This is a genomic window from Thiomicrospira microaerophila, assembly GCF_000934765.1.
Classification (GTDB): Bacteria; Pseudomonadota; Gammaproteobacteria; order Thiomicrospirales; family Thiomicrospiraceae; genus Thiomicrospira; species Thiomicrospira microaerophila.
Window position 1 is genome coordinate 1 of sequence record NZ_JYNN01000019.1, and the last position, 57671, is coordinate 57671.

44 protein-coding genes and 1 tRNA gene (1 of these 45 running past the window's edge) are annotated in these 57671 nt (G+C 47.5%); 18 read left to right on the forward strand and 27 right to left on the reverse strand.

Going from position 1 to position 57671, the window contains the following annotated elements:
• From NA59_RS07600 to NA59_RS07640, 9 genes are all read left to right on the forward strand, one after another.
• Nucleotides 1-9192: Ig-like domain-containing protein (locus NA59_RS07600; RefSeq protein ID WP_044410496.1), on the forward strand; the 9192-nt coding region annotated here is incomplete at its 5' end.
• 367 nt (nucleotides 9193-9559) lie between these two features.
• Complete coding sequence (locus NA59_RS07605) at nucleotides 9560-10870, forward strand: TolC family outer membrane protein (protein WP_044410500.1); 1311 nt, start codon at nucleotides 9560-9562, stop codon at nucleotides 10868-10870.
• Between the two features lie 35 nt (nucleotides 10871-10905).
• Nucleotides 10906-11994 (forward strand): hypothetical protein, encoded by a 1089-nt coding sequence (locus tag NA59_RS07610; RefSeq protein ID WP_044410503.1) that lies wholly within the window; start codon nucleotides 10906-10908, stop codon nucleotides 11992-11994.
• A complete protein-coding gene (locus NA59_RS07615) occupies nucleotides 11987-12868 on the forward strand; it encodes an OmpA family protein (protein ID WP_198401073.1) in 882 nt (293 codons plus the stop codon). The genes NA59_RS07610 and NA59_RS07615 overlap by 8 nt, the downstream gene beginning before the upstream one ends.
• A gap of 10 nt (nucleotides 12869-12878) precedes the next feature.
• Nucleotides 12879-13517, forward strand: a complete 639-nt coding sequence (locus NA59_RS07620; protein ID WP_044410506.1) for a transglutaminase-like cysteine peptidase — start codon at nucleotides 12879-12881, stop codon at nucleotides 13515-13517.
• 42 nt (nucleotides 13518-13559) lie between these two features.
• Nucleotides 13560-15491: an EAL domain-containing protein gene (locus NA59_RS07625; protein WP_044410510.1), complete on the forward strand. Its 1932-nt coding sequence runs from the start codon at nucleotides 13560-13562 to the stop codon at nucleotides 15489-15491.
• Entirely contained in the window at nucleotides 15488-17674 is a 2187-nt protein-coding gene (locus tag NA59_RS07630) for a type I secretion system permease/ATPase (RefSeq protein WP_044410513.1), read from the forward strand. Before NA59_RS07625 ends, NA59_RS07630 begins: the two co-directional genes overlap by 4 nt.
• A complete protein-coding gene (locus NA59_RS07635; protein WP_044410516.1) occupies nucleotides 17667-18998 on the forward strand; it encodes an HlyD family type I secretion periplasmic adaptor subunit in 1332 nt (443 codons plus the stop codon). The genes NA59_RS07630 and NA59_RS07635 overlap by 8 nt, the downstream gene beginning before the upstream one ends.
• A gap of 5 nt (nucleotides 18999-19003) precedes the next feature.
• Nucleotides 19004-19639, forward strand: coding sequence for a response regulator transcription factor (locus NA59_RS07640; protein ID WP_157792571.1), 636 nt, complete (start codon nucleotides 19004-19006; stop codon nucleotides 19637-19639).
• Nucleotides 19640-19660: 21 nt separating this feature from the next.
• Here NA59_RS07640 and NA59_RS07645 read toward each other — a convergent pair whose 3' ends face one another.
• Nucleotides 19661-20176: a flavodoxin domain-containing protein gene (locus NA59_RS07645; protein ID WP_052501534.1), complete on the reverse strand. Its 516-nt coding sequence runs from the start codon at nucleotides 20174-20176 to the stop codon at nucleotides 19661-19663.
• A 443-nt stretch (nucleotides 20177-20619) separates the two neighbouring features.
• Between NA59_RS07645 and NA59_RS07650 the strand changes: the two genes are divergently transcribed.
• Both NA59_RS07650 and NA59_RS07655 read left to right on the forward strand, forming a co-directional pair.
• Nucleotides 20620-20928: a type II toxin-antitoxin system RelE/ParE family toxin gene (locus tag NA59_RS07650; RefSeq protein ID WP_044410520.1), complete on the forward strand. Its 309-nt coding sequence runs from the start codon at nucleotides 20620-20622 to the stop codon at nucleotides 20926-20928.
• Between the two features lie 3 nt (nucleotides 20929-20931).
• On the forward strand, nucleotides 20932-21213 hold the full coding sequence (locus NA59_RS07655) for an addiction module antidote protein (RefSeq protein WP_044410522.1): 282 nt from the start codon (nucleotides 20932-20934) through the stop codon (nucleotides 21211-21213).
• A gap of 45 nt (nucleotides 21214-21258) precedes the next feature.
• Here the strand turns inward: NA59_RS07655 and NA59_RS07660 are convergent, their stop codons facing one another.
• The 14 genes from NA59_RS07660 to NA59_RS07725 form a co-directional block, all read right to left on the reverse strand.
• The gene (locus NA59_RS07660) at nucleotides 21259-21789 is read right to left on the reverse strand and encodes an REP-associated tyrosine transposase (protein ID WP_044410525.1); all 531 of its coding nucleotides are present in this window, start codon (nucleotides 21787-21789) and stop codon (nucleotides 21259-21261) included.
• 148 nt (nucleotides 21790-21937) lie between these two features.
• Nucleotides 21938-22642, reverse strand: a complete 705-nt coding sequence (locus tag NA59_RS07665) for an electron transport complex subunit E (RefSeq protein ID WP_044410528.1) — start codon at nucleotides 22640-22642, stop codon at nucleotides 21938-21940.
• A complete protein-coding gene (gene rsxG, locus NA59_RS07670; protein WP_052501535.1) occupies nucleotides 22635-23258 on the reverse strand; it encodes an electron transport complex subunit RsxG in 624 nt (207 codons plus the stop codon). The genes NA59_RS07665 and rsxG overlap by 8 nt, the downstream gene beginning before the upstream one ends.
• Nucleotides 23255-23497, reverse strand: a complete 243-nt coding sequence (locus NA59_RS07675; RefSeq protein WP_044410612.1) for a BrnA antitoxin family protein — start codon at nucleotides 23495-23497, stop codon at nucleotides 23255-23257. Before NA59_RS07675 ends, rsxG begins: the two co-directional genes overlap by 4 nt.
• A gap of 26 nt (nucleotides 23498-23523) precedes the next feature.
• Complete coding sequence (locus NA59_RS07680) at nucleotides 23524-24558, reverse strand: RnfABCDGE type electron transport complex subunit D (protein ID WP_044410531.1); 1035 nt, start codon at nucleotides 24556-24558, stop codon at nucleotides 23524-23526.
• Nucleotides 24555-26432, reverse strand: coding sequence for an electron transport complex subunit RsxC (gene rsxC, locus NA59_RS07685; protein WP_052501536.1), 1878 nt, complete (start codon nucleotides 26430-26432; stop codon nucleotides 24555-24557). The genes NA59_RS07680 and rsxC overlap by 4 nt, the downstream gene beginning before the upstream one ends.
• Nucleotides 26429-26986: an electron transport complex subunit RsxB gene (rsxB, locus tag NA59_RS07690; protein WP_044410534.1), complete on the reverse strand. Its 558-nt coding sequence runs from the start codon at nucleotides 26984-26986 to the stop codon at nucleotides 26429-26431. The genes rsxC and rsxB overlap by 4 nt, the downstream gene beginning before the upstream one ends.
• Nucleotides 26986-27561: an electron transport complex subunit RsxA gene (rsxA, locus tag NA59_RS07695; protein ID WP_044410537.1), complete on the reverse strand. Its 576-nt coding sequence runs from the start codon at nucleotides 27559-27561 to the stop codon at nucleotides 26986-26988. Before rsxA ends, rsxB begins: the two co-directional genes overlap by 1 nt.
• 70 nt (nucleotides 27562-27631) lie before the next feature.
• Nucleotides 27632-27850: a hypothetical protein gene (locus NA59_RS07700; RefSeq protein WP_044410539.1), complete on the reverse strand. Its 219-nt coding sequence runs from the start codon at nucleotides 27848-27850 to the stop codon at nucleotides 27632-27634.
• 65 nt (nucleotides 27851-27915) lie between these two features.
• Nucleotides 27916-28176, reverse strand: coding sequence for a CCDC90 family protein (locus NA59_RS07705; protein WP_044410541.1), 261 nt, complete (start codon nucleotides 28174-28176; stop codon nucleotides 27916-27918).
• 34 nt (nucleotides 28177-28210) lie between these two features.
• Nucleotides 28211-30268: a methionine--tRNA ligase gene (gene metG, locus NA59_RS07710; protein WP_044410545.1), complete on the reverse strand. Its 2058-nt coding sequence runs from the start codon at nucleotides 30266-30268 to the stop codon at nucleotides 28211-28213.
• Nucleotides 30269-30337: 69 nt separating this feature from the next.
• A complete protein-coding gene (gene apbC, locus NA59_RS07715) occupies nucleotides 30338-31462 on the reverse strand; it encodes an iron-sulfur cluster carrier protein ApbC (RefSeq protein WP_096777602.1) in 1125 nt (374 codons plus the stop codon).
• A gap of 291 nt (nucleotides 31463-31753) precedes the next feature.
• Complete coding sequence (locus NA59_RS07720) at nucleotides 31754-33517, reverse strand: single-stranded-DNA-specific exonuclease RecJ (protein WP_044410548.1); 1764 nt, start codon at nucleotides 33515-33517, stop codon at nucleotides 31754-31756.
• A 79-nt stretch (nucleotides 33518-33596) separates the two neighbouring features.
• The gene (locus NA59_RS07725) at nucleotides 33597-33845 is read right to left on the reverse strand and encodes a hypothetical protein (protein ID WP_044410551.1); all 249 of its coding nucleotides are present in this window, start codon (nucleotides 33843-33845) and stop codon (nucleotides 33597-33599) included.
• Between the two features lie 83 nt (nucleotides 33846-33928).
• Between NA59_RS07725 and NA59_RS07730 the strand changes: the two genes are divergently transcribed.
• A complete protein-coding gene (locus NA59_RS07730) occupies nucleotides 33929-34708 on the forward strand; it encodes a hypothetical protein (RefSeq protein WP_044410622.1) in 780 nt (259 codons plus the stop codon).
• 66 nt (nucleotides 34709-34774) lie between these two features.
• Here NA59_RS07730 and NA59_RS07735 read toward each other — a convergent pair whose 3' ends face one another.
• Both NA59_RS07735 and murB read right to left on the reverse strand, forming a co-directional pair.
• Nucleotides 34775-34996 (reverse strand): hypothetical protein, encoded by a 222-nt coding sequence (locus NA59_RS07735; protein ID WP_044410554.1) that lies wholly within the window; start codon nucleotides 34994-34996, stop codon nucleotides 34775-34777.
• Nucleotides 34997-35065: 69 nt separating this feature from the next.
• Complete coding sequence (gene murB / locus NA59_RS07740) at nucleotides 35066-36091, reverse strand: UDP-N-acetylmuramate dehydrogenase (RefSeq protein WP_044410557.1); 1026 nt, start codon at nucleotides 36089-36091, stop codon at nucleotides 35066-35068.
• A gap of 72 nt (nucleotides 36092-36163) precedes the next feature.
• On the opposite strand from murB, the gene NA59_RS07745 reads away from it, so the two are divergent.
• Nucleotides 36164-37612: a sodium-dependent transporter gene (locus tag NA59_RS07745; RefSeq protein ID WP_044410560.1), complete on the forward strand. Its 1449-nt coding sequence runs from the start codon at nucleotides 36164-36166 to the stop codon at nucleotides 37610-37612.
• Between the two features lie 56 nt (nucleotides 37613-37668).
• Here NA59_RS07745 and NA59_RS07750 read toward each other — a convergent pair whose 3' ends face one another.
• From NA59_RS07750 to dksA, 10 genes are all read right to left on the reverse strand, one after another.
• A complete protein-coding gene (locus tag NA59_RS07750) occupies nucleotides 37669-38145 on the reverse strand; it encodes a cyclic nucleotide-binding domain-containing protein (protein ID WP_044410563.1) in 477 nt (158 codons plus the stop codon).
• Nucleotides 38146-38194: 49 nt separating this feature from the next.
• On the reverse strand, nucleotides 38195-38425 hold the full coding sequence (locus NA59_RS07755; RefSeq protein WP_044410566.1) for a hypothetical protein: 231 nt from the start codon (nucleotides 38423-38425) through the stop codon (nucleotides 38195-38197).
• A complete protein-coding gene (dapE, locus tag NA59_RS07760; protein ID WP_044410569.1) occupies nucleotides 38426-39577 on the reverse strand; it encodes a succinyl-diaminopimelate desuccinylase in 1152 nt (383 codons plus the stop codon). It lies immediately after the preceding gene.
• Entirely contained in the window at nucleotides 39574-39906 is a 333-nt protein-coding gene (locus NA59_RS07765) for a Spx/MgsR family RNA polymerase-binding regulatory protein (protein WP_044410573.1), read from the reverse strand. Before NA59_RS07765 ends, dapE begins: the two co-directional genes overlap by 4 nt.
• Nucleotides 39907-39962: 56 nt before the next feature.
• Nucleotides 39963-40790: a 2,3,4,5-tetrahydropyridine-2,6-dicarboxylate N-succinyltransferase gene (dapD, locus tag NA59_RS07770; RefSeq protein ID WP_044410576.1), complete on the reverse strand. Its 828-nt coding sequence runs from the start codon at nucleotides 40788-40790 to the stop codon at nucleotides 39963-39965.
• A gap of 230 nt (nucleotides 40791-41020) precedes the next feature.
• Nucleotides 41021-41096: transfer RNA gene (locus tag NA59_RS07775), tRNA-Asn, on the reverse strand.
• A gap of 241 nt (nucleotides 41097-41337) precedes the next feature.
• On the reverse strand, nucleotides 41338-41913 hold the full coding sequence (locus tag NA59_RS07780; protein ID WP_052501537.1) for a hypothetical protein: 576 nt from the start codon (nucleotides 41911-41913) through the stop codon (nucleotides 41338-41340).
• Nucleotides 41914-41928: 15 nt separating this feature from the next.
• Nucleotides 41929-43530: a bifunctional aminoglycoside phosphotransferase/ATP-binding protein gene (locus NA59_RS07785; protein WP_044410579.1), complete on the reverse strand. Its 1602-nt coding sequence runs from the start codon at nucleotides 43528-43530 to the stop codon at nucleotides 41929-41931.
• Nucleotides 43527-44417, reverse strand: a complete 891-nt coding sequence (gene gluQRS, locus NA59_RS07790) for a tRNA glutamyl-Q(34) synthetase GluQRS (protein WP_044410581.1) — start codon at nucleotides 44415-44417, stop codon at nucleotides 43527-43529. Before gluQRS ends, NA59_RS07785 begins: the two co-directional genes overlap by 4 nt.
• Nucleotides 44418-44439: 22 nt before the next feature.
• On the reverse strand, nucleotides 44440-44868 hold the full coding sequence (gene dksA / locus NA59_RS07795) for an RNA polymerase-binding protein DksA (protein WP_044410584.1): 429 nt from the start codon (nucleotides 44866-44868) through the stop codon (nucleotides 44440-44442).
• Nucleotides 44869-45100: 232 nt separating this feature from the next.
• Between dksA and NA59_RS07800 the strand changes: the two genes are divergently transcribed.
• The 5 genes from NA59_RS07800 to NA59_RS07820 all read left to right on the forward strand — a co-directional run.
• Entirely contained in the window at nucleotides 45101-45862 is a 762-nt protein-coding gene (locus tag NA59_RS07800; RefSeq protein WP_096777603.1) for an HAD family hydrolase, read from the forward strand.
• A 92-nt stretch (nucleotides 45863-45954) separates the two neighbouring features.
• Nucleotides 45955-47985 (forward strand): sensor histidine kinase, encoded by a 2031-nt coding sequence (locus tag NA59_RS07805; RefSeq protein ID WP_044410590.1) that lies wholly within the window; start codon nucleotides 45955-45957, stop codon nucleotides 47983-47985.
• Nucleotides 47982-48707, forward strand: a complete 726-nt coding sequence (locus tag NA59_RS07810) for a response regulator transcription factor (RefSeq protein ID WP_044410594.1) — start codon at nucleotides 47982-47984, stop codon at nucleotides 48705-48707. Before NA59_RS07805 ends, NA59_RS07810 begins: the two co-directional genes overlap by 4 nt.
• A 349-nt stretch (nucleotides 48708-49056) precedes the next feature.
• Entirely contained in the window at nucleotides 49057-50799 is a 1743-nt protein-coding gene (locus NA59_RS07815) for a ShlB/FhaC/HecB family hemolysin secretion/activation protein (protein ID WP_044410597.1), read from the forward strand.
• A gap of 301 nt (nucleotides 50800-51100) precedes the next feature.
• On the forward strand, nucleotides 51101-57671 hold part of the coding region annotated (locus tag NA59_RS07820; RefSeq protein WP_044410600.1) for a two-partner secretion domain-containing protein (this coding region is incomplete at its 3' end). 2326 nt of the annotated region lie beyond the right edge of the window; 6571 of 8897 annotated nt are visible.

Consider the following 57671-nt stretch of genomic DNA (forward strand, 5'->3'; position numbering starts at 1 on the left):
GTCACAAGCAACTTCAATGACCCGGACACCAACGACACGCTGACCTACAGTGCGAGCGGTCTGCCGGTGGGGCTGAGCATCGACGCGACAACCGGCATCATCAGCGGCACGCCGGATGGCTCCGCCAGCCAAGGGGGGCCAGACAACGATGGCGTCTATAGCGTCACCGTCACCGCGACCGACCCGCAGGGCGAAACGGCCGAGCAGACCTTCACCTGGACGGTCGCCAACGTAGCGCCCATCGCCAACAATGATGCGGCCACCACCGACCAAGATACCGCGATCGACAGCGATGCTGAGGCGGCGGTGAACGGCGTGCTGTTCAATGACATCAGCCCGGATGGCGACCCGCTGACGGTATCAGCCGTTAACGGTAACGCCTTCCTTGTAGGTCAAACCATTTTTGGCACCAACGGGGGGCTATTTACCCTCAACGCCGATGGCAGCTACACCTTCGATCCTAATGACCAATTTAACTCTTTAGCTGTAAACGAAAGTGCTACCACCAGCATCACCTACACGGTCAGTGACGGCGAAGGCGGCACCGATACCGCCGTTCTTGAGATCACCGTAACCGGTGTCAATGACGATCCGGAGGCGCAGAACGATATTGCCATCACTGGCATGAACACTGTAGTCAATATTGATGTGCTGGATAATGATACTGATCCGGACACCAGCGATGTCCTCGTCGTTTCTGAAATCAATGGTTCCCCGGTAACTGTCGGTACGCCTGTGGTCGTTAGCAACGGTCAGGTCACTTTGCTTGGTAATGGTACGCTGGACTTTGAGCCTGCCCTCGGATTTGATGGCCCCGTCACCTTTGACTACACAGTGTCGGATCAGAATGGGGGTACTGATACCGCAACGGTTACGGTCAGCGTGATCAGTGTGGATATTACCGACAATGCGAGCCCGTCTTCTACGACAACTCCCGATGACGTTCTCGCCGGTATTGATGATCTGGCAAATACGGTAATTACCGGCCGTATACCACCCGGTGGAACGCTGCTTGGTCTCGAAGTGACTGACGGTACCACAATCCTATCTGTTGATCCGGCATCGATTGCTATTTTCCCCAATGGCACCTTCACTGCGACGGTGGATGTGTCAAGTCTGAATGATGGCAATATCGACGTGTCACTGATGGCACAGGACAGCAGTGGAAACTCGGCTAGGGTAGATGATAACATTCTCAAGGACACTGTGACCGAAGTCAGCATTGATCCGCTGATTGTGGTCAACGGCGAAATCCCTGTCGTTACAGGTACTGGAGAACCCGTTTCGACCATTACCATTACCATTACGGTGGACGGTGCCCAGGTTCTTCCAACGACAACAACGGTTGCACCGGATGGAACCTGGAGCTTTACGCCTAGTTCCCCCATCTCGGATACTATATTTAAAATCCAGGCGGATGCGGAGGATCGATGGGGCAATACCGTCGATGAGCTCGGTGATCCCGCCCGGGACACCCGTAATATTCCGGCGCTGGAAATTGAGGATGTCAACGGCGGCGCCCCTGGCGATATGACCGTACTCGAGTCCGGCCTTCCGGGTGGCTCATCCCCGGAAAGCGACGACATCCAGAAAACAGGCACCTTTACACTCGCCAGTACGGACGATCTTAAATTCATTACTGTTGCCGGTACTTCGGTTAGTAAAGCTGACCTGGATGATCTGGGAACCGACCCTGTTGGCAATGCGGTTCCTGCCATTACGACAACTTATGGTGAGATTAAACTTATCGGTTTTGTCGGGGCGACAGGCGTCGTCACCTACGAATACACCTTGACCGAAAATACCACAGATCATGAAGATCCGGGGCCGGACACCGTTTCTGACAATATCGTTATTGCAGTAACGGATATCTTCGGTGACACCCGTCAGGGCACCTTGGAGGTCGTGGTTGTCGATGATGTTCCCGTGGCCGAAGATGTTGCTTTGGTGAGTGTGGATGAGGGTGGTCAAACCATCACTGGCAATGTGATGACCGATGGCACCCCGGATAGGGTTGGTGCAGATGGTGCCCGGGTTTACGAGATTGATTACACGGATATTAATGGTGATCCCCAGACGGCGACTGTTCCGGATGGTAGCACTGTTATTGTTACCACACAGTATGGTGCATTAACTATTGAAAGTGATGGAAGCTGGTCGTATACCAGTAATCTGGCGATTACTCATACGCAGCCGGCAAATGACCATGAAGTGTCTGATAACTTCAGCTATCGACTGATTGATGGTGACGGCGATATCAGCAACACGGCAACCCAGCTGATCGATGTGCTGGATACCGAGCCAGAGGTGGGCACCCCGAATAACCAGAGTGTCTCCGAAGAGCATCTTTTAACCGGCAGCAATCCAGATTCTGATAAGTTGATTAAGACAGGCTCACTCGATTTGAATCTGGGAGCGGATGCCATTGATACCACATTCGATGCCGCGCAACCCGGACTGGCAGGTTTTACCTCCAATAATAAGTCTGTGGTGTTCAGTATCAGCTCCAATGACCATGTGTTGACCGCCACGGCGGATGGCAGCCCGGTGTTTGAAGTGACCATTACCAACCCCACGGCTGCCAATGCAGGCTATAGCTTTGTGTTGCAAGGGCCTCTTGATCATTTGGCACCCGGAGCCAATTTGGTGCCGGAGTTTGCCTTCACGGTGACGGATGCTGACGGCGACACAGCTATCGGTACCTTCCAGGTGGAGGTGGTGGATGATGATATTGGTACCACGCAGAGCATCGGCCTGGATGAGGATGATGACATCACCTTCAACACCACTGCGGATGCCAATGAGGGCAATACCACTATTACGGTTGTGGCAGGGTTTGGCGATGCCGTAGTTAATCCCAATGGCACCATCACCTATACGCCATATTCGAACTACAGTGGCCCGGACTCGTTCCAGTACACCACGACCGGCGCTAACGGAGACACGGTCACGGTGAAAGTGAATGTGACTGTCAACCCGGTTGCGGACGCACCCACCTTCACAAGCGCCGCGGCTGAGATCACCACCCCTGAAGATGTTGCTATTGTCATTGGCTTTAATGCACCGGTGGTTACAGATGACACCCAGGCGAGCCTCGCTGTTGAGGATTTCCCCGAACGGCTGGGTCCAATTACCTTATCGGATATTCCCAGTGATGCACAACTATTGGATGGCACCGATAGCGATGCACTGCTATTCACTTCCACCGGAGACCCGATCACTATTGTAATTAGTGACGGTGCAACGCATATCAATGGCGTTACTGGCGATATCACTATGACAGTGGCGCAGTTCGAGGCGCTGACGGTGCTGCCGCCCGAGCATGATGCCGATAACTTTGATATAAGTGCATCGGTGACCTCGTTTGAGGTGGATAGCAATGGCGATCCACTACCAGGTGTGCCCGGAGAGACAACCTCGCTCGATGTCAAGGTGCGAGTTATTGCGGTAACCGATGAGGTGACGCTGTCGATTGATGGTAATCCTGAAGGTGTTATAAACCGCACAATCGATGAAGACACCACGCTGGATCTGGCTGTGCTCCTGAGTGCGGATTTTGAAGACCTGGACGGTAGTGAAAATCGCGAGATTATCATTGCTAACCCGACTGACAATGATCCGATTCTGGTGAATGGTACTGAAGTGCCAGGTGGCGAAAGTATCCCCATTCAGGCACCGGGCTTGTCGACGGACCCATCGGATTTCCCCTCGATCACCATTCGCGGCGGACAGGACTTCAGCGGTGACCTTGTGGGCATCACTGTTACGCTGCGTGCTAAAGATACGGACGACGATGATAATCTTGACTACTTTGGCGATAACCCTGGCGTCGAAGAGTCAACTGTCACGCTTAATCTTTTTGTTGAACCCGTGGTCGATGAGCCGACTGTTACGGCTACGGTGACGACCGATGAGGATACGGCGGTCAAGTTCATGGAAGACCTTGGACCTGCCGACGTGCAAGGCACGGAAACCATTACGGGTATCGAGATCAAGGCCGTGCCTGATGGCTGGGTGATCCAGGATCATAATGGCGTTGTTGTTCATACTGGAAATGGCTCAGCCGATTTCACCGTCGACTCGGATGACGTGAACAGCGGTGACTACAAAAACTATACTATCAAGCCGCCGGCGCATGATAGTAACAATACGAGCTTGGATCTGGCTGTTACGGTAGAGGATGAACAGACTGTTAATGGGGTAGTCGTTACAAAAACCGACACATTTACATTGCCTGTCGAAATTCAAGTGCGTCCGGTGGCTGAGGTTGTGGGTGGCGATTCGGACGGCGACGGTACTGATGACCTGACGATCAACCCCGATCATGCCTATACCACAAATGGTTTTGAAGACGAGTGGTTTGCGCTTAACCAAGGCGATTTTGATTTGAAGGACGGCTGGAAAAACCAGGATGATGACGGGTCGGAAAAGACCTACGCCTTGCTGACGCCTGTTTTAGCGGAGGAGGGTGCGTCACAGGGCAACGAGATTGGTTCGTCTATCCGCTATTCCACTGATGGTGGCACTACTTGGGTCACAGAAACCTTTAACGGCAGCGTTCCCATTGAGGTGCCGATGGCATACCTTAATACCGTGCAGTTTAAAGCGGCACCTTTTCAAGCGGCGGTTTATGATATAAAGGTAGAAGCTAAAACAGTGGATACCGATCCTAATGATTCCTCTTATGTCGTTGAAGCCACCAGCGGCGAAGCGACCCTGAGCAATATCTTTATTCATCCGGTCGCTAACCTTGTGACTTTAGCGGTTAAAAATGCTAGGGGTGATGAAGATAGTCAAATTCCTTTGGATATTAAGCCGACTAGTCCTGATGCATCTGAGATTTTTAGGATAATCATTACCGATGTGCCAACTGGTTCTATACTAAATTACAATGGTGTCAACGTAGATGCTGATGGTTCAGGTAATTTTGTTATTGAAAACTTTGATTCTTCTACACCTTTGTGGATTCAGCCGCCTGAACACAGTAATGTAAACTTTACATTAAATGTAACTGCCGAGTCTGTTGATGAGTTTAATGGTGAAACAAGTACTCGTTCAACTAGCTTGCCTTTAAGTGTTCGCGTGCGTGGTGTAGCTGATGAAGCCAGCATTACGCATTCGGCTGCAGAATTTGCCGAAGTAGATATTGATAACGCAAACGGTGAAGTGGCGCTTAGTAGTGTTATTACGCAGGTTGAATCGCCGGACAGCGATGGTTCTGAAACGATTACTTTGAAAATTTCAGGCTTGGATCCGGCGTTTAGTGTCGTGGGCGCTTCTTATTTTGGTGGCACAGGAGCAGGTAGAACTTGGTTAGTTGAAGCGACTAATCTGGCTAATGTAAAAATTAGCGTTCCGCAAAACTTTAGTGGCACTGTTAAGTTTAATGCCAATGCGATTACTACCGAGGATGATGGGGATTCTTTAACAGGGCCAGATACCCCAATTTTGTTTAGAGTGACCCCTTCGCCGGAGGCCACAATTACCCAATCGAGCAGCTTAACGGAAGACAGCTTAGGTAAGGTTGATTTTGATATCCAGCATCAAAATGGTGATACAGATGAAACCTTGAATTCGGTTTGGTTAAACCAAGCTGACATTGATGCAATGGCCATTCAATTCTATTTTGGCAATGCTACGACCACCACTTTACTTCAAGCAGCGAATGATGTCGGTAATACAGAGGTTCAGCTGGATGGCGGTTGGTATAAGCTGAGCGGAACGGCCTTTGATGATATTTACGCCCAAGCAGCGCCTAACTTAAGCGGAAACTTTAGCTTTAAGGTCCGCTATGAAGTGACGGATCCGGTTTCAGATGGTACGACAGGTGGAAGTCTTGGCCCGGTTACTACGCAATCACCGGATACGAATTATAGTCTCGTGGTAAACGCGGTAACTGATACGGTTGAGATCGCGGTGGCGAGTATTGATTCAAGTAATTCAGATTTTACGATGGTTGATAATACGCAAGTAACCGCAACGGGTAATGTGTCCATTACGGTGAATGTTGAAACAGCTAAGGCTGTTGATAGCAATGCCGATAATGAGCGTGATTATGATGGCAGTGAACAATTATTGTTCTTTAGAATTGATGGCGTGCCTAAAGGTGTGACTGTGACAGGTGCTGATTTTATTGGACAGACGTCTGGAAACTTAGACACGGGGCAGTGGCTGCTTGATATGAATCAAAGTTTCGACGGTCCGATAACAACGTCGATTAGTTTTAATCTTGAAGGCTCGGCTGATGAGTTAGCTAATTTGAATCAAAACATCACAATAACCGCCTTTACCCAAGACACTGGGCCTGGCGGACAGGCAGTGGTAACAGAAAGGACGAGTTGGACTTTGGTAACACCTGTTGATCCAAGTGCCTTTAATGCAACAGGTGCTGATACACTTACTCCACCACCTATTAATACATGGCAACAAGAAACATTTAGTAATGCAGACGAAGATGCGTCCTTTAAGCTTGGCGATATTGTTTCAGCTGATGTGGGTTTTACAGAGCCCGATACAACGGATACCTTTACGATTACGCTGACCAGTTTACCTGCGGGTACTGGGGTGACAGGGATGACAGAAACACAAGTAGCTGGTGAGACAGTTTGGACTGCGTCAGGGACAGATCAAGCTGGATTAGAAAGCTTGCTTGATAGCATTCAAATCACACCGCCACAAGATTGGAATGATAATAACCAACCTGGCGGGTTAAGTTTTGATGTCACTTTGACAACCTATGCGCCTAATGGTCAACAAAATGTAAGATCAATAAATGTAGCGCAATCGATTAATCCAGTTACTGATCCGGCAAGCATTGCGATCAATCCGCCAGCCACTGAGGAAGGTGCTACTTCCGAATTTAATATCAGTCTGTCCAATTCAGCAGATGGTGAATTCAGTAATTTGGTTGATGGACGCTTGTATATCCAATTGGATGAAACACTGTTAACTGGACCGGGTAGTTTAGAAGGCACTTTGTCTTACGATGGTTTTGTTTTGGTTTTGGAATCTGTTACGGGTGTGGCAGGTATTACTGATGGCGATTATTATGTGCTTGAAGGTCAGAACATGGCTTACACGCCAGAATTAACTTATAAAGCAGGTGAGTTTGCTAAGGGTGATGTTTCGATCACTGTGTTTGCAAGGGTACAGGAAACGAACTCAACTGAAATCAAGACATCCTCAACGAGTGCAACCATTGAAGTAGCACCGGTAAATAGTGGGTTTGATCTTGCTGCATCCGATGTCGATGGACTTGAAGATAAGCTTGTTGCGTTAAGTATAACCGGTAGTGGATTAGCCGATGCTTCAGAGTCTGTTCAAACAGTTATTTTGCAGGATGTGCGCAATGGTTTCTTGGTTTACTTCGGGCCAAATTCAGGCGACGTTAGCATGGCGACTAATGCAGGTGGTGATGGATCGACGAATGATTGGCTGATTCCGACCACGGCTGGAGAGTTGCCTGGTTTTATTGGATTGATGCCCCCAATAGACTGGAGCGGGAGCTTATCTGATTTAACGCTAAGTGTCATTAGTGGTGAGCCAAGCTTAGACCCACAAATCGATTCAGTGAGCTTTGATGTCACTGTTTTAGGCGTAGCTGACGGTATTGCATTGACTCCAACACTTAGTTTTGGTGTCGAAGGCGATAAGATAGCACTCAACTTAAATGCTAATATGGGTGACCTGGATGGTTCTGAAACAGTAACCTTGACCTTAAGCGGTTTGGGCGAGTTTGCTGCCTTTTATACCAATGGTGGGGCAGATTTGATGAACTGGACCTACGATGTCGGTACTGATACCTATACCTTAGCGGGTATTACACCTGCACAAATTAATGATATTTCGTTTGTACAAGCGGCGCAAGCGATAACGAGCAGCAGCATTACTGTGACAGCAAAAACCATTGATGATAATAGTTTTGCAGGTCAGTCTAATGATGAATCAACAGTATCTTCAACCACGGCGCAAGTCGAGGTTTCAGCTGTTTCGCCGACATCAGGTGACGACACATTGCTCTATTCGGGTCAACCCATAGATGCCTTGGGCGGAAACGACAGCGTTCGGTTACGTTATGGTGAGAGTGTAACGGGAGATAACTTGGCAACTAACCTGAGTAATGTAGAAACGATTAGCATGACAGGTAATGGTGACAATGCGATCAGCGCACTTAGCGTACAAAATGTTATTGACATCACTAACTCAAGTAATGTTTTGTATATTAATGGTGACAGTGGCGATAGTTTGACCTTGAGTGATAACAGTGAATGGACTCTGGGTACGGGTGTTTCGGGTTATAAAGCCTATGTTAATGATTTAGGCACTGTTACTTTGTATGTTGCAGAAGATATTAACCAGTCAGCACCTTTAGAGGATCAATCAGGTATCGTCATCGACGGTATTATCGAGGGGATGTATTACGAAACCAGTTCTGGTTTAACGGGTTATACCGATGCGGAAGGTAGCTTTAATTTCCGTGCGGGTGATAGCGTGACCTTTAGTGTGGGTGGCGTTATCTTGGGTACGGCTTCGCCTGAGGCTTTGGCTGAGGGTCTTCTCTTCCTGCAAGACCTAGCGGGGGTAGAGCGTACCAACCTTAGCAATGACTATGTGCAGAAGATGGCGGTGTTCTTGCAGTCGTTGGATAGCGTTGGCACCACCGAAGACGGTATTCAAATTTCGCAGGCCACGCGTGACACCTTGTCGGCGGTGTCGTTGAATTTGGTGAGTGCGTCGATGGAGGAGGTTGTCGCAACCTTGATTGAAGCGGGTTACGCGCCGGTTAGCGTTGAAGAGGCGATGGAACACGTGCGCGATATGTTGATTATTTTTGATGACAACATTAATGCTGACGACTTTGATTTGTCGGATTTTGCGGTTGATGAGGATTCTTTAGCCGAAACCTTGGCATTGATGGCTGAGCAACCAGGCCTGGTTGTGCTGGATGAGGATGCGTTACTCATTGATGCGGCGGCGTTTGCTGAAGTGGCGGATGTTGGTGGTGACGATTTGGCTAGCGCTGATAGTTTACCGGCTTTGGAAGAGGTGTTTGTGTTGGATGAGTCGGCGCCAATTTTTGCTGACGATGAACAGGATATCCCGCTTGGTGAGCTAAAACCGAATGATGGCGATGTGTATATTGATGCGAAGCCTGTGCAAGATCTGGAGGCGGAGGAGACAACGGATTTTTAGTTGAATTAATTATTTAGCTAATTAATTATTTATCGCTGTTGTTTATCAACAGAAGGGCGCGGCAACCAGGCCTGGTTGTCGCGCCTTTTTTTATGTGGTCATTAGTTTGATTAATGTCAGTTTTTGTCGGTATTTAGAAACTGGTCATGATTTAAATTTTCATGTAGAATACTGAGGTAATTGTGTATTAAACGGTTTTTTAGTGGTTGATTGGGATTGGTCAGAGGTGTTGGTCAATTTGTTGTTTTTTGTATGAAGAAGTCTTGTGTCATCTCTCTTTCACATCGTTTCTTTTAAATGCTCACAAAATGCTTCTATTTGTCGTTTAGAATTTGCTTAGGTTATGAACAAAGGTGATGGTTAGGTCATGCGAAAAAAATTAGCTTGTTGGGTTTTAATCGGGAGTTTTGTTGCGCCGGCTTATTCGATGACGCTTGAGGAAACGGTTTCGGAGGCGATTGTGCATAATCCGGAGTTTCGTGCTGAAGTAAAGCGTTATCATGGCCTTCAAGCCGAGGTGCGTGGCGCAAAAAGTGATTTTTATCCCACGATTGATTTGTTGGGGGGTGTGGGTTATGAAGAGGTCAATAATGCGGCGATTGATAATGTCGGCGATGGGTTGATTCGTCGTGAGACGTCTATTCGATTAACACAAAACCTGTTTGAGGGCTTTGGTACGCAGTATGAGGTGCAGCGTTTGCAGTATCGCGTTGATGCGCAGTCTTATACGGTGATGGCGCGCGCGAATGATACGGCGTTGTTGATGGCCGAGGCGTATATTGATTTGATTACCGAGCAGGAGTTGTTGAAGCTGGCGCAGGATAATAAGGATACGCATCAGCGTATTTTGGCGCAAATTATTCAGCGTAATGATGCGGGCATAGGCAATTTGGTTGAGGTGGATCAAGCCAGAGCGCGTTTAGCGCTGGCTGAATCGAATTATGCGGCGGTGCAAAATAATTATTTTGATGCGAAGGCACGTTTTCGCCGTGTTTTGGGGCGTGACCCTGATAATATTTTGGTGCGCCCTGTATTTCGTGCGTCATTACCGAGTGATTTAGAGACCGCCACGCAGATGGCGATGCAAGACCATCCTACCTTACGTTCAGCTAGCGGCGATATCGCTGAAACCCGTGCGCAGTATAAAGCCGCAGATCGTTTTAATTATCCAAGATTTGATTTAGAAGTGGAGCGGACGTTTGATCGTAACCTAGGCGGTGTGGAGGGTAAAAATGAAAACCTCCAGGTGATGTTGCGGATGCGTTATAACCTGTATCGTGGTGGACGGGATTCGGCTGAAAAGCGCCGAACGGTATCGGCCTATCAAGAAGCGTCTGAGATTCGGGATAATACACGTCGTCAAGTGGTCGAAAATTTACGTTATGCGTGGAATGCGCAGGTGTATGTTGGTCGCCAATTGAATTTTATTGAGCAGCACATTAAACTGACGTATGACACTTTAACGGGCTATCGGCAACAATTTACGCTGGGGCGGCGCAGTTTGTTGGATTTATTGAACACTGAGAATGAATATTATGGGGCGACGCGTAATTTAATTAGCAGCGAGGCGGAGTTGCTGAAGGCGCAGTATCGTATTCTTGCGGCGATGGGGCATTTGTTGCCGAGTCTCGATATTGCGTATGGGTTTATCCATACCCAAGACCATCCGGATGAATAACGGTGGTTTATAAAGTAGAGGTACAGAGAAGGCATATGAAAATCTTGAAGAGATGGGTTGGTTTTAATTTTTTAGTCTGGGGTTGGCTGTTGTTGTCTGGCTGTGCGCAGCTTGCTGAGTATACGAAGGCCGATGAAGCCGTTGCGGAAACAAGCCTGCCCTATTGGGTGCTTGATGTGCCAGACGGCCATTGGGTTGCAAAGATTAGCGATGTGGGCGAAGAGGATGGTGCACAGGATCAGGCCGGCGTCTGGGCGGCGGATCTGGCGATGCAGCATCTGTTGGCGCCGTTGAATGATCAGGTTAGGGCGCAGTTCAGTACGCCGTCTGCGGTTGTGGGTGATGTGGTGTTGCTTGAAGCGCAAGTGCGCGAGGTGTTTCGTCAGCAGACACGTGCGACAGCGACTATCGATCTAATGCATGTGCAGACATGGTTTGATCAGTCGGCGGCGGTTTATTATGCGCTGTTTGATTTGGGCGCGTCGACGCAAAAAGCCTTGCTGTTATCGCAGTTACGCATGTTGGATGCGCAGTTGCCAGATTATAAGCATGCGACGTACCGCGGTTCGGAGTTTGAGCAGTTGAGGTCCTTGTCGCCGGTTTTACCCAGCTTGGAGGCACGCCGGGTGTTTGCGCAAATTTGGTTGGATAGATTTGGTGCGTTACCAGCCCTGCCGAATGCACGTATGGCAGAGCTAATGGATTTGCAATTGAGCGCGTTGTTTAGCCGCATGAGTGTGAGTTTGGATGCGTTAACGGCGGAAACCGCGGCGTTTGAATCGGGTTTGCGAGCAGGCCTGGTCAATGCGGGGTTGAATATTTCAGCGCGTCGTCCTTCGTTGATGGTGCGTTATTATATTGAGCAGTATGTCGAGGGGGGCGAAATTGTGTTGGTGAATGATATTGAAATCAACCACCGAGATACGGGGCGTTTGGCGCATTTTGGCGAGGAGTTGGTGTTTGAACTGGCTGAGGGTGAAACCAATGCGCAGGGATTGGATGTGGCTTATGATGCATTGGGTCGTGCCTTGGTGGATTTGATTCTAGCGGACTTGTATAACTATATTGCCCGTTTTAATGCGCATCGGTTTGGACGGGAGGTAGTGGAAAATGGCGATGAGTAGGTTACGCGTTTCACTGTGGTCTGTTTTGTGTGCCGCCCCTTTTGTGTTGGGTATGCAGGGTGCGAGTGCGGAGGTTAATCGGGCGATGTCGTCTTTGGCGCAGCCTTTTGATTCACTTGCTGCGTCGCGCGATTATTATCATGATAAGGATCAAGATGGGGTAGCCACCCGATTCGATCAGTGCCAGGCTTCGATGCAAGGTGTTGCGGTGAATCAGTATGGTTGTGAGCTCGATTCGGATGGCGATGGGGTGTATGATCGCAATGATGCTTGTCCAGATACACCAGCCGGCCGTAAGGTGAATTTTTTAGGTTGTCAGGCGGATACGGATGGGGATGGGGTGTTGGACTTTTATGACCAGTGTCCAGGCACGCCGTTGGGTAGGGTCGTTAATGAGGAGGGGTGTGTGCCTCCGGTTGTGGTCGAACCCGAACCTGTTGTGCCGTTAAGAACGTTTGTTATTTCACATATTGTCTTTGATACGGGTTCGTATTTAATTCGCGCTGACCAGCGCCCTGTTTTAGAGCGCGATGCGGCACAGTTGCAACGCTTAACAGAAAGCGATGTTTTATTGGTAACTGGGTTTACCGATAGTCATGGCTCGGCGGAGGGTAATCTGCAGTTGTCTTGGAATCGTGCGCAGAGTACCAAAGATTATTTAACCAATACCTTTAATATTCCGGCTGGGCAGATTTATATTTTAGGCATGGGGGAAGTTAACCCTATTGCGTCTAATGACACACTTGAAGGGCGCCAGCAGAATCGCCGCATTGAGTTTCAGGTTTTATCGACGGATGCTGTGATGCCAGAGGGGGTTCGGTTGGTGATTCCTGACGAAATGAAAGGACCGTTGCGTTTTACAACGCAACGGTAGGTTTGATCGTATGCAACGCCGCGGCTTTTTGGTTTTAGGTGCGTTTGGGTTGTTAGGCTCGGCGTTGTCTTTTGCCAATAAAGCGCCTTCGATGTTTGGCGAACGTGAACTCGCGCGCGCGCGTGATAAGTATGGCGAACTGGCGGTGCGCCGCTTGCGTGCTTGGCAGGTGTTGGTCGATGAAAATTTATCGCGCCCTGAGCGTTTAAAGTTAACCTTGGTGAATGACTTTTTTGCACAGGTCACCTTGTCGGATAGTAAAACGGTCTGGGGATTGGATAATTATTGGGCTACGCCGGCGGAGTTTTTGGTGAAGGATGCGGGGTCGGCGGTTGATTTTGTGACCGCTAAATACTTTACTTTGGTGGCTCTGGGGGTGGCAGAAAGTAAGTTGTATTTTACTTATGTTACTTCATCGCGTTTACGGCGTCCGCATGTGGTTTTGACGTATTTTCGTTCGGCACGTTCAGAGCCGCTTATTTTGGATAGTTTAACGGATCGCATTCTTCCTGCCAGCGAGCGGGCCGACTTACAGCCGATTTATAGTTTTAATGCGCAGGGCGCGCGTGAGGGTGAGCGGATGCAAGCCGCGGCGTTAGATTCTTGGAATCAGATGCTAAATCGTATGCGTAATGGCGTGATAAATTAATGATGACAGCGTGGCCTGTCAGGATAACTATAGGACATCACAATGACGTTTAATCGACAAATACTGCTTTTTATTACCGTATTGGTGTTGGTATTGTTTTTGGGCACGTTTTCGTTGAACTTATCGAATACAAAGGGTTTTTTGCAAAACCAGTTAACCTCTCATGCTGAGGATACGGCGACGTCTTTGGGGCTTTCTTTAAGTTCTGTGGCGGATTTGGAGAATCCTGCGAGTATTGAGGCGATGGTGAATGCGGTGTTTGATCGCGGACATTATCGTTTGATTGCGCTGCATGATATGGAGGGTGAGCTGGTGTACCAGCGTGAAAATGTGCGCCCTCCGGCAGGGGTTCCGGCGGCTTTTGTATCCGCGCTGACGATTGAGTCGCCGCAAGCACGCGCGCTGGTGCAAAGCGGTTGGATGCCGATTGGTCATTTGACGGTTCAGGCGAATGCGGCCTATGGTTATACGGAGCTGTGGCAGGTTTTTAAAAATTTGTTGATGTGGTTTGGTTTGGCGGCTTTATTAGCGTTGTTGGTTGCGTTTGTGATGATTAAGGCTTTATTGAAACCATTAAAACAGATCGAGCTTCAAGCAGATGCGATTGTAAAAAAACAATATGTGTATCAAGATGATTTACCTGCCACTTTGGAGTTTAGGCAGGTGGTGTTGGCGATGAATAAAATGGTTGAAAAGCTGAAGGATGTGTTTGACCGCGACGCGAAAATGGCGGAGAAATTGCAGCGTATGGCTTATCAGGATTCGGTCACGGGCCTGAGTAATCGTCAGCATTTTGACATGATGTTTGAAGCGCAGTTGATGAGTTCTGAGCAGGCGGATCAAGGTTGCATGGTGTTGGTGCGTGTGGAGGGAATGAAGGCTCTAAACGATCAGTTTGGTTATCAGTTGGGCAATGCGTTTATGCAGGTTTTGGCGACCAAAATGGTTGAGCTTTTGAATGTTGAGGAGGGCATTTATGCGCGCTTAAACGGTTTGGAGTTAATCGCTGTATTGCCAGGCCAGGCGCCTTGTCATTTTAAGGATAAGGCGCAAACATTGGTTTCGCAGTTGCCTGCGTTGATGAGCAAAGCGGGGGTTATGCATGAGGATGTGGCCTTGTCAGTGGTCTTGTTAGATTATGGAACGGGCGACAAGCGTGGGGCTTTAATGGCGCGGCTCGAGTTTGGCTTGGGGCAGCTGGCATCATTAAGTGATCAACAGGTACTGGTGTTGGGGACAACGGAGGCCGATGTATTGAAGGATGCGTCATCACGCCGTTTGATTGAATATGCTTTTGAGCATAATGCGCTTAAGCTGTATCAACAGGTTTCGGTGAATGGTCAGGACGCGGTGCATGACACGGAGTTGTTGATTCGGATGGTTGATCGTGATGGCACAATACGCTCGGCGGCTTATTTTATGCCTGCCATTGAGCGTTTTAATCGTCTGTTGGAGTTGGATTTGTTGGTGGTTGATTTGGCATTGGCTTATCAGTCTCAAAGTGCAACGAAGCCTTTGTTGGCGATCAATCTGAGTCCGCGGTTGTTGCGAGATACTGATGCGTTGGCGACCTTAATCGCTAAATTGAACGAGATACGCGGTGCGCATTTTGCTTTTGAGTTTCCTGAAGTCTGGGTGACAGAAGATGTGGCTTTCTCTAAGTCAGTGATATGGCAGATTCATCAGTTGGGCTATCAGGTAGGTATTGATAACTTTGGTAGTCGCTTCACCAATATGCAATATTTGCAGGATTTACGCCCAGATTATATCAAGTTAGACGGGGCCTTTAGTCGTTGTATTGAATCGGATGAACAAACGGCTTCATATGTTGCTAGCTTATGTGATTTAGCACGTATTCTAGATGTGCCAGTGATTGCAACCGCGGTTGAAACCGAGCATCAGTTGGCGGCCTTTAAACAGGTGGGGATTACCTATTTCCAAGGTTATTTGTTTGGAGCGCCGGCGCCCTTATGAACCATGAAGGTGATGCTCAATGTAACGAAACGTCGCGTCGCCATATCGAGCTAGAGGATGGTTTGCTGGCGTGTTTAGTGCTTTACACGCAGCTTTATCAGCGAGAACCTTTTTCAAAAGATGCTTTAGTTGCCGGTTTGCCGTTTGTATCGAGTAGGTTGTCGCCTGACTTATTTTTACGGGCGGCGGAACGTGCTGGTATTCATGCCGCGTTTAAAAAGCGTGATCTTTCTTGTATTCCTTCCTTAGTCTTGCCTTGTATTTTAGCGCTAAAAGATAACCAGGCCTGCTTGTTAACCGCGATTGATCAGACAGCGAAAACGGCGACCATTATCGCTAGTGATGCCCCAGAAGGAAGTGTGACGGTCGCGTTGGATCAGTTGGCGCAGAGTTATGCCGGTTATGCGATTTATTTGACCAAAAAACACCAGCAGGTCACGAAAAAAGATGCCTTAGTGGCTCGGCGCGATGGGCATTGGTTTTGGCAAACATTTTGGCAAAACCGCGCCATTTATCGTGATGTGTTGATTGCGTCTTTGGTGATTAATCTTTTTGTGCTCGCCAACCCTCTGTTTGTGATGAATGTGTATGATCGGATTGTGCCTAACAATGCGCTGGAATCCTTGTGGGTGTTAGCGCTAGGTGTCAGTGTGATTTATGCGTTTGATGTGCTCTTAAAATATCTGCGCACCTATTTTTTAGAGGTGGCAGGCAAGAAGAGTGATGTGATTATGTCGTCGCGCTTATTCGAGCAAACCTTGGGTTTGACGATGGCGAATCGTGGCGGTACGGTAGGTGGCTTTGCGAATAATTTAAAAGAATTTGATAGTATTCGCCAATTTTTTACTTCTGGTACGCTATCAACCCTTGTCGATTTGCCTTTTTTGGTTATTTTCTTATTGGTGATTTATTTTATCGCCGGCGATATTGTTTGGGTTCCGATTATTATCATCGCAATTATTGCTTTGTATAGTTTGATGATGTTGCGGCCGATTCAACGTAGCATTGAGGCCACCTATGAGGCGCAAAACCAGAAAAATGCGGTGTTGATTGAGAGTTTAACCGCGATGCCGACGATTAAGGCGATGGGCGTGGAGTCGGTTGCGCAATGGCGCTGGGAACAAGCGGTGGGTGAGATTGCACGCACGAGTTTGAAGGCCAAAATGTTGCAAAGTTCTATTTCACGCATGACGGGCTTTATGCAGCAGATGAGCATGGTCGCGGTCGTGGTAGCCGGTGTGTATATGATTACCGAGGGTGATTTGAGCATGGGCGCGTTGATTGCGGCGGTGATTTTAAGCCAGCGTGCGATTGCGCCGATGGGGCAAATAGCGAATTTGGTAACCCAGTATGAGCAAACCAAAACGGCCTTAGGAGTGCTGAATGAATTGATGCAGCGTGAGGTGGAGCGTCCACTGGATAAGCATTTTATTCAGCATCCGGTGTTCGAGGGCGGGATTGAGTTTGTGGATGTGACCTTTACTTACCCCGGTGAAACGACGCCTGTTTTGAAAAATGTATCGTTTAAGATCAATCCGGGTGAAAAAGTGGGCATTATTGGGCGGATTGGTTCGGGTAAGTCAACGATTGAAAAATTGGTCATGGGCTTTTACTCTGTCGATTCGGGTAGCATTTTGGTTGATGGTATTGATATTAATCAATTAGACCCGGCGGAGTTGCGCCGCCATATTAATTACGTACCGCAGGATGTGGTGTTGTTTAGTGGCGATATTCGGCAAAACATAGCGTATCGCGCGCCCTATGTTGAGGATGAGGTGATTTTACGTGCAGCGAAGGTAGCGGGCGTGGATGAGTTTGTGAAACGTCACCCCAAAGGCTATGGGTTTGAGTTAAATGAGGGGGGCACCAACCTGTCAGGCGGTCAGCGGCAGAGTATTGGGATTGCGCGTGCGCTGTTATTGGATGCGCCATTTTTGTTATTAGATGAGCCGACCAATGCGATGGATTCAAAAACTGAGCAGGATTTGCTCTCGCGTTTAGCGCAACATCAAAGTACGAGCACGCTTTTGTTAGTGACGCATAAAATGACGGTTCTCCAGCTGGTCGACCGGGTGTTGGTGATCGAGCAAGGGCGCTTGGTAGTGGATGGTGAAAAGCAGGTTGTGCTGAAAAAGTTACAAGCACAAAACGCTCAAGCAAAACAAGGTGGCGCGGATGTCTAAACGCGTTTCGAATCAAGACCTGCAATTTATGTCGAGTTTAAGCCAAGCCGCGTTGGAAAAGCCGACGCGCGCATCGCGGATTATGGTCTGGGTTATTTTATTGGTGGTGGCCTGGTTGTTGGTGTGGGCTAACATGGCTGAGCTGGATAAAATTGTGCGCGGTGAGGGAAAGGTGGTGCCTTCAAGCCGCATACAGGTCGTGCAGAACTATGAGGGCGGGATTGTAGAGCGCCTGTTTTTTCAAGAGGGCGACTTGGTGGCGCAGGGTGATGTGTTGTTGCAGTTGGATAACACGCAGTTTGCCAGTAGCTTTGGTGAAAAAACCTTAGAGTTGTTAGCCTTGCGTGCAAAAAGTTTGCGGTTGGAAGCGGAGTCAGAGGTCGCACGCAGATTGAGTTTGCCAGTCAATTTTGACAGTGTGTTCGAACAACAGGTGTATGAACGTGAGCAAGCGTTGTTTCAAAACCGTCAGCGACAACTTCAATCGTCGCTCGAGATTGTACGTGAACAACAAATTCAACATCGTACCGAGTTAGATAATGCGTTTGAGCAGGAGAAGCAGCTAGCTAGGTCGCACAACTTGTTAAACCAAGAAATTGAAATGATGCGCCCTTTAGTGCGTCAAGGTATTGCACCTGAAATTGATATGTTGCGTTTACAGCGTGAGGCGAATGATACCTTTGGCAAGCTTAATGCCGTGCGCCAATCTATTCCACGTTATGAGTCTTTAATCAAAGAGAGTGCATCACGGCTTGATGAGATTCAGCAGAAGTTTAGCAATGAAGCTAAAGAGGATTTGAATTTCACATTAGCGCAAATATCCCAGTTGGAAAGTGTACAGGTGGCGCTAGAAGATAAGGTAGTGCGGACAGCGATTAGAGCCCCTGTGGGCGGGGTCATTTCTGAATTACTGGTGAGTTCTCTCGGTGAAGTAGTGCAGCCGGGGAGCGATATTGTGAAAATTGTACCTGTTGATGATTTTTTGGTGTTAGAAACCAAAATACAGCCTTCAGATATTGGGTTTATTTATTCGGGATTAAAAGCACGTGTGCGCTTTACGGCGTATGACTTTTCCATCTATGGCGCGCTGGATGGTTATGTAGAACGGGTGTCGGCGGATACGGTAACCGATGATCAGGGCAACAGTTATTATGTTGCGCGGATACGTACCCATAAAAATTATTTAGGGCAAGAGTCAGCGCCTTTGCCTTTAATGGCCGGGATGGTGGCAAGTGTGGATGTGATTGTTGGTAAGCAGACCGTGCTGGATTATTTAATGAAGCCGATTTTAAAAACCAAAGATACGGCACTGAGGGAGTCATAGCGTTTGTGAATTCAAGGTCAGTTGTTTTATTTTCATCAGACACGGATGTTTTGGCTTATTGGATGGCGTGTGTCGATGAACTACAAACCTGTAGCCAATCACCTGCGGCCTGTTTGGGCTTAAAGGATAGCTGGGACGGGGTGATCGCACTGCTTCATTTAGAAAAACCGGAGGGCTACATTGAGTTGTTGCCGCCGCTTATCGAGCAGGGTGCGTTGGTCGTGGTGTTGGTGGATGCGGTGGATGTCGATCAGGGGGTGGCGCTGTTCCGTCAGGGTATAAAAGGCTATCTTGAAGCCCTTGAGCAACCTGGTGTATTGATACGTGCGATTGAATTGGTGAAGCAAGGGCGTGTTTGGTTAGGTCAAGACATTATGTCGGCGTTGATAACAGGGTTGCATCATCCAAAAAAAGAGGGCGGTGATGTAGATGCTATGCCGCGCTGGGATCAAGGCCTGACTGACCGAGAGCGAGATGTGGCGAGAGGAATACTCGCCGGACAATCTAATAAGACCATTGCCGATGCGCTCTGTATTGCTGAGCGCACCGTTAAGGCGCATATTCATTCTTTATTTCAAAAAAAACAGGTTAAGGATAGGTTAGCGTTTGTATTAAAGTATCAGGCGTCCTCAAGTAATTGACAGTACTCCTATCCTAGTACTTCACACCGCTGAATGGATTTGATTTTGCCATTTTTGAAGGCTGTCTTTGGCCATTTTATCGACGGTGATCATATCGAATATGCTGCGCGCTTGGTTATCTATCAGCCATTGATTTAGGCTATGTCCAAAGGCGCAAAATACATCATAATCTGTATTTCCTAGTGCTAACAGGCTAAAACGCAATCGGCTTAAATCTAAGTTCGACTTTTTCATTTTCCTTGAAAAACCAACCGCATGATCCGGCGCACGACCATCGCCAAACGTTGAAACAATGATCAGGGCCTGCCGAACCCCTAATAAAGAAGTGGGTTGAATCTGCGCAAGCGAGGTAAGGGTAACAGTCTGATTGGCTTGAATCAGCTGGCTAACCGTTTGCTCGGCTAGTTTTTTCGCACGACCACTCTGGGTAGCATAGAGCACCACCCAATCTGTATTCTGCATTTGAATTTCAAGTTCACTCGGCGCTGATTTTAGGCCAATCAAATCGCGGAATGTTTGCCAATAGGATGAAAGCATACTGTGCCTTTGTCTTTACGTTGATATAGTCTAAAGTGATTTGTGCGCTCAATCTAGCAATGAATTCACATATTACCCGTTCAAACCTATATCTCACTTCCATGCTGTGCGTCACGGTGTAATGGTCTAATTAAGTTACGAAAACGCGTTATTCCGGCGGAGGAGGCCGGAATCTAAAACCGACGGCACACAACCTCAAGAGATCCCGGCCTTCGCCGGGATGACGTTCAATAAGCCAGCGCTTTGTTCTCGATCCCAAGGCGCTTTCACGTTAAACGTCATTGCCATTAAGCTTAGAAAATACCCGTCATTGCGAGAAGCACAGCGACGCGGCAATATCGAGCCAACCGCACGCTGGTTCAAGAGATTGTGTGTGCTCTTAATATTTTTTAGTTGATCAATCTTTGATAGCTTTAAAGTAGCTGGTAGGCTACAATTTTCGCATGAAATATAAAATTCTAACAACTAGCACTTTTGATAAATGGCTCTCTAAGCAAAAAGATAGGCAAGCTGTAAGAGCTATCGCCATGCGCATTGCTAGAGCAGAACAAGGCAATCTTGGCGATTCCGAGCCCGTTGGGGAGGGTGTGAGTGAAATGCGTATTTTCACAGGAAAAGGCTATCGAATTTATTACACAGTTCGCGGTGAAACTATTGTATTGCTTTTGAACGGTGGCATCAAAAGTAGTAAAAAGCAGCAGCAAGAAGATATAGCCAAAGCAAAACAAATCATGCAAGAAATAGGAGAGTAACACATGGCAGAAAAACTAAAACCATTTAACCCGTTTGATTATTTTGAAACAAAAGAAGAAATTAATGCTTATTTAGAAGAGTGTTTTCGAGATGAGGACCCTAATGTATTTGTCAATGCATTGGGTCACTTGGCGAAATATCATGGGATGGGTGAGGTATCAAAGGCAACGGGTTTAAACCGTGAGAGCCTTTATAAAACGTTCAGCGGTAAAGTTCAGCCGAAGTGGGACACGATTGCACGAGTTATGCGGGCGCTGCATGTAGATATGACGGTAGCGGCTTAAGAATTTTACTCGTTCCCACGCTCCTGCGTGGGAATGCATACCAACCTACCAGTCACGTACAACATCGAGCAAACTCGGTTGCCCGGCATAATTCCGTGCGCTGGAATATCGCCAATGCTCCGCTAAATCAACATAGCCTCGTTTAACAGGATTTTGATGGATATACTCAAGCTTTTGCCGCATCATCGCATCATTTTGCACCCACTCAGGGTGGTAACCTTCTTGCCAGAACTGAAAGTTCCGTTCTGATTTATGCGCTTTTTTATAAAACGCAAATTGGTCTAATAAGGTTTTCACCTGTTTTTGCTGTAATAAGGCTAAACACTGCTTGGCGGTAAACTGTTTAAACCTTGCCATATCCCTTGCTAGATCATCACTTTGTACAACCATGTGAATATGATTTTCAAGAATCACATAGCCAAAAACTATCAAGCCTTCTGACTGTAAAAATCGCAAGCTATCCAGCACAATTTCAACGGTTTCTGGGCGGGTAAATACCGGAATCCAATGCAAAACAGTACAGGTTACAAAATGGGGTAAACGCTTATCTACCACCTGATAACGACTGCGCCCCATCTAACCCATACTCCTTCATTACAATTAATCCTCAACGCACTACTGACAGCCTAAAAACACTTGTAAATTAATCGCTATCTGTCTGCATTCCCACGCAGGAGCGTGGGAACGAGAAATAGCTTAACAATTACAACTTGAATTATTTGTATTAATTACTCACTTTTACTTCTACCGGAATAGTAACCAGGCTTGGTCTTTTTGCTTTTTGATCTATGAGGTTTTTTAGGGCAATCATTAGGCCCAGGGCGATGAAGGCGCCGGGTGGGAGGATGGCGAGGAGTACCGGGTTGTAGCTGTCGGGCAGGTAGAGTGTCCAGTTTTGTGCGACTTCGCCAAAGATCAGGTCGGCTTGGTCGAATAGGGTGCCGTTTCCGATGATTTCGCGGACTGCGCCTAATAGGATTAGAACCAGGGTAAAACCTATGCCGATAAACAGGGCGTCAACGATGGATTTGTCGAGGGTGTTTTTGGAGGCGAAGGCTTCGGCGCGCGCGAGGATGGCGCAGTTGGTGACAATGAGCGGTATAAAAATGCCTAAAATTCCATGTAGCGTATAGAAATAAGCATGCATCATCATATCAATCACGGTCACCGCGCAGGCGATAATCGCGATAAACACGGGAATACGGATTTCAGAGGGCACATGGTGGCGGATGAGTGAAACCAAAATATTCGACGTGAGCAGCACCGCCATGGTGGCCAAGCCAAGCCCTAAGCCGTTTACGCTATTATTGGTAACGGCGAGTAGCGGGCATAATCCCAGTAGCGCGACCAAGGCTTGGTTGTTGTTCCAGAGCCCTTTTTGTGCGATGTCTTGGTAGTCGTGCCATTTTTGTTGCCAAACGTTAGTCATAGAGTTGCGCTCCTTGTTGGTTGACATACTCAAGGGTGTTTCTTACCGCACCAACGATGGCGCGGGGGGTGATGGTCGCGCCGGTGAATTGGTCAAATTCGCCGCGATCACGTTTGACCGCCCAGCGGCGTGCGTTGTCGGTGGTAAGGTTTTTGCCATTAAAACTCAGTATCCAGTTGTCTTTTCGCAGTTCGATTTTATCACCAAGTCCCGGTGTTTCGCGATGACTCAGTACACGCACGCCCGCCACCGTTCCATCAGCCAATACGCCAACTAATAAATAGATGTTGCCACTATAGCCATTGGGGGCAATAGTTTCTATCACCAGGCCTGCTGGTTGGTTGTCGAGGCGAGCGCGATAGATGCGGGTTTGGTTTGCACCTAAAAATTCGGGCGCTTCGACTTCAATGCTATCTTCGATCAGTGAATTGTTATAGCGTTCAGCAGGCATCACTTGGTTGATCGTTTGCAGCAGGGCAAGGCGCTCGGCTTCCGCAATTTTCGGTTTTGTGAATGCATTGACTCCAATCAATAACCCAACACTCACCACCACAAACAGGCTAAGCAAACCAGCGGCACGTAACATAGTTTGTTGAAGATTTAGTTCTGACTTCATGGTTGCGTTTTTATGTCCTGTTGAATCATTTCACGCAGCAGACTATTGATCAGTGTTTGATAACCGACATGCTGTTCTTTAGATTTCTTTTTAAAATACAATAAAATATCGTTATCTAGTCGTAAAGTTGTTGCAATTTTTTTAGGCTGATAAAACCGACCACGCACCCCTTTAGAAAAATCATAGTCTGATGCAAGTTCAAAGTCATCTAGTTCAGCGCGTTGTTCAATAGTTCTCATAAATAGCTCGCTCTTTGTTATTGGCTTCATCGGTTATGTCCTAGTACTCTGGGTTGGGTGTAGCGGTCGATGAGTGGGACGGCGATATTGAGTAGGAGGACGGCAAAGGCGATGCCGTCGGGGAATGCGCCCCAATTACGAATCACATAGACTAATACCCCGATGCCGGCGGCATAAATTAGGCGACCTAGCGGTGTGGTGCTGGAGCTGACGGGGTCGGTGATAATAAAAAATGCCGCTAGCATGGTGCCGCCAAACAGGAGGTGGAAGCTAACAGGGGCATAGAGGTCGGGGTTGATGCTATGGAATATCCATGCCATCAAGCCCAGTGCGCCTAAGAAGCCTACCGGATATTGCCAGCGAATCGTGCGGGTGTAAATCAGCCAAGCCCCGCCAGCCAAAAAGGCGAGGTTAATCCAACCCCATGCCGTGAGGTTCCACCAGCCGGTTTCCAAATAGGGTGCTTGCAGCATTTGCTGTGCGCTTACGCCTTCTTGGATGCCAGTTTTGACCGCACTTAATGGGGTGGCACCGGTAAAGCTATCAATTGGTGCGTGTGCAACCGCACCAAATAGGATGTGGTTAAAGGATTCCCAAAAGCTTAAGCTGTAACCCGCAATTTCTTTGGGCAATGTCCACTGGGTCATTTCCGCTGGAAATGAAATTAATAAAAACGCATAGCCCAACATCGCAGGGTTGAACGGGTTATAACCGAGCCCACCGTAGAGATGCTTACCGAATACCAGTGCAAACGCGCTGCCAGACACAATCACCCACCAAGGTGATTCGGGTGGGATGCAAAAGACCAGTCCGGTTACGGTAATCAGAGCACTAAAGTCGGTGACATTGGGTAAAACTGGCTTGTCGCGCAGTTTAAGCATGACATATTCAACCAGCAGCGCGGTGGCAACGGCCAAAAACCATTGGATGATAATGCCATAGCCAAACAATAAAATATGCGCCAGCAGCGCGGGGAAGGCGGCGAGTTGCACTTGCAACATCACTTTCTGCACCGAACTGTTATTGTGGGCAAAGGGGGAGCTGGTGTAAATAGATTTCACTTTGCAGTTTCCTGTTGGGCTTTTTTAGCGGCGGCGCGCGCTTTAGCGGCTTCCATTGCCGCTTTACGTTTGTCTTCAACCGATAGTTCGGGTTTTTCTGATTCTTGTTTTGGTTGATCTGTGGATAGTTCAGCCTGGGCTTTTTTAGCGGCGGCGCGCGCTTTGGCCGCTTCCATTGCGGCTTTGCGTTTGTCGTCAGAGGCGGCAGCGGGTTTTTCGGCTGGCTGCGTTTGTTCAGGGCTAGCTTTAGCGGCTTGCTGTCTCGCTTTTGCCATTTGAATTGCGCGCTCGCGTGCACTTAGTTTTGGCGCGTCTTCACGGTTAGATTCTGCTGTTTGATGAGCAGGTTGCGCGGTTTTTTTATCCTGCGTGTCTTGTGCGGCTTGTTGTTTTACTGCAGCTTTTTTTGCTGCCAGCTTGGCATCACGTTCTTGTTTATCGCGCTCAATCCGAGCTTGACGCGCTTCATGGCGTTGTTTGGCTTGTTCGGTGAGTTGTGCTTGGGCTCGAATTTCGCGCACTTCTGACTTCGCATGACGATAGTATTGTACTAAGGGAATATGGCTAGGGCAGACAAATGAGCAGCAACCACATTCAATACAATCAAATAAATTAAGCTTTTCCGCTTGTTCATATTCATGCGCTTGCGCATGCCAATAAAGCTGTTGTGGTTGCAGGTTAATCGGACAGGCATCCGCACATTCACCACACCGAATGCAGGCCATCGGTGCCTGAACCGGCTCGGGCGGGTTGGCTAAAATGCAATTGGAGGTTTTGACCACGGGTACATGGTTGTCGGCCAGTTTTACCCCCATCATCGGCCCGCCCATAATGAGCGGGTAATCAATCGGTTGCTTGGGTTTGGCTAGCGCAATCAGCTCGTCAAACGGTGTGCCGAGTAGGGCATTGATGTTATAGGGTTGTTCTAAGCCGAGTCCGGACACGGTAACAAACCGTGACACCAACGGCTGGCCTTTGTCAACCGCATGAGCAATGGCTCTGAGGGTGGCGATGTTCATCATCACAATACCTATGTCGATCGTGTGTTTGCCACTTGGCACTTCAATCCCTAGCACTTCTTGAATTAATTGTTTTTGACCACCCATCGGATAAACGGTGGCGACTTCAGTAATCGTAATCTGGCTATCGGCGCAGGCCTGGCGCATCGCTTCAATCGCTTTGGGTTTATTATTTTCAATCGCGCAAACCACATGGGGTATGCCAAACATCTGCGCGACTAACTGCGCACCGCGAATAATCTCATCGGGGTGCGTTTGCATCAGCATGTCATCACAAGTGATAAACGGCTCACATTCTGCGCCATTAATAACTAAATGTTCAACCAGGCCTGGTTGATTAGGTAGCTTTGCGAAGGTTGGGAAACCCGCGCCGCCCATACCGACAATACCGGCATTTAAAATTAATTGTTTGAATGCTTCTGGGGTTTGAGGTGGCGTGTTGACCGCTAAAACATTCGTTATCGCGCTGTCGAGTCCATCGGGTTCAATCACAATGCAGGGTTGCGCCAAGCCTGAAGCATGGGGGAGAACGCGCGGTTCAATCGCTATAATTTTTCCCGAGGTGGGGGCATGAACGGGCGCACTTAAACCCTTTGCAGCTTGGGCAATCAGTTGGAATTTTTTGACCGATTCGCCGAGCTCAACACAGGGTAAAGCCGGTAACCCCATGTGTTGTTGCAGGGGCAGAATCAGCTGTTTGGGAATATAGCCTTCGCGCAGCGGTTGGCGCAAGGATAATTCTTTATTGTATTTTGGAAATACGCCGCCATGAAACCGATACAGCAGGCGTTTTGCCATAGGGTAGAGTGGGCTTAGCGTTTTAACAAGCTGAGTTAAGAATCCACGGGTTTTCATTGCGCTGACTCCGCAGCCGATTTGGGGTCGGGCCATTTCCAGGTTTGAGGCGTGGGTTGTTCAAATACCATATCAATACAATCCACAGGGCAAACAGGAATGCACAATTCACAGCCGGTACATTCTTTTTTAATCACGGTATGCATCATTTTGGTCGCGCCAACAATTGCATCCACGGGGCAGGCTTTAATGCAGAGCACGCAGCCGATACATAGGTCTTCGTTGATCAGCGCCACCATTGGCGGTTTAGGTTCGGTGGCTTCCGCTTGCATGGGTTTGGGTTCTACTTGAAGCAGTTCGGCGATTTCTAGCATGGTCGGTTCGCCACCTGGAATGCACAGATTTACTTCAGCTTCGCCTTTGGCTAGGGCTTCGGCATAGGGTTTGCAGCCAGGATAACCACATTGACCACATTGTGTTTGCGGCAGTTTTTTGTCGATTAGCTCGGCGACGGGGTCGCCTTCGACTTTAAAGCGTACTGCGGCATAACCCAGTAATAGTCCAAAGGCTAGGGAGAGTCCAAGAAAAATTAAAATTCCTGCCAATGCACTCATTAAACCAGCCCACCAAAGCCCATAAACGCCAAGGACATTAAGCCTGCGGTAATCAGCGCTATTGGAGCACCTTTAAATGGTCTAGGCACATCACCGGCCTCAATGCGCTCACGCATTGAGGCAAATAACACCATCACAAGGGTAAAGCCGACCGCCGCGCCAAAACCATAGAATGCGGATTCGATAAAGTTATGCCCTTCGCCGATGTTGAGTAGCGCGACACCGAGCACCGCGCAGTTGGTGGTAATCAGCGGCAGATAAATCCCCAGCACTTGATAGAGCGCCGGGCTTGATTTGTGAATTGCCATTTCAGTAAAACCCACTACGGCGGCAATCGACAGGATAAAGCCAATGGTTTTGAGGTATTCCAGTTCAAACGGAATCAGCAGGTAGGTATAGAGCAGATAACTCATCACTGACGACAGCGTGAGCACAAAGGTTGTCGCCAACCCCATGCCGAGAGCGGCATCCGTTTTTTTGGACACACCCATAAACGGGCACAAGCCAAGAAACTTGACCAGTACAAAATTATTCACCAATACCGTACTAATTAAAATAATGACATATTCAGTCATGGGTTGCTCAGGTTGTTAAAAAAGGATTGATCATTTAAGTTAAACCAGCAAGTTTGTATCGACAAAGCCGTTATCGTGCATTTGCTTCATCTCGGTTAAACTTGTAATCAGCAGGTAGCACGCCACCCGCACTACTTAACGAAGTAAAAAGGTCTTTGTTGTTTTTAGGTGGCTGTTGCTCAAATAAAACGATGACCTTTGCTGTTTTGTTATTCGCCTGCGCTTGCAGCTCCGGTGGTATTTCAACGACACCGTCATGAATAATCGCTTCAAATTCGATTGCTTGCATCGTTATATCCTCTTAGGGTTAATTACTAGAGATAGTGATGTTAGTTATACTAAATCAAAAAGAGTTTAGCTAAGTGTAAATAATTTAGTTAATGCAGGAATCACTGTTACCACAATCACAATCGCTAACATCCATTGGACTAAGCTAATTTTGTAGCCTAATCTGTCTTCTAGTTTCTCAAGTCGATGGTCAAAGTGCTCTTTGCTAACCAAACCTTCTTGCGCTTTGGCAATGTTCTTAACAATAGACTCTGACTGCTCAGCTGTTAAGCCTGATTTCTTTAAGCTTTCTACTAGTTCAAGCGTATCAAATGTAATGGTGGACATAATTTACTCCAGCGCTAACTAATTAAACTAAAAACTATTTAACCCGCATGCCTGGTTGGGCGCCTTCGTCTGGGTTTAGGATGAATAGGTCTTTGCCGCCTGGGCCTGCCGCCAGTACCATGCCCTCGGATAAACCGAAGCGCATTTTGCGAGGGGCTAGATTGGCGACCATGACGGTCAACTTGCCGATTAAGTCTTCTGGTTCATAGGCCGATTTAATGCCCGCGAACACCTGACGCTCACCCAAGCCAATATCCAGCGTTAGTTTAAGCAGCTTGTTCGCTTCGGGAACGGCTTCGGCATTGAGAATTTTAGCAATACGGAAATCAATTTTAGCAAAGTCTTCAATACTGATTTCAGGTGCAATTGGATCGAATGCGGATTGAGCAGGTGCGGCGGCAGGCTCAGCGACAGGCGCGGGTTTAGTGGCTGTCGCTTGTAAGGTTTGTTTTGAGTCTTCTAACATTTTTTCAACCTGTGTCATGTCTAAACGCGTTAATAAGGCTTGGTAAGGCGCAATTGTGTGAGCGCGTAAGGGTGCCTTGGCAGAATCCCAAGACCATTCGGTTTCATTAAAGAATTCACGCGCCTTGGCACTGGTTTCCGGTAGAACCGGGGCGAGGTAAATCATCAACAGGCGGAACAGGTTTAAGCCCACACTGACCGATTCATGTAACTCAGCCTCTTTGCCTTCTTGTTTAGCTAACACCCATGGTGCGGTGTCGGCGATATATTCATTCGCTTTATCGGCTAGCGCCATAATATCGCGCATGGCTTGGCTGTATTCGCGGTTTTCATACAATTGCGCAATCGCTTCACTTTTCGCTGAGAACGAATCAAACAAATTTTGCGCTTCTGACGACCAGGCCTGGTTGAGTTGACCCTCAAAACGCTTGGTGACAAAGCCCGCACAGCGGCTGGCGATATTCACGACTTTGCCAATCAAATCGGAATTTACACGCTGAACAAAATCATCGAGGTTTAAGTCCAGATCATCAATCCGGCTATTGAGTTTAGTCGCAAAATAATAGCGTAGATATTCAGGGTTAAGATGCTTTAAATAGGTGCTGGCCATTATAAAGGTGCCACGCGACTTGGACATCTTGGCACCATCGACGGTTAAAAAGCCATGTGCGAAAATCGCCGAAGGGGTTCTAAAGCCTGCGCCGGCTAACATCGCCGGGAAGAATAGCGCGTGGAAATAGACAATATCCTTGCCTATAAAGTGATACAACTCCGCGTCGGAATCCTTCGCCCAATAGTCATCAAAGTTGATATTGTTTTTATCGCAATAGGCTTTAAACGACGCTAAATAGCCAATCGGCGCATCTAACCAGACATAGAAAAACTTCTGGTCTTCACCAGGTATTTCAAAACCAAAGTAGGGCGCATCACGGCTAATATCCCACTTTTGTAAACCCGATTCGAACCATTCGCTCAGCTTGTTGGCGATTTGGGTTTGTAAGTGACCACCTTGGGTCCATTCTTTTAGCATCGGTTCAAAGTGACCCAACTCAAAGAACAAATGTTCGCTGTCCTTCTCAATCGGCGTCGCACCCGATACTACCGATTTCGGATCCTTGAGTTCAGTGGGGCTATAGGTTGCGCCACACACTTCGCAGTTGTCGCCATATTGATCTAGCGCACCACATTTTGGGCAGGTACCTTTGATAAAACGGTCCGGCAAAAACATTTGTTTTTCAGGATCAAACGCCTGTTTAATCGTTTTACGGCTAATGTGGTTGTTGGCTTTTAGCTGGTTGTAAATATAGCTGGCATAAAAACGGTTTTCTTCGGAATGGGTGGAGTGATATTGGTCAAACGCAATATTAAAGCCAGCAAAATCTTGTTGATGCTCTTGAGAAATCCGCGCAATCAGTGCTTCAGGCGTAATGCCTTCGGATTGCGCGCGTAGCATAATCGGGGTGCCATGCGCGTCGTCAGCGCACACATAAATACAGTTGTGGCCACGTTGTTTCTGGAAACGTGACCAAATATCGGTTTGAATGTATTCCACCAAATGACCCAGGTGAATCGGGCCATTCGCATAGGGAAGCGCACTGGTAATTAAGATTTTTCTGACCGAACTCATTGCCTTATCCGTTGTTATAGAAATTTAGCCCGCTATTATAACGCCTGAGCAGGCTTTGAGTGATGGATTCTAGCTATTCTCGATCACAATTTTTGGGAAGGCGGCGCTGTAGTTTCGCTTGCTGTCAGCTAATTGACCACTAATTTTAAAGCTGATCTCGCGATACTTGTTAGCATAGGCGCCATCCGGTTCGGCCACCATGCTGGGTTTGCCTTGGTCGGCCTGTTGGCGAATCGCCATCGCCAGTGGCATCGCGCCTAAAAATGGAATCTTATAGGTTTCGGCAAGTTTTTCTCCGCCTTGCTCACCAAAAATCGCTTCCTCATGGCCGCAATTTGAGCAAATATGGGTGCTCATGTTTTCAATAATGCCGAGGACAGGGATATTAACCTTTTCAAACATCTTGTACGCTTTTTTAGCGTCAATCAAGGCTAGGTCTTGCGGTGTGGTGACAATCACCGCACCGGTGACAGGGATTTGTTGGGCAAGCGTGAGCTGCACATCGCCCGTACCTGGGGGTAAGTCAATAATCAAATAATCCAAGTTATCCCAAGCGGTTTCCTTCAAAAGCTGGGTGAGGGTTTGGGTCACAATTGGCCCGCGCCAAATCATCGGTGTGTCTTCTTCGATTAAAAAGCCAATTGACATGGCTTGCAAACCATGCGCTTGCATGGGCTGCATGCTTTTGCCGTCTTCGGAGCTGGGCTTGCCATGCAAACCTAGCAAGGTCGGCAGGCTAGGGCCATAAATATCCGCATCTAACACACCAACGCGTGCGCCTTGTTCAGCCAGCGCTAGGGCAAGGTTGATGCTGGTGGTCGACTTGCCTACGCCACCTTTTCCCGAACCCACCGCAATAATATTCTTGATTTGCGGTAGGGCTTGAACGTTTGGCTGGGTTTGGTGGGCTTTTATTTTAATTTGGTGGTGGATGCGTATTTGGTCTAGGCCTTCAATTTGGCACAGTAGGTTACTCAATTTTAATTGGGTTTCCGCCTGCAAAGATTTGGCGGGGTAGGGCCAGTTCAGTGTAAAGGACAGGGTGTTTTTTTTAAAACTCAATGATTGTATGCTGTGAGCCGTATTTAAATCGGTGCTCATATAGGGTAGCGTGAAATCGACTAAGCTGTTGTCGATGTCTTTTTTTAGTTGTTCACTGATACCATCACCAAATAAACGATTTAATAACCCCATTGTTCACTCCAAAGTGTAAAAATAATTCTCGACTAATTTTATCAGGAATTAATTCTGTGTGTGACAGATTTAGCCCTGTAGATAGGGCAAACGCATCTTAAGTAAATAATAAATCAACAACTTAAAAACAGGTCTCGCTCGCACGCTACCCCCCCGTCATTCCGGCGAAGGCCGGAATCTAAAACCTACGACACAAAACCTCAAGCGATCCCGCCCTAGGCCGGGATGATGTACATAAAACTCGCGGCAACCTCTTGCGGGCCTAAGCCTGTCGCACTTAACCCGCGAACCTTACTGTTTCAGTGCGACCTGTATCATTAGTTGTAAGCTATCACGCCCCATATAGCGATTGAGCTTAGGCTGATATACGCATTTCACCCAGTCGTGCTGTGTAAAGGGAAGGGCATCGCCAGCCTGATCCAGTGCGCCAAAATACACGGCCTTTATCGGTTGATTCGCGTTCTCAGGTAGCAACCTTAGGCTTAAATGCGTTTGGGTTTTACCAATAGGGCGAACATCCAAAACCTTAAATTTGCCCTCAAATTGTGGCTGGGGCCATTCCCGGCCATAAGGTTCAAGTTGGTCAATTTGAAAAACTAAATCTAGATTGAGGTGCGCGGCCTCCAGCTCACCATCGGTTTCAATCACCGGGCTAGGAATGCGCTCGCCCAACTGTATTTTTACCGCTTGTTCAAGTAATTCGGTAAAGCGAGGGTAGTCGTCAAGTTTGATTTGACAACCCGCCGCGCCCTTGTGACCGCCTTTCGCGATGAACAGACCGGGTTGTTGCGCTTCGATCCAATTAAAGGCTTGAATTAAATCCATTTCCGGAACCACACCCCGCCCACTGCCCGCTAAGGTACCATCATTCAGGTCGGTCATTGCAACGGTCGGTACGCCGTATTTTTCACCCACACGGCTGGCGATAATGCCTTGAATTCCCGCATTCCCCTCCAGCGCAATCGCCAGACTAAAACGTTGGGGGTGGTAAAGGGCGGCGGCCTTTTCATAGGCTTGTTGCATCATGCCTTCTTGTTGCTGACGACGTTCTAGGTTATCGGCCTCAAGCTGTTGTAAGTGGTGTTGTGCTTGTTCAATGTCATCGGCATTTAAAAAATGAAACGCGCTGGTCACGTCATTGACACGGCTGGCGGCATTGATGCGCGAGGCGACATGAAAGGCTAAAAACTCGGCATTATAGGGCAGGTCGTTATTATTGTTAAACAAGCGAAACGCTTGCCAACTTGGGTGGTCAAACTGATTGATTTGTTGAAGCCCAGCCAGCACAATCGCTCGGTTGTTTGGGCTTTTAAGGCTCACGCTATCGGCAATCGTGCCAAGTGCCACATGGCGAGTTAGGCTCTTTAAACTCGGTGCATCTGGCTTTAAATAGCCACGCTGAATCAATGCGTGGCGCACCTGACTCATCACGAGAAAAATAACAAAACAACCGGCAATGGTTTTGTCATATTCACAATCGGCTTGCTGTGGGTTCACTGTACAGGTGGCGCTGGCAGGAGGGCCTTCTTCAGGCAGGTTATGGTGATCGGTGATGCAGACTTTAATACCTGCTTGCGCCAAGCGCGCAATGCGGGGCTCGTCACTGGAGCCCTGGTCAGCGGAAATAACCAAGCTGATCGGCTGTTGCAGCGCCAGAATTTCATCGCACATTTCATCGGTAATGCCATAGCCATTTTTACGTTCGCCGATTAAATGGATTAAGCGGCTTTTATCCACACCAAAATGGTCAAGCAACGCACGATGCGCCACCCACGCCGAGGTCACCCCATCGGTATCATAATCGGTAGCGAGCACAATCAGCCCATCGGACTCGATAGCGTCGGCAATCAGCTCGGCCGCTTGCTGAGCATTTTTAAGTTGCAACGGATGTTGTAGGTGTTTAAGTTGTGGGTAAACCGTTTGGGTTAAGTCTTCATCCGTCTCAAGACGCTGAGCGACTAATCGGGCTTGAATCGGGGTCAGTCCTAACTCAAGTGCCGATTGGTATACTTTGGGGTTGATGTGACGTTGTATTATACGAGTTGGTTTAATCATGAGAATCTAGCGCTTAATTTGAATGCTAGGCATTTTAACAGACTCCGTGTTGTTGGGTCGGTTTTCATCTGTTTTGCGCTTAGTCCTCCATCATTGCGCGAACAACATCGGCCTCCGGAAAGCCAAATACATACATCGCTGCAAAAGCCAATAAAAACACGGTGCGAGTGGGGCCGCTAAAGCGAATCACAGGGTGAGCAAGTATGGTAAAGCCGACGGCGCTGACAACAGAACCCCATGCACCTAATGAGAGTGCCATTAAAACAGCAAGCGCCCCGAAGCCCATGACATAATAGTGCCAAGTAAATGGCGGACGTGGTTTGTCCATTGCGTCTCCTTAAAAAGCTGTTTACACTGTTACAAAATTTTTTACTATTCTATAGCAAATTTCTTATTGAAGAGGATAACAAAATGAATAAAACAGTGGTCGTGGTCGGTTTAGGGGAGTTGGGCAGTGTGTTCGCACGCGGATTTTTAAAACTCGGTTATACCGTCGTACCGGTGACGCGTCATCATCGCATGCAGGATCATGTTGGTTTGTTAAATCCCGAAGCGGTGATTATCGCGGTCGGGGAGGGCGATATTCACGCCCTTTTAACCGAAGTGCCTGTGGAATGGAAAGACAAGGTGGTGTTAATTCAAAACGAACTGTTGCCGCGCGATTGGTTGGCGCATTCGTTTGAAAACCCAACGGTAATATCGGTGTGGTTTGAAAAGAAAAAGGGCATGGATACTAAAGTCGTCATTCCTTCGCCAGTTTTTGGTCCTAAAGCGGCGCTTGTGTCGGCGGCTTTAGCTACGCTTGATTTACCTAGTTTTATTGTTGAGTCGGCGGATGCGTTAGAGTATGAACTCGTGTTAAAGAATTTATATATTTTGACGACCAATATTGCCGGTTTAGCCGTAGGGGGGAATGTGGCGCAGCTCGCCGGTGGACACGCTGATTTAATGAACGCGGTGGCGGAAGATGTGTTAAAAATTCAAGACTGGCTCACGTATCGTTTGCAAGATCGCACTCAACTCATGGCTGGGTTGAAAAAAGCATTTGAAGGTGATCCGCAACACAATTGCATGGGCCGCTCCGCACCTGTACGTTTACAGCGTGCGCTTGGTTTTGCTTTGGAAGCCAACCTGGAGGTACCGGCATTACGAGACATTGCAGATAAACACCTTAATCCCCGTCTTTCTTGAACAACCTGATGTGTATTTTCAATCACCGAGACAGGACGCTATAGCCCGGATATTTTATAAATAACCTTAAGCCATCACATCGAGTAAACGGCCAATCATTTGATCGGCCGTTTTAAGTGCTTTTGCATTGACTTCAACGAGGTTGGCATCGAGTTTTTGTTGAACCAGGGCTTGCGTTTTATCCGGTTGATTGGGGTCAGCCAATTGTTGGCTCGTTTGTGTAAAATTATTAAAGCCTGTTTGAATGCCGCTATAGGCGTTCATCATGGGGTTAGATGAAATGTTCATAAGCGTTCCTTTTGTTATCGTGTTTTGCTTTAATCAGTGTACTTGTTGGCTGACTAAGCGCCTGTCGGACTAAAAAATATTGACCTCAGGTTCTAGGTGTATGCCAAATTTATGCATGACTTCATTTTGAATTTTTTTTGAAAGCTCAACAACATCTTCACCTTGCGCGCCACCTAGATTGATCAGTACCAGTGCATGCTTCTTGGATACCGCGGCACGTCCGGCCGTGAGCAGGTTGGCTCCCGCATTTTCAATCAGCCAAGCAGCCGGAATCTTGAACTGTCCATCAAGCATTTTGTGGTTTGGAATAGGTTCGCCAATTTCTTGTGTGATCTGTTCAAAATAGTCAGCCGATACAATCGGGTTTTGAAAAAAACTGCCCGCATTGCCATATTCTTTGGGGTCAGGTAGCTTTAGTTTGCGAAGCGCAATAATCGCCTCAAAAACATCGCGTGGGGTAATGTTGTTTTTATCTTGTTCTTGCAGGGCTATTTTTAACGGCTCATATACCAAGTTAGCTTGACCTGCATGGAGCTTGCGCAGCCTAAATGTAATGCGGTGCACTAGCATTCGATTGCGTTGTTCTTGTTTAAAAATGCTACTTCGATAACCAAATTGACAGTCTGCGTTACGGTATTCGGTACGGGTACCATCATATAAATTTAATGCTTGGATACGTGTAATGCTGTCGCGCGCTTCTGCACCATAGGCGCCAATGTTTTGTACGGGTGCGGCCCCCACAGTACCTGGAATGTAGGCGAGATTTTCAAGCCCCCACCAACCTTTATTAACGGTATATTCAACGAGTTTATGCCAGTTCATCCCCGCGCCAACGGATAACCATACACCATCTTGGTCTTCCTTCACAAGGCGTATTTTGTCATAGCTGCATCGAATAATGAGGCCTTCTATATCATGGGTAAATAAGATATTACTTCCATCGCCCATAATCGTCCAAGGGAGTGACGCCAGTTTTAGGTCAGAGCGTAAAACAGTAATATCACTTTGGCGGTTAACCTCAACATAGTAACGCGTTTTAGTTGGGATATTAAATGTGTTTAAATGTGTTATCGGGTAGTTGGCTTGAATGTGCATGGTTTTTGCTTTGTTTGCTATAATTCAAAAAATGATTGATATAAACCTTCCGCAATTATAAAGGAAAACCCTATGGCACTTTTAAAACTTTCCAAACAATCCTGGTCATCTCAAACTGTTTTTATTATGGCGGCGGTTGGATCGGCGGTTGGGCTGGGTAATATCTGGAAGTTTCCCTATATTGCGGGCGACAATGGGGGCGGTGCTTTTGTGTTGGTTTATTTGGCCTGTATTGTGATTATTGGTTTACCCATTTTGTTATCTGAAATAGCATTGGGTCGCGCAGGTCAAGCCAATCCGGTGCAAGCCATGGCCAATTTGGCGCATGAAAGTAAGGCATCTAAACTTTGGGCCGGGCTGGGTCTTAATGGTGTTTTGGCGGGTTTATTGATTTTATCTTTTTACACGGTGATTGCTGGCCTGGCGTTAGCCTACTTTTTTAATAGCCTGCAAGGTCTGTTTATTGAGATGAGTGCCGAGGCGGCGCAAGGCTTGTTTGAGGCTACGGTGTCAAACCCTTGGACCTTGTTGTTTTGGCATAGCATGATGGTGTTGTTAACGATTTTAATTGTTTCTCGTGGTGTCCGTGGTGGTTTAGAAAAAGCGATTAACTTGATGATGCCCGGTTTGTTTTTAATCCTATTGGTGTTGCTTGGTTATGCGACCACGACCGGAGCGTTTGGGCAAAGTTGGACCTTTATGTTCAGCGCTGATTTTTCTAAGTTGAGTTGGCAGGCCGTGATGGTTGCGATGGGGCATGCGTTTTTTACCTTGAGTATTGGTTTAGGGACGATGATGGCGTATGGGGCCTATGTTGGTAAAGAAATGTCCATTGCGAAAGCGAGTGTTTCTATTGTTATTATGGATACTTTGATTGCGATATTAGCAGGCCTGGTTGTGTTTTCTATTGTGTTTGCCAACGATTTAGCACCGGGTGCGGGGCCGGGTTTATTATTCCAAACACTGCCGATTGCGTTTGGTCAAATGGGCGCGGGTTGGTTATTTGGTACGCTGTTTTTTTTGTTAGTTGTCATGGCGGCACTGACGTCGGCTATATCGTTAATTGAGCCGGCGATCAGTTGGTTTGAACAAAACTGGGGTTATACACGTGCAAAATCGGCATGGATACTGGGTGGTTTAGTCTGGTTTGTTGGCTTAGGTACGGTGTTGTCGTTTAATTATTGGGAAACGCTTTATATTGTGGGTGAGCGAAACTTTTTCTCTTTATTGGACTTTATTACCTCGAGTATTATGTTGCCGCTAGGTGGCTTGTTTATTGGTATCTTTGTCGCTTGGGCGATGCGCCCAGAAACACGTTTGGCGCAAATTGAGTTAAAAGGTCGTCTATTAGCCCTGTTTAATTTTAGCCTGCGTTACGTGACGCCGTTTGCAGTGATTTTTGTTTTTGCGTCTAATTTATCATCAGAGTGGCGCACTATTGGGGTGATTATGGCGTTAAGTGTAGGGATTTATGGCATGTATATTTACAAGGTGCTTAAGCGAGCGGGTAAGTTAGGTTAGTCTTCAGGTTTTAGATCTTCCCGACGTCGTTGCGCGAAGATCTAAAAAATCAAGGTTTACATGTATTGATTCGTCACGAAACGGTTCATTTCCATAAAGCGTGTATTGAGTTCACGCTGGAGTTTGTGTGAAGCGCGTAAAATGGCGCGCATGACGTGATAAACCGCTGTAGGCTGCGTTTCGATTAGCTTTTCAAAATCAGCACGATGTAAAATGATCGCTTCGCTATCCGCACGCGATTTGAGAGTCATTGAGTGAGGTTCACCATCAATGAAACTCAATTCGCCAGCCAGTGCACCAGGCTTTAATGTAGCCATCACTGTTTCATCTTTTTGACCATAGTTTTTGATGACGTCTATTTTTCCGGAGACCAAAACATAGAGTTGGTCATCTGATGCGCCTTCGCGGAAAAGAATTTCATCTTTTTTTAATGAACGATGGCTAGATATAGCGGATACAGCCAGACATTCTTCTTCATTTAAGTCGGCACCCAGTACCGATTGAGCAATGGTTTTTATATCTTGATCACTCATAGTTTTTCCTTTTGTTATTGCTTTAATTTCAACGCTTTTATTTTGTTGGTTAATACACCAGCTCAACGGGATAGAGCCAATTAAACACCGCCGTCATGCCATAAACAAAGACAAACACCAGTACAAAGACGATAAGAATCGACAGGGCTTGTTTGTTATCAATGAACTTTTTCTTCCATTCTTCGTTTTTAACCAGCGGCCAAATTAGCCAAATAAACACCACCACGGCGGCAACCTGAACAAAAATCAAAAATGCTTGTACCCAAAATGGAAGTTCCATTTAAGCCACCTTGGTTAATAAGTTAACGAGTATTTGATAATAAATATCCGTGAGTTGGTTTAAGTCTGACACACTAACACGTTCGTTGATTTTATGGATCGTATCGTTTAAGGGCCCAAATTCGATGACTTGTGCACCGGTGGGGGCGATAAATCGACCGTCCGATGTGCCGCCAGCGGTAGAGAGTTCGGGACGATAGCCTAAAACTTGTTCAATGGCGTCACCGGTCGCCTGAATAAGTAAACCCTCGGCAGGGGTTACAAACGGGAGGCCAGATAGGTTCCACTCTAACTCGTAGTTTAAGTTAAACGGCGCCAGGCAATCAATAACACCTTGCTTGAGTGTTTCAGGGGTGTGTTCGGTTGAAAAGCGGAAGTTAAACATTACTAACATATCGCCTGGAATGACATTGGTTGCGCCTGTACCTGACTGAACATTGGATATTTGCAAACGCGTTGGCGGGAAGTAATCATTGCCTTGATCCCACGCTATACCAGTTAAGGCGGCTAAAGCGGGCAGGGCTTTATGCACAGGATTATCAGCTAGTTGAGGGTAAGCAATATGCCCTTGTACGCCTTTAATCGTTAAACGTCCATTTAGAGAACCACGCCGTCCGTTTTTGATTGAGTCCCCAAGCTTTATATCGCTGGAGGGTTCGCCCACTAAACAATAGTCGATTTTTTCTTGACGTGCCTCAAGGGTTTCAATCACTTTAACCGTGCCATTCACTGCAGGGCCTTCTTCATCGCTGGTGATCAAGAAGCCAATCGAACCTGGGTGATCAGGATAGTCGTTTACAAAGCGTTCGGTTGCTATCATAAAGCACGCAATCGCACTTTTCATGTCCGCGGCACCTCGTGCGCAGAGCATGTCGCCCTCAATTTCAGCGCTAAAGGGTGGATATTGCCATTTTTCAACCGGACCGGTTGGGACGACATCGGTATGCCCGGCAAAAACGACGAGCGGTTTGGATTGACCTTTTCGTGCCCAAAGGTTGGTCACTTCACCAAAGGGCATAGATTCACTTTTAAAACCTAGGTCAGACAAAAAATCAGCGATGATCGTTTGGCAACCCTTGTCGTCTGGTGTCACTGAGTCGATTTGTAATAACTGACGTGCCAGTCTAAGGGTGGGTGTTGTGTTCGGATTCATAAACTTTGATACTCGGCTAGGTTGAACCCAATGAGAATGCGATGATCCGTTTGCAAAACGGGGCGCTTAATCAGGGTAGGTAGTTGGCAAACGAAGGTTAAATCCTGATTTTCAACCGCGTGTTTTTGTTCATCGGTTAAGGTTTTCCAACTCGTGCTACGCGTGTTGATTAATTGGCTATAATCGACCTGTTTCAACCAGGCCTGGATGATATCAGGGGTTAAACCCTGTTTGCGAAAATCATGAAACTGGTATTCATGACCTTGTAATTCTAAGGTTTTTTTGGCTTTGCGAACGCTGTCACAATTGGCAATCCCATAAAGAATCATAGGCGAGCTCTGTTTTTTTCAAGGGCGTTATAAAAACGCCCTAGTGTGAGTAGAAATTAAATATCGCGTAAAAGTTCGTTGATGCCGACTTTGCCAAGTGTTTTGGCATCGACTTTTTTCACGATAACGGCACAGTAAAGACTGTATTTACCGTCTTTAGAAGGTAAATTACCTGAAACAACGACCGAACCCGCCGGCACGCGACCATAATGGATTTCACCGGTTTCACGATCATAAATGCGGGTTGATTGGCCAATATAGACGCCCATTGAGATCACCGAGCCTTCTTCAACAATCACGCCTTCAACCACTTCAGAGCGTGCACCGATAAAGCAATTGTCTTCGATAATGGTTGGCGCGGCTTGTAATGGCTCTAATACGCCGCCGATGCCAACACCGCCAGATAAATGCACGTTTTTACCAATTTGAGCGCAAGAGCCAACCGTTACCCAGGTGTCTACCATGGTGCCAGAATCTACATAGGCGCCTATATTGACATAAGAAGGCATTAATACGGTACTTGGGGCAATATAAGAACCGCGACGGGCCATCGCAGGCGGAACCACGCGGACTCCCGCCGCTTCAAAATCCGCTTGTGAGTAATCGGCAAATTTAGACGGTACCTTGTCAAAGTAACGCGTTTCAGATGAATTCATCAACACATTGTCTTCGGTACGAAACGACAATAAAACGGCTTTCTTTAACCACTCGTTGACAGTCCATTTGCCCACTGATTGACGCTCAGCCACACGCATCTTGCCAGAATCTAAAAGGTGAAGAGACTCTTGAATGGCGCGTTTAGTTTCCGCATCGACGTTTTTCGGGGTGATTTCAGCACGACGCTCAAACGCCGCTTCGATAATTTGTTGTAAATCTGCAGACATAATCTTCTTTTCCACTCGTTAAAATAAAATTTAATTTTACGATTATAGCAGTTTAGTGCCAGCAGTTCAGCAAATTAATCACACAGGAGGGGTAACCGATGCGCGTGGGATGTTGGCGTGGATGAGTCAAAACCAAGGCCAAGGGAAAAAATATTTCGGGTATTGTTTACGGTATCGCGCCCCCAGAAACGAAAAAACCCCAGTTAAATTAATAACTAGGGTTTAATGTTTGGCTCCCCAACCTGGACTCGAACCAGGGACATACGGATTAACAGTCCGCTGTTCTACCAACTGAACTATTGGGGAGTGGTAGTTCAAGCTGCGTTGCTTGATGTGGCGTATTATAGAGAAACCGCAGACCTTTGCAACCCTTTTTTTTTAAAAAATGAATAAATTTTTTGCTGTTTATAAGGGTTTTAATCAAATTCTTTAAATATCAATTATTTGCAAAAGCTCGCTGCTCATTCGTTTTTTGGAATAGCGGGCGCTGGGCACGATAAAGACGCAATTTTGGTGTTATTCACCATGTTGCTCGTTTGGTAAGTGACTATCTTCGGTTGTTTGCAAGGTTTTCGGGTTCTTCTATTTTAGCGGCGAAGGGATCACGAGCGAGTTTGTATTCGACAAATATCGGTTGATAAGGACTGCTGCCTCGGTGATCTATTTTAATGGTGATGTCTTCTGTTTCCCAGATGTAACTTGGATAGCTTAGGCCCCCTTCGCGTTGTTTACGTAGTACTTTTGGAGGTTGCCCAAGCTCGGCACTCAGCAGGCGCGCTAGATCCTGTGTTGTGATATCTCGGTATTCGTTAATTAAACGAACGCCGCTTCGTCGATAGAGTCGCTTGGCGGATACAATTTGCCCATTGGCATCATAGCGAAACTCTAAATAATAGCTGTCGCGCAGATTAGATACCGGAAAAAACTTATCTACATTGGGATGGTTAAATGTGGCGCGCTCCTGTTGGAATCCACCGATATGGCGAATATGTTGCCGCACTTGAGTTTGATTGGCGTTAAACAGGTCAATGCCGACCAGTTTTACTTGATCTAAGTTGGCGGCTTGTAGGCCTATGGTTGGGCTTGACGTGGCTAAAACCAATGCCAAAATCCTGAACTTCATACCGGTTCCGTTTACCTATTGATGAAGCTTAGGTAAAGCAGATTGCATGCCAATAATCAGTGCCGGTTCGTGGTCTAGTGGCGGTTCGAATTGCATAAGTTGACGACGCATCACCTGTGCGTTGGCATCGGATGGATCGGTGTTTTGTTGCTGGCGTTGCTGAATCAGTTTTTCGGCTTGTTTTGCATCGGGTTGAATCGAAATGATCAGCGCCTTGGCATTCAATGCCTCCGCTAGCTCAAGGAAACGTTGGCGATGGCTGGCCTTTAAAAACGTGGCATCAACCAGCGTGTTTAAACCCGCTTGCAGCGCCGCGCTGGCAGATTGGTAGAGTCGGTCATAGGTGGCGATATTCATTTCTTGACTATAAAGGTGTTGTTTTTGTTGCTCATCCACCCGATAAGCGGGCGCGATGCCAAACAGGCGCTTGCGTTCGCGGTCCGAGCTGATGATGATCGCGCCTGTTTGCTGATGAACTTGGTTAGCATAATAGCTTTTGCCTGAACCGGATACGCCTTGCATGATATACAAGCAGGGCGTGTTGTTCTGTAGGTAGGCATAGGATTCAGCTAGCGTGATATAGGTGAGCAAGCTCTCAAGACCCTGTTTGGCTTCCTGTGTTTTAGGGTCAAGTTGCAGGTAGCGCAACCCAGTAATTTTGGCGCGCACCAGTGCGCGATAAGTTTGGTAAAACCGCAATAAAACCAAACCCGCATAATCGCCGGTATTTTGCAGCGTCAGATTTAATAGTTGCTGGCTGAGCGCCTGTTGTTGTCGGTAATCCAGGTCGGTCAATAAGAAAGCAAGATCACTCAGGGTGTCAATCCAGCGAAATTGATCATTAAACTCAATGCCATCAAATAACAGCGGTTCGCCTTGGTAAAGGGTGATGTTATCAAGGTGAAGATCGCCATGACAGGCGCGCACATGACCCTCGGCTTGACGTTGCTCAATCAGAGGTGCTAGCAGGGTGTGTTGGTTTAATGTCCAGTTTTGCAATTGTTTTAAGCGTGTTTTGATCTGCTCAGGCTGTATGTTCGCATCGCTGATCGCCAGCTCCGCTTGGTCGAGCAAAGAAAGTAGCGAAGGGAAGTTATCTGTCATCGGTTGCAACACACAGGTTGGCGAGCCTAAAAAGTCACCGGGTTGCACGGGTTCCGCTTGCTGGTGTAAGTCCACAATTGCTTGGGCGAGTTGTTCAATTTGTGTTTGACTCAATCTATGGTCTTTTAGGTAGCGGCTTAAAACGTTGCTGGGATCAAATTGGCGCATTTTGACCAGCGTATCCACCTCAACCAGGCCTGGTTGAACATCAAAGCTAAATACCGTTGGATTTTGGCTGGATTGATAAACAGGCACAACCGAGTGATAAATTTGTGGCGCGGTGCGTTGATTGAGTGTTAACTCAAGTTCACAAAAGTGTTTACGTTGGGAGGCTTGGCTAAAGTTTAAAAAGCCAAAATTAACCGGTTTTTTCAATTTGTACGCCCATTCGCCAGTTAAAAACACCGCTGAGATATGGGTTTCTATCAGCTGAACGGATTCAACTTCAGCGGGATAGTTTTCGGGGTTTTGTAGCCAACTTATCAAGGCGTTATAGTGGTTTGAGTCGTTCATAGAGAAAGGTGTCCTATTTCAGCCTTGGCGGGAATCCTGTCGCGCTGCCAGTTTGCGATCGCCCATTGCCATAGCGCATCAAGGTTAGCGGTCTGCAGCGCAGCGGGCGGGTTTTGATTTAGAAATTTTAACACGTTAAATAGGTTGTCAATCGCATCCTGTTTAACAATAGCGGGGCTGGCCGCCGATTTGCTGAGTTTAACTTGTTGGTTGTTAACAGCAATCGGGTGGTGGCCGTAAGCGAGTGTTTTAGCGGCGAATGCATGCGTAATGAGTTGCTGCGCAAAGCTGCTCCCCATCAGATCATAGCCCCGAATGACATGAGTAATCCCCTGTTCCAAATCATCCAGCGCACAAGCGAGGTGATAACCGATAAAGCCATCACGGCGCTTAATAATAAAGTCCCCTAGTGATGTTATTGGGTTAATGGATTGTTCGCCTTGAATCAGATCGGGGTAGCTGAGTGGCTGACGGCCATCGATTTTATAGCGGATAGCGTGATCCCTGTCGGCAGTGAGCTGTTTGTGTCTGCAAAAACCATCATAAACAGTAGAACCCGTGCGTTGCTGGAGTTGTTTGCGACTGCAATCGCAAGGGTAGGCTTGCTGCTGGCTAAGAAGCTGTTGAAGGGCATCCTCATAGCGTTGGGGGTGTTGAGATTGATAAAACACCGCTTTATCCCAGTGAAAACCATAATCCTCAAGCTGTTGTAATAGGGTAGGGATGGCGTGCTGAACGACACGCGGTGTGTCAAGGTCATCAATACGAACAAGCCACAAGCCTTTGTTTGCTCGCGCATCTAAATAGCTTGCTGTGGCGGCAATTAATGACCCAAAATGCAATGCGCCTGATGGGCTAGGCGCAAATCGTCCAACATAGTTTTGCATCAGATAATAAACCTAATTAGGTTTATAAAATGCCTTGTTTTTCGCGGATTTCTTGTTGACGTTTCATTTCAACAGTCAAGGTAGCGGTCGGGCGGGCTTCCATGCGCGCTAATCCAATTTCATCACCGCTGATTTTGCAATAACCATATTCACCCGTTTCAATTTCCTTAAGCGACTTGTCAATTTTCGCAATTAACTTACGCTCTCGGTCACGGGTGCGTAATTCAAGGGCAAACTCTTCCTCTTGGGTTGCGCGATCATTCGGGTCGGCAGGTGTAGACGAGTCCGCTCTTAAGTGGGTGACGGTAGACTCGGCTTCATTTAACAGTTGCTGCTTCCATGCGAGTAACTTTTTTTTGAAGTGCTCTTTCATGCCGGTACTCATGTACTCTTCGTCTGCTTGCGGTACATAGGAAGGGTAATCTTCAATAAAGGTGCTTGACTGCTCCATTTTATTCTCCAGTTTTATTTTTATCTTTGGTTAAGAAGCGCTTTTTATTTTGACGCAGTTTTATAGCAGGTTTTAAACTTATAAACAAGCAATACCGCTATTTTGATAGCATTTAAATAACCTAGTTATTTTGTTGGTTAATCAGGCTAAAACCTTAAAATGGCTTGAGTTTAACGCACTAATGCCGCAAAATGCCGCTCAATTTAAATTTTAATAACGAAGGATAAAAACGATGGCAAAATTAGAAGCACTCATTTTTGATGTAGATGGTACCTTAGCCGATACCGAACGCGATGGACATCGCGTGGCGTTTAACATGGCGTTTAAGCAAGCAGGCTTAGACTGGGATTGGGATGAGGCGTTATATGGTGAATTATTAGCGGTCACTGGCGGTAAAGAGCGCATTAAGTATTATTTGGATAAGTTCAATACACGCTTCTCTAAGCCAACCAACTTTGACGACTTTGTAAAAGGCTTACACGCGTCTAAAACCCTGTTCTACACCCAACTGATGGCAGAAGGGCGCATTCCGCTCCGCGCTGGCGTTGAGCGTTTAATTAACGAAGCACGGTCAGAAGGCTTGCGCCTAGCGATTGCCACCACCACCACCCCTGAAAATGTCACCGCTTTGCTCACCAATACTCTAGGCGCTGACTCATTAGGCTGGTTTGAAGTGATTGCCGCAGGCGATATTGTGCCCGCTAAAAAACCCGCGCCCGATATTTTTATCTGGGCCTTGGCGCAGATGAACTTAAAACCAGAGCAAGCGATAGCCTTTGAAGACTCACGAAATGGCATATTGTCCTCCAAAGCCGCCGGCTTAAAAACGATTATCACCATCAACGGCTACACAGCGAACGATGACTTTAGTCAGGCTGATTTGGTGTTAGATAAAATGGGAGAATGGAATGACATTTTTAGCGTTTTAGCCGGCGAAGTAGGTAACCGCACCTATTTAGACTTAAATCTCGTCAAACAAATTCACCAATTTTAAAACAAAAATAAAGCAAAAACAGGCAAAAACACAACCAGGCCTGGTTGTGTTTTTGCCTGTTTTGCTAGCCAATTATGGCGTTGGATGTGCCTATGAATATCGTGTTACTGCTTGTTTTTAATGTGTTTTTATTTACTATCTCACAAGCCAATGCAAATGATTCTTGGCTAATAGACAATATTGAGGTGGCATTCTTTGAAGATAAAACCGCTCAGCTCAGTTTTCACCAGCTGCCATCGCCCGAAAACCAAGCGGATTGGCAGACATACGATTATTTAGCGCAGGATTTAAACTTCGCTCAAACAGATTCCCTAGTCTGGCTTCGTGTCCATATCGCCTGTCAAATTCAGCAAGAGCAAGCGCTTTATTTTATAGAAATCGCTAACCCTAACCTCAAGCGAATAGGGTTTTACGACCAAACCGGACAGCGATTAAATCAAACAGGTGCCAACTATTCCCCAGAAACCAAGCCCTTTTTTGCGCTCAATTTTGTCTATCCTGTTACGGCGCCAAGTTGTGCGCAAACCGATTCGCAAACCTATTTCTTTCAAATAGAAACCGCAGGTCGGATGTTGGTGCCTCTGCGAATAAACAGTGCAGAACAGTTCCAGCGCAAGCATATTACTAGCCAGATTTTTTACGCAATCTACTATGGAATACTTGTTACGGTTGCAATTTATTTTCTTATATTTTCAATTATTTTGCGCCAACCCAGTTTTTTTTATTACAGTCTATTTACAGCCACCGCTCTAGTGGCTTTTATGTCAGATAATGGCCTACTTAGATTATATATTTGGCCCAATGCTGTCGCTTGGAATGAAATTTCCGCGCTGTTTTCCTATACGTTAGCCGTTGTCTTAGGCTTGCAAGTAACCCGCAGTTTTTTGTCAACGGCTAAGTTCTACCCTTTGCTGGATAGGGTTATTTTAATAATGGGCGGTTATTATTTAATTCTAATCGTACTATTTATTGTGTCGCTCTTTAGCAGCTGGAGTGGAACGATCTTGTTTCCTTTTGTATGGTTAAGCGCACCATTAGCGGGTTTGATCATCGTGCTGGTTGCTTTTAAAGCCTATCTTAATAAACAAAAAAGTGCAGGCCTCTATTTATTGGCCTGGTTAAGCTTATGGGGAGGCGTTTGTTTGGTTATACTTGTTGTATACGATCGCATTCCGGCTAGTTTCTGGACTGAACACATCCTGATGCTCAGTTCATTGGTTGAGCTGATGTTTTTATCTTTAGCCATGGCAGATAAAATCTATCTGACCCGAAAAGAAAAAGAGGATGCTCTACAGTTGGCCCTTAAATCCGACCAGCAGCGTTTACAACTGCTCAGCGAATCAGAAATGAAACTAAAAAAAGCGGTCGAGGAAAAAACCTATGACATTCAACAAACCCTATCCAACGAAGTCGAGCGCCACAATCAATTTAAAAAACTCACCGACCTGGTTTCACACGAATTTCGCAACCCCCTTTATCTAATGCTAGCCAGATTAGAGTTGCTTGAAAAACTCACCAACAACCATAAAACCATTCAAATAACGCGACTCAATCCTCACTTGACTGTCATAAAACAGGCAGGCGAAAAGCTCAAACAGCTGCTATATGAATGGGACGAACAAGGCAAATTAAAAGAACTGTTTCTCGTGCCCAAAAAGAAACCTGTCGAATTAGCGCCCTTTGTAAAAAAACTTTGTGACGATGCTCAAATGCTTTATCCTGAGCATCAAATCGAGTACCAGTATCAGCAAGGAGCGGTGTATTCTAATTTTGAGTTAGACAAGGATTTATTTAAAATCGCCTTATTCAATTTGATTGATAATGCCTGCAAATACTCAGCCAAAGGCAGCCTAGTAAGCGTCGCCGTGCAGCCATCACCAACACAGGCTCAAATAGCCGTTTGTGATCAAGGTTCTGGCATTGCACCGGAAGAAATGCCGCACTTATTTGAAGATTATTTCCGTAGCCCACGCCACAAGAACACCATTCAAGGTCTTGGGCTTGGGCTTGCACTGGTAAAACAAATCATTCAAGGCCATGATGGCGAGGTAAAACTAGAGAGTAAACTTAATAAAGGCAGCTGCTTTTATTTAATACTACCCACACACAAGGAAAAAAGATGAATCCAAAACCACAACCGATGGGGCTGCTGATTGTTGAAGATAATACCGAGTTATCCGAAACCCTCGCGATCTACATGGAAATGGAAGGCTTTGAAGTTCATACGGCGGTTAATTTGGCTGAACTTGAAGCCCGCTTAGCAAAAAACACGATTGATGTGGTGTTACTTGATCTTGGGCTAGGCGATGATGATGGTGCGCTTTGGCTCAAAGCAAATCGTAAACAACTAGGACCGCGCGGAGTGATTATTGTATCCGCCCGCGCCAGCACCGAATCACGTATCGCTTGTTTAAACGCAGGCGCAGACAGCTACTTTATCAAGCCCGTCATGCTCCAGGAGCTATCTTTGGCCATTCAAAACCTAGCTCAAAGAGTGGGGCACAACAGCGCGCAACAAGCTAATCAAATTGCATCCTCAGTTGTGGAACAATGGTGTTTTGATAAACTCCATTGGACACTGACACGCCGCCCACACCCAGCCATTAAATTAACAAGCAACGAGTATGCGGTTATTGAGCTCTTAGCAGACACGCCAGGGGAGGTCGTGTCAAGAGATCAGATTATCAAACGGCTTGGGTGTGACCCCATGACCTATGATGTACGCCGACTAGAAGTCATGATGCGGCGTTTACGGGTGAAGTTTGAAAAACAGGATTTAACCCTACCCCTCGACACCGTTCGTGGGCAGGGTTATGTGTTTACAGGAGAGTTAAACTGTGTTTGAATCTGGGGGTGTATAAAATTCACTTATTCATGATAAGGTTTTGTTAACCCGGATGTTTCATAAATTCGCGTGATGATCGCGCAGGATATTGGTTTTCCAGTGCTTTTTTCGAAGGAGTGCTGTAGTTATTCATACAGCCGACTGAGAAAAAAGTGCTGGGGAAGCAATAGACAAGCGAGGGCGCGTGAACTTTATGAAATATCCGGGTTAATGTAAGGTTGTGTCGTTTTTTGTCGGAAAGCGTGTCTGTTTTATTGAAAGGTTTCACTATACAGTTTAGTGAGTAAAAATTTGGTTTTAATGCCCTACAGGGTGTTAGCCAAAAACCACAATAAAAAAGGACTCGACTATGAAAAACACATCCACCAAACACGGGCTTATCGCCACGGGACTGCTTGCGCTTGCACCGCTGATCCACGCCCAAACCCCCGACGCCGGCTCATTACTGCGTGACCAAGAAGCCAACATCCCCCAGCTTGACAGCAGCCCGGCACTCGGCTCGCAACTCCCCGCGCCGATGCCCGATACCGGCGAAACCATCACCCTAAAGTCAGTGGTATTTGAAAACTATAACGGCCTCGCCACCGAACCCGAACTACAGCGCATCATCCAAGACGCAATTGGCCAACAGCACGGCTTTAACAGCCTACAACACCTTGCCGCCAAAATCACCGAACACCTCAACGACAAAGGCTACTTTCTCGCCTTCGCCTACTTACCCGAACAAGACATCACCGAAGGTAACCTGATAATCCGCATCCAACCTGGACGCATAGAAGGCGGCGGCAACTGGGATCGCAACGTCACCGCGGGGCAGGGCGTTAACCTCAGCAACCAACGCATCAACCAAACCCTTAACCACGCGCTGCATCCCGATCAAAACGACATTATCCGCGCCACCAAAATGGAACGCGGCATGCTCCTGCTTAACGACCTTGCAGGGGTGAGCGCCACCTCCAACCTTCAGCGCGGCCGCGAATTTGGCACCACCCGTGTTGATGTCAGCTTTCGCGCCACCCCACGCTACACCGGCAACGCCTGGATTGACAACTACGGCAGCTACTACACCGGAGCATGGCGTGCCAACGCCATGGGACACATCAACAACCTCAGCGGCATGGGCGACCGATTAACCGGCATGGTGACCCAAACCACCAACCAAAGCTACGGACGCATTGCCTATGACACGCCAATTAGCTACAACGGCCTCACCTTTAACACCAGCCTCAGCTACCTAAAATACACCCTCGGGCAAGACCTCAAAGACCTCGACCTCAACGGTACTGCCCTCAGCGCCAACGCCGGGCTCCGATACCCGATTATCCGTTCACGCCAAACCAACCTCTACATACAAGGCCAATACGACTACAAAGATTTAAAAGACTATCGTGAAAACGACAACACCAAAGACCGCATTTATAACAACCTCACCCTCAGCCTCAACGGTGACAAAATAGATCGACTCGGCCAGGGCGGCCTAACCCAATACGGCGTCAGCCTTACCTACGGCGACCTTAACCGCAAAGGCAACACCAGCGACTACGGCAGCGATCAAACCACCGCTAAAACCCACGGCAGTTTCCACAAACTCAACGCCAACCTAACCCGAATCCAACAACTCCACAGCGGCCTTAACCTCCACGCCAGCGCCAGACTCCAAACCCTTGCCAGCGGCAACCTCGACTCCGGTGAAAAATTCACCCTCGGTGGCGTTAACGGTGTACGCGCCTATGCGGGCGGCGAAGGCTCGGGTGACCAAGGCTGGCTCACCACGCTTGAGCTGCGCTACGACCTACCCGGTGTGATGGTCTACAACGGCGGCATCCAACTCCAAGGCTTTATTGACCACGGCCAAATCACCCTCGATAAAAATCCATGGGGTGCGCCCACCAACAACAATAACCTCAACAGCTACAGCCTCACCGGCACAGGTATTGGTCTAAGCTGGAGCCAACCGCAACGCTACATGCTCAAAGCCGCCTACGCCATCAAAATTAACGACGAGATCAACGATCGCACCACCACCGGCAAAGACAGCGAAGGCAAAGACAACAACGGCCGCTTCTGGCTCCAAGCAATGGTTTGGTTTTAACCAGGCCTGCTGGATACGGCATCCCGGCGATGTAGTCGTCATCCCGGCGAAGGCCGGGATCTCTTGAGATTATGCGCAGTCGGCTGGAGATTCCGGCCTTCGCCGGAATGACGAATATTGCAGACCGGCTGAACGACATTCTCGTTCCCACGCTCTGCGTGGGAATGCAGACCGATAGTGAGTGATACGTTTTACTGGATGTAAAAGCTATCTGATAGACCGGTATGCATTCCGACTGAGGACAGTGGGAACGAGAAACAACAACTGAACAACGAAATTTAAAAGCAAAGAGGGTAACACCATGCACAACAAAAACGCAAAAATCAAACGCGCCTCCCTAAACCACACCTACCGCCTTGTGTGGTCAGACGCCAAACAAATGTACATCGCGGTGGCGGAAATCGCCCCCGGTAAAGGCAAACGCAAAGGCGGCATCGTCGGCGCGATTGCCGCGCTGATGATGGGCTTTGGTGGCATCGCCCACGCCCTCGACCCTGGCACCCTGCCCGAAGGCGCCAACATTGTTCACGGCCAAGCACAAATCCAACAACACAACAATGTGATGACCATCCACCAAACCAGCGACAAACTCATCACCAACTGGAATAGCTTCAACATCGGACAAGACGCCACCGTCAACTTCCAACAACCCAACAGCAACAGCGCCGCGCTCAACCGCGTGATGGACAACAACCCCAGCCAAATCCACGGACGACTCAACGCCAACGGCAACGTCTATCTGGTTAACCCCAGCGGCATCCTATTCGGCAAAACCGCGCAGGTTGATGTCGGCGGCTTAATTGCCTCAACGCTCGAGATCAGCGACCAAGACTTCCTCGACAACAAACTCGACTTCAAAAACCTCGGCTTTAGCGAAGGCGACATCAAAAACCTCGGCCACATCCGCGCCAACGGCGGGGTAGTCGCCTTGATCGCCAACCGCGTATCCAACCAAGGCACCATCGAAGCCAACAACGGCAACGTCGCATTAGCGGCGGGTGATCACGTCACCCTCGACTTTAACGGCGACGGCCTGATGACCGTCACCGTTGAACAAGGCGTCCTCGATGCGCTGGCCGAAAACGGCGGACTGATTCAAGCCGATGGCGGCTTTGTCATCATGACCACCCAAGCACGTCAAGACATCTACCGCAACCTGGTTAACAACGACGGCCTCATCCAAGCGCAAACATTTGCCAGCAAAAGCGGGCGCATTATGCTGATGGGCGGCATGAGCCAAGGCCAAGTCACCGCCAGCGGCAAACTCGATGCCAGCGCCCCGAACGGCGGTGATGGCGGGTTTATCGAAACCTCTGCTGCCAACGTAAATATCCAACCAGGCCTGGTGGTGACCACCAAAGCCGAACAGGGCAAAACCGGTGAATGGTTGATTGATCCGACCGATATTGAAATTGTCGCTGGAACGGGCGGGGATTTTGCTGACGATGCCAGTGGCAGCACACAGATTGGTGCCGATACACTGGTTGCCAATTTGGCGAACAACAACATTACTATCCAAACGCCATCAGAGGGTACAGAGCAAGGTCATATCACCATCAATGCGCCATTAGAGTGGACAAACACCACGCTGACGCTGATTGCACACGGGCATATCAATATTAATGCCGAGCTCGACGTTCGTGGAATGGGTGGGTTGGTGTTAACGCATGGTCAAGGGAGAAGGGTAAATACGGGGTTATCCGAAGAAGGGTTTTACGGTAAGGTGAATTTTCATGATCATTCAACCTTAAGGATTAACGATCAAGATTACACGCTAATTCGAGACTATAATTCGTTTAGTGCTTTAAGATCGGCCGGTTCAGTTGGTCTTTATTACGCTTTAGCTGTGGATATCGATGCTTCCAAATTTCCGGTTCATACTTCGTTTTTGATGTTGGAGACTGGTACCTTTTTACCAGGTCCTTTTAAAGGTACATTAAACGGCATGGGACACGTTGTTTCTAATCAGACCATATCGCCGTCAAGCGGTACAACTTCTGGGCATGCGGGGTTATTTGCGGTTACAGAAGGTGCCACCCTGCTCAATTTTGGTTTGGATAACTTAACCGTGACCAAGCAGGATTTAAAGACAGGCTATTATCAAGATTCTATAGGCGGTTTAGTGGGTCTGGCAAAAGGAGTCTATCCGACAACGATTGCCAACAGTTTTGTGCGCGGTAGGTTTGATGAGGTCACGGATAGAGCTGGCGGGTTAGTAGGCTCTGGCAAGGTCAGTATTATTAATAGTTTTTCAGATGTCGAACTCAATTTAACAGGGTCGTTCTCACATAATATCGGTGGTTTGGTCGGTGTGACTAACCCCGGCTCAGGGATTCATGCCTCGTTTTCAAAGGTGACATTCAATAATGAAGCGGAGAATACGTCGGATATCGGCGGCTTAGTGGGTGGCGCATGGGGACCCAGCATTACCGCATCTTATGCCTTGGTAGATGGTGCTGGGTCGAAAAAAATCGAAGACTTGGGTCTGATTGCTGGTGGCATGGGTGAGGGAGACTCCGGCATCTATGTTATCGAAAGCTACGGCGTGTTTGATAGCGATCCTTCTCAGTTTGCTACGAATTATGGCATTTTAGGGCGAGTGGATGTTGATGATGAACATTTTGCATCCATTAGTTATATTGATTTTGCCTATTATCTGGATGGGCAAATGAATTATGACCCTTCACAAGCACTACTAAACTTAAGCCTTATTGGTAACAAGGTCACCTTAGATCAGCTTAAGTTGTCCAACAACGATGACAGCCTCAGCTTGCCGCTTGATCCGGATCCCCACCCTCTCAATTATATGGGAACCGAATTTAGCAAAGAGTGGAGTATTACGTCGTCTAAAAACGACGGTATGCCTTATCACGCCTGGCAAAACAAACCCTTTAGCGAGCCGGTTGTCGATACCTGTGCGGTGGTTGCCGGTATGCCGAACTGCGGTGAAATCAAGTCTGGCACCGGTACCATCAACGATATCGTGGACACCAACGGTGTTTTATCACGGCTGATTAATCAAGACAGCGATAAGCTAATCATCGACTGGCGCAACTTTGATATTGGCACAGGCAATAGCGTGGAGTTTGTGCAACCGAGTGCCAGCGCTGTAGCGTTAAACCGTGTGGTGCAAAACAATCCCAGCAGCATTCTAGGCAACCTCACCGCGAATGGCCGTGTGTACCTTATCAATCCCAGCGGTATTTTGTTCGGTACGGATGCTCAGGTGGACGTAGCAGGCCTGGTGGCATCGAATTTGAATATCACCAATACCGATTTTGAAGCGGGTAATTTAAGTTTTCTAGCGCCACTCAGCGCAAGCTATGTTTCTATTCAAGGCGACACCTCCGGCTGGAGTGTAGGGGAGCTAACGCTTGCATCGGCTTCAGATTTTGTGGTCGGTGCGGATGCGCCGTCTGAAACCGAGTCCGGCATCTCAAACACCGCACTGCAACACCGCCTAGCAGCGGGTGATGTGAAGGTGATCGCACAAAATACCAGTGGCTCCGGCGGAATTGATCTAAACGCAGCGATTGAATGGGATGCTGACAACGCCCTGACCCTCAAAGCAGACACCATCAAGGTCAACGCCAAAATCGAAAACCAAAGCACCGCTGGCGGCGGGGTGTATTTTGCGGCAAAAAACGAATCTGATGCCGTTGTTTTTAGCGAAGATGGCAAGGTCGTCATCCACAATGCCGAACAACTGCAATGGATCAATACCGCGTTAAACGGTACTTATCAGCAGGGTTCGGATATTGATTTATCCGGGTTGGACTGGATGCCGATTGCCAGTAGACAGCATTTTAACGACTCCAATCCGCCATTTACTGGCAAGTTTGATGGTCAGCATAAAACCATATCAAACTTAACGGTGGGGGGTGCTGGTCAAAAATATGTGGGCTTATTTGGCTATACAAAAGGCGCGCAACTCACCAACATTCATCTTGATAACGTAATGGCAACCGGTTCGCAGTACGTCGGCAGCCTGGTAGGCTTTATGGATGGGTATAGTGATGACGAATTGAATGTACTCAGCAATATCATCATAGAGAATGCGACTGTTGAGTTTAAATCATCGGCTGCGGACAATGAATCGGGCACTTACATTGGCGGCGTGGCAGGTTCGGCACATGTTAAACAATTAAACAATGTTGTTTCTAATGCTGAAGTCAGTGCTTGGAATGAGTTCGGTAGTTTAGGTTCTATTGGTGGTATGTTTGGCAATTTGTTCTACACTGGAGAATCAGCCACGGTTGATTTAACAAACCACGGCAATCTGACGCTTGTCACGACAGGTGAACACTTCAGTATACAAAATGTGGGTGGCATTGTTGGAGACTTAAGCATCAATAATATTGACGCACAGTTGATAGCTTTGCAGGGTTGGACGATGAATGGAAACGTCACGCTTGTCTCAATAAACGCGAGTGTAAAGCATGCCGGCGGGTTAATTGGTGACACTTCTGGCTCTATCGTTAATATTACACAGGGCGTGATGAACGGTGATATTAAAACACATGTTGTTATCGATAATGAACAGCTGACTGCATTAGAGGGTTATATTTTCGGTGGATTGGTGGGCCGCGTGACTGGGACGGTTAGCGATTCTACGATGAACGGTAATTTGGCGCTTCAGTTTTTAAAAGAATCTGAAGAGGGTTACTGGAATACGTTTGGTTTTGGTGGGGTGGCGGGTTATGTCGTTGCATTGAATGGTAGCACGCCTATCGATAATGTTCATTTTCATGGTGAGCTGGTGTTTGAAAATACCGGCGCCCCGCAAGAAATGGACGGTTTTGCGGTAGGTGGGTTGATTGGTTATATTTCTTCCCAACCTGTAACCATCTCCAACTCCACGGTTACTGGGCGTGTAAGCGGTGTGAATTCCGTTGGCGGCCTGGTCGGAGAGGCGTGGGAAAAACTTACGATTACAAACTCCCATTTTTTAGGCGATTCAATCGTAGGGCATGATTATGTCGGTGGTTTGGTCGGCAATGTGCATGATTTCTATGGTCCTATTGGCGATCAGATGACGATAACCGATTCATCGTCAACAGGAACCATTACCGGACATAATTATGTTGGCGGTCTCGTCGGTAAGCTCCCGGCTGATGAATCATGGGATAAACATCAAATTACAAGAAGCTACTCCACGGCAAATATTGAAGGTAATGATAATGTCGGCGGACTTGTCGGTTATCTGTTTAATGGTGAAATAACCGAAAGCTTTGCCGCAACCCAGATCACAGCGACAGGTTCAAATGTCGGTGGTTTGGTGGGTGTATTGAATGGCTCAAGCATTAAGAACGCCTATGCCACCGCTTGGGTTGAGGGTGCGGATAACGTCGGTGGATTAGTTGGTAGGGTGGAGCAGAATACCCAATTTGGGCCAAATTCTGCGATAGAACATACTTATGCGGATGTGTCGGTCGTGCATGGTGCGGATGCAACGGTGCTAGCCGGTGGTCTTGTTGGCAAAGTGAATGCTGGCTCTTTTATTACGCTGTCACAGAATTTCTGGAACGCTGATTTCGCCGTTGGTTTAAAAGGAATTGGTAGCCATTCAGATGCATCAACGCCGGGCGCGTGGGAATCGAAAACCAGTGCTGAATTAACAGAATTTGAGCTGTTTGAAACGGCTGATTGGGTGATTGAAGAAAACCAACTGCTTGCGTCGGGTTATCCGCAGTTAAATGTTTTTTTACCTCAGGGACAAAAAGTAGACGGTGGCGCCATTTGGCAAATAGCGCCAGGATCTTCATCGTGTGTCGTCACCCCAGGGATGCCGAACTGCGGTGAAATCAAGTCTGGCGCGGGTACCATTCACGATATCGTGGACACCAACGGTGTTTTATCACGGCTGATTAATCAAGACAGCGATAAGCTAATCATCGACTGGCGCAACTTTGATATTGGCGTGGGTAATAGCGTGCATTTTGACCAGAACGGGAATGCCAGCTGGGTCGCACTTAACCGCGTGACCGCGAATAACCCAAGTTCGATTTTGGGTAAGTTGACGGCAGATGGTCGTGTGTACCTTATCAACCCCAGCGGTATTTTGTTCGGTACGGATGCTCAGGTGGACGTAGCAGGCCTGGTGGCATCGAATTTAAATATCAGCAATACCGATTTTGAAGCCGGTAATCTGAATTTTTCAGCGCCAACTCGCGCTAGCTATGTTTCTATTCAAGGCGACACCGCCGGCTGGAGTGTAGGGGAGCTAACGCTTGCATCGGCTTCAGATTTTGTGGTCGGTGCGGATGCGCCGGCTGAAACCGAGTCGGGCATCTCAAACACCGCACTGCAACATCGCCTAGCAGCGGGTGATGCGAAGGTGATCGCACAAAATACCGGTGGCTCCGGCGCAATTGATCTAAACGCAGCGATTGAATGGGATTCTGACAACGCCCTGATCCTCAAAGCAGACACTATCAAGGTCAACGCCAAAATCGCCAACACCAGCAACAACGATGGCGGCGTGCGCTTTAATGCTGGCAACACCAGCGACAAGGTGGTCTTTACCAATGATGGTTTAGTTGAAATCTATAACATTAACCAACTGCAACGCATAAACCAAGCGCTGGCGGGCGACTATTCCCTTGGTAAGAATGTTAATGCTTCGGGTACAAATGGCTGGAACAGTGGCGCAGGTTGGCAGCCGATTGGCGATATCATGTCCTATTTCTCTGGCCGTTTTGATGGTAATAATAAAGAGATTAGTGGTTTGTTTATTAATCGCCCAGATCAAGATTATCAAGGCTTGTTTGGGGTAGTGAACGGGGCTGAATCATCGATAACGAATTTGGATTTGCATGCACCAAGCGTTGTCGGCAGGAATTATGTCGGTACATTGGTGGGTAGTGTTAACG

Bases quoted from the DNA above. Each gene is read 5' to 3' on its own strand.
- rsxB (WP_044410534.1), bottom strand. From the start codon at position 26,986: ATGAGTGCATTGGCAGGAATTTTAATTTTTCTTGGACTCTCCCTAGCC.
- NA59_RS07765 (WP_044410573.1), bottom strand. From the start codon at position 39,906: ATGATTCTTTATGGGATTGCCAATTGTGACAGCGTTCGCAAAGCCAAA.
- NA59_RS07810 (WP_044410594.1), top strand. From the start codon at position 47,982: ATGAATCCAAAACCACAACCGATGGGGCTGCTGATTGTTGAAGATAAT.
- NA59_RS07800 (WP_096777603.1), top strand. From the start codon at position 45,101: ATGGCAAAATTAGAAGCACTCATTTTTGATGTAGATGGTACCTTAGCC.
- NA59_RS07720 (WP_044410548.1), bottom strand. From the start codon at position 33,517: ATGATTAAACCAACTCGTATAATACAACGTCACATCAACCCCAAAGTA.
- metG (WP_044410545.1), bottom strand. From the start codon at position 30,268: ATGAGTTCGGTCAGAAAAATCTTAATTACCAGTGCGCTTCCCTATGCG.
- dapE (WP_044410569.1), bottom strand. From the start codon at position 39,577: ATGAATCCGAACACAACACCCACCCTTAGACTGGCACGTCAGTTATTA.
- NA59_RS07705 (WP_044410541.1), bottom strand. From the start codon at position 28,176: ATGTCCACCATTACATTTGATACGCTTGAACTAGTAGAAAGCTTAAAG.
- NA59_RS07610 (WP_044410503.1), top strand. From the start codon at position 10,906: ATGAAAATCTTGAAGAGATGGGTTGGTTTTAATTTTTTAGTCTGGGGT.
- NA59_RS07700 (WP_044410539.1), bottom strand. From the start codon at position 27,850: ATGCAAGCAATCGAATTTGAAGCGATTATTCATGACGGTGTCGTTGAA.
- NA59_RS07735 (WP_044410554.1), bottom strand. From the start codon at position 34,996: ATGAACATTTCATCTAACCCCATGATGAACGCCTATAGCGGCATTCAA.
- NA59_RS07625 (WP_044410510.1), top strand. From the start codon at position 13,560: ATGACGTTTAATCGACAAATACTGCTTTTTATTACCGTATTGGTGTTG.
- NA59_RS07675 (WP_044410612.1), bottom strand. From the start codon at position 23,497: ATGAGAACTATTGAACAACGCGCTGAACTAGATGACTTTGAACTTGCA.
- NA59_RS07630 (WP_044410513.1), top strand. From the start codon at position 15,488: ATGAACCATGAAGGTGATGCTCAATGTAACGAAACGTCGCGTCGCCAT.
- dapD (WP_044410576.1), bottom strand. From the start codon at position 40,790: ATGTCTGCAGATTTACAACAAATTATCGAAGCGGCGTTTGAGCGTCGT.
- NA59_RS07665 (WP_044410528.1), bottom strand. From the start codon at position 22,642: ATGACTAACGTTTGGCAACAAAAATGGCACGACTACCAAGACATCGCA.
- NA59_RS07645 (WP_052501534.1), bottom strand. From the start codon at position 20,176: ATGCTTTCATCCTATTGGCAAACATTCCGCGATTTGATTGGCCTAAAA.
- NA59_RS07650 (WP_044410520.1), top strand. From the start codon at position 20,620: ATGAAATATAAAATTCTAACAACTAGCACTTTTGATAAATGGCTCTCT.
- NA59_RS07755 (WP_044410566.1), bottom strand. From the start codon at position 38,425: ATGGAACTTCCATTTTGGGTACAAGCATTTTTGATTTTTGTTCAGGTT.
- NA59_RS07780 (WP_052501537.1), bottom strand. From the start codon at position 41,913: ATGAAGTTCAGGATTTTGGCATTGGTTTTAGCCACGTCAAGCCCAACC.
- gluQRS (WP_044410581.1), bottom strand. From the start codon at position 44,417: ATGCAAAACTATGTTGGACGATTTGCGCCTAGCCCATCAGGCGCATTG.
- NA59_RS07805 (WP_044410590.1), top strand. From the start codon at position 45,955: ATGAATATCGTGTTACTGCTTGTTTTTAATGTGTTTTTATTTACTATC.
- murB (WP_044410557.1), bottom strand. From the start codon at position 36,091: ATGCACATTCAAGCCAACTACCCGATAACACATTTAAACACATTTAAT.
- rsxA (WP_044410537.1), bottom strand. From the start codon at position 27,561: ATGACTGAATATGTCATTATTTTAATTAGTACGGTATTGGTGAATAAT.
- NA59_RS07815 (WP_044410597.1), top strand. From the start codon at position 49,057: ATGAAAAACACATCCACCAAACACGGGCTTATCGCCACGGGACTGCTT.
- NA59_RS07785 (WP_044410579.1), bottom strand. From the start codon at position 43,530: ATGAACGACTCAAACCACTATAACGCCTTGATAAGTTGGCTACAAAAC.
- NA59_RS07750 (WP_044410563.1), bottom strand. From the start codon at position 38,145: ATGAGTGATCAAGATATAAAAACCATTGCTCAATCGGTACTGGGTGCC.
- NA59_RS07660 (WP_044410525.1), bottom strand. From the start codon at position 21,789: ATGGGGCGCAGTCGTTATCAGGTGGTAGATAAGCGTTTACCCCATTTT.
- NA59_RS07655 (WP_044410522.1), top strand. From the start codon at position 20,932: ATGGCAGAAAAACTAAAACCATTTAACCCGTTTGATTATTTTGAAACA.
- NA59_RS07635 (WP_044410516.1), top strand. From the start codon at position 17,667: ATGTCTAAACGCGTTTCGAATCAAGACCTGCAATTTATGTCGAGTTTA.
- apbC (WP_096777602.1), bottom strand. From the start codon at position 31,462: ATGGGGTTATTAAATCGTTTATTTGGTGATGGTATCAGTGAACAACTA.
- NA59_RS07730 (WP_044410622.1), top strand. From the start codon at position 33,929: ATGAATAAAACAGTGGTCGTGGTCGGTTTAGGGGAGTTGGGCAGTGTG.
- rsxC (WP_052501536.1), bottom strand. From the start codon at position 26,432: ATGAAAACCCGTGGATTCTTAACTCAGCTTGTTAAAACGCTAAGCCCA.
- NA59_RS07605 (WP_044410500.1), top strand. From the start codon at position 9,560: ATGCGAAAAAAATTAGCTTGTTGGGTTTTAATCGGGAGTTTTGTTGCG.
- NA59_RS07725 (WP_044410551.1), bottom strand. From the start codon at position 33,845: ATGGACAAACCACGTCCGCCATTTACTTGGCACTATTATGTCATGGGC.
- rsxG (WP_052501535.1), bottom strand. From the start codon at position 23,258: ATGAAGTCAGAACTAAATCTTCAACAAACTATGTTACGTGCCGCTGGT.
- dksA (WP_044410584.1), bottom strand. From the start codon at position 44,868: ATGGAGCAGTCAAGCACCTTTATTGAAGATTACCCTTCCTATGTACCG.
- NA59_RS07745 (WP_044410560.1), top strand. From the start codon at position 36,164: ATGGCACTTTTAAAACTTTCCAAACAATCCTGGTCATCTCAAACTGTT.
- NA59_RS07615 (WP_198401073.1), top strand. From the start codon at position 11,987: ATGAGTAGGTTACGCGTTTCACTGTGGTCTGTTTTGTGTGCCGCCCCT.
- NA59_RS07620 (WP_044410506.1), top strand. From the start codon at position 12,879: ATGCAACGCCGCGGCTTTTTGGTTTTAGGTGCGTTTGGGTTGTTAGGC.